41 protein-coding genes and 2 tRNA genes are annotated in these 43,085 nt (G+C 43.3%); 15 read left to right on the top strand and 28 right to left on the bottom strand.

Annotation, left to right across the window (positions count from 1 at the left end; all coding sequences use genetic code 11):
• Window positions 1-139 precede the first annotated feature (139 nt).
• The 3 genes from AB7E53_RS04640 to AB7E53_RS04630 are packed head-to-tail and all read left to right on the top strand — an operon-like array spanning window position 140 to window position 1,971.
• Complete coding sequence (locus AB7E53_RS04640) at window positions 140-562, top strand: VOC family protein (RefSeq protein ID WP_068180083.1); 423 nt, start codon at window positions 140-142, stop codon at window positions 560-562.
• Between the two features lie 9 nt (window positions 563-571).
• Window positions 572-1,501, top strand: a complete 930-nt coding sequence (locus tag AB7E53_RS04635) for a helix-turn-helix transcriptional regulator (protein ID WP_446774440.1) — start codon at window positions 572-574, stop codon at window positions 1,499-1,501.
• A complete protein-coding gene (locus AB7E53_RS04630) occupies window positions 1,498-1,971 on the top strand; it encodes an AraC family transcriptional regulator (protein WP_446774438.1) in 474 nt (157 codons plus the stop codon). The genes AB7E53_RS04635 and AB7E53_RS04630 overlap by 4 nt, the downstream gene beginning before the upstream one ends.
• Before the next feature lie 429 nt (window positions 1,972-2,400).
• Here AB7E53_RS04630 and AB7E53_RS04625 read toward each other — a convergent pair.
• Window positions 2,401-2,474, bottom strand: a tRNA-Asp gene (locus AB7E53_RS04625).
• Between the two features lie 142 nt (window positions 2,475-2,616).
• Here AB7E53_RS04625 and AB7E53_RS04620 point away from each other — a divergent pair.
• Entirely contained in the window at window positions 2,617-3,933 is a 1,317-nt protein-coding gene (locus AB7E53_RS04620; protein WP_179400523.1) for an aminotransferase class I/II-fold pyridoxal phosphate-dependent enzyme, read from the top strand.
• 117 nt (window positions 3,934-4,050) lie between these two features.
• Window positions 4,051-4,647, top strand: a complete 597-nt coding sequence (locus AB7E53_RS04615) for a YqgE/AlgH family protein (RefSeq protein ID WP_446774436.1) — start codon at window positions 4,051-4,053, stop codon at window positions 4,645-4,647.
• Between the two features lie 30 nt (window positions 4,648-4,677).
• Here the strand turns inward: AB7E53_RS04615 and AB7E53_RS04610 are convergent, their stop codons facing one another.
• Genes AB7E53_RS04610 through recR form a run of 3 tightly spaced genes read right to left on the bottom strand, consistent with a single transcriptional unit; the run spans window position 4,678 to window position 7,040 of the window.
• Window positions 4,678-5,211: a GNAT family N-acetyltransferase gene (locus AB7E53_RS04610; protein WP_446774434.1), complete on the bottom strand. Its 534-nt coding sequence runs from the start codon at window positions 5,209-5,211 to the stop codon at window positions 4,678-4,680.
• Window positions 5,212-5,231: 20 nt separating this feature from the next.
• On the bottom strand, window positions 5,232-6,407 hold the full coding sequence (locus tag AB7E53_RS04605) for a glycosyltransferase family 2 protein (RefSeq protein ID WP_079683060.1): 1,176 nt from the start codon (window positions 6,405-6,407) through the stop codon (window positions 5,232-5,234).
• Window positions 6,408-6,416: 9 nt separating this feature from the next.
• Window positions 6,417-7,040 carry a recombination mediator RecR gene (recR, locus tag AB7E53_RS04600; RefSeq protein ID WP_068180103.1) on the bottom strand — a complete coding sequence of 208 codons (624 nt, stop codon included), beginning with the start codon at window positions 7,038-7,040 and terminating at the stop codon, window positions 6,417-6,419.
• Window positions 7,041-7,197: 157 nt separating this feature from the next.
• Between recR and AB7E53_RS04595 the strand changes: the two genes are divergently transcribed.
• Together AB7E53_RS04595 and AB7E53_RS04590 are read left to right on the top strand one after the other, a co-directional pair.
• Window positions 7,198-9,195 (top strand): OPT family oligopeptide transporter, encoded by a 1,998-nt coding sequence (locus AB7E53_RS04595; protein ID WP_371690037.1) that lies wholly within the window; start codon window positions 7,198-7,200, stop codon window positions 9,193-9,195.
• Between the two features lie 12 nt (window positions 9,196-9,207).
• Window positions 9,208-10,521 (top strand): SpoIID/LytB domain-containing protein, encoded by a 1,314-nt coding sequence (locus AB7E53_RS04590; protein WP_350455935.1) that lies wholly within the window; start codon window positions 9,208-9,210, stop codon window positions 10,519-10,521.
• Between the two features lie 214 nt (window positions 10,522-10,735).
• Here the strand turns inward: AB7E53_RS04590 and AB7E53_RS04585 are convergent, their stop codons facing one another.
• Window positions 10,736-11,449: a LytR/AlgR family response regulator transcription factor gene (locus AB7E53_RS04585; RefSeq protein ID WP_446774432.1), complete on the bottom strand. Its 714-nt coding sequence runs from the start codon at window positions 11,447-11,449 to the stop codon at window positions 10,736-10,738.
• A 102-nt stretch (window positions 11,450-11,551) separates the two neighbouring features.
• Complete coding sequence (locus tag AB7E53_RS04580) at window positions 11,552-12,616, bottom strand: sensor histidine kinase (protein WP_446774430.1); 1,065 nt, start codon at window positions 12,614-12,616, stop codon at window positions 11,552-11,554.
• A gap of 74 nt (window positions 12,617-12,690) precedes the next feature.
• Between AB7E53_RS04580 and AB7E53_RS04575 the strand changes: the two genes are divergently transcribed.
• Complete coding sequence (locus AB7E53_RS04575) at window positions 12,691-14,163, top strand: sodium:solute symporter (RefSeq protein ID WP_446774428.1); 1,473 nt, start codon at window positions 12,691-12,693, stop codon at window positions 14,161-14,163.
• Window positions 14,153-14,749, top strand: coding sequence for a ribosome biogenesis GTP-binding protein YihA/YsxC (gene yihA / locus AB7E53_RS04570; RefSeq protein WP_371689217.1), 597 nt, complete (start codon window positions 14,153-14,155; stop codon window positions 14,747-14,749). Before AB7E53_RS04575 ends, yihA begins: the two co-directional genes overlap by 11 nt.
• 163 nt (window positions 14,750-14,912) lie before the next feature.
• Here the strand turns inward: yihA and AB7E53_RS04565 are convergent, their stop codons facing one another.
• From AB7E53_RS04565 to tamL, 3 genes are all read right to left on the bottom strand, one after another.
• Window positions 14,913-15,512 carry a hypothetical protein gene (locus tag AB7E53_RS04565; protein WP_139376592.1) on the bottom strand — a complete coding sequence of 200 codons (600 nt, stop codon included), beginning with the start codon at window positions 15,510-15,512 and terminating at the stop codon, window positions 14,913-14,915.
• 321 nt (window positions 15,513-15,833) lie between these two features.
• Window positions 15,834-15,907 (bottom strand) — tRNA-Arg (locus AB7E53_RS04560).
• 74 nt (window positions 15,908-15,981) lie between these two features.
• On the bottom strand, window positions 15,982-18,324 hold the full coding sequence (gene tamL, locus AB7E53_RS04555; RefSeq protein ID WP_446774426.1) for a translocation and assembly module lipoprotein TamL: 2,343 nt from the start codon (window positions 18,322-18,324) through the stop codon (window positions 15,982-15,984).
• A gap of 75 nt (window positions 18,325-18,399) precedes the next feature.
• Here tamL and AB7E53_RS04550 point away from each other — a divergent pair, with 75 nt between their 5' ends.
• Window positions 18,400-19,170 carry an RNA methyltransferase gene (locus tag AB7E53_RS04550; protein WP_371689941.1) on the top strand — a complete coding sequence of 257 codons (771 nt, stop codon included), beginning with the start codon at window positions 18,400-18,402 and terminating at the stop codon, window positions 19,168-19,170.
• Here the strand turns inward: AB7E53_RS04550 and AB7E53_RS04545 are convergent.
• The 16 genes from AB7E53_RS04545 to AB7E53_RS04470 form a co-directional block, all read right to left on the bottom strand.
• On the bottom strand, window positions 19,084-19,554 hold the full coding sequence (locus tag AB7E53_RS04545; RefSeq protein ID WP_446774424.1) for a hypothetical protein: 471 nt from the start codon (window positions 19,552-19,554) through the stop codon (window positions 19,084-19,086). The two genes, AB7E53_RS04550 and AB7E53_RS04545, sit on opposite strands and share 87 nt — an antisense overlap.
• A 5-nt stretch (window positions 19,555-19,559) precedes the next feature.
• Window positions 19,560-20,462, bottom strand: a complete 903-nt coding sequence (locus tag AB7E53_RS04540; protein WP_446774422.1) for a DUF4296 domain-containing protein — start codon at window positions 20,460-20,462, stop codon at window positions 19,560-19,562.
• Complete coding sequence (locus AB7E53_RS04535; RefSeq protein WP_068180130.1) at window positions 20,455-21,090, bottom strand: lipoprotein signal peptidase; 636 nt, start codon at window positions 21,088-21,090, stop codon at window positions 20,455-20,457. Before AB7E53_RS04535 ends, AB7E53_RS04540 begins: the two co-directional genes overlap by 8 nt.
• Window positions 21,091-21,192: 102 nt before the next feature.
• On the bottom strand, window positions 21,193-21,573 hold the full coding sequence (locus AB7E53_RS04530; RefSeq protein WP_068180132.1) for a TraR/DksA family transcriptional regulator: 381 nt from the start codon (window positions 21,571-21,573) through the stop codon (window positions 21,193-21,195).
• A 116-nt stretch (window positions 21,574-21,689) separates the two neighbouring features.
• Window positions 21,690-25,112, bottom strand: coding sequence for an isoleucine--tRNA ligase (gene ileS / locus AB7E53_RS04525; RefSeq protein WP_446774421.1), 3,423 nt, complete (start codon window positions 25,110-25,112; stop codon window positions 21,690-21,692).
• 199 nt (window positions 25,113-25,311) lie between these two features.
• On the bottom strand, window positions 25,312-25,665 hold the full coding sequence (locus AB7E53_RS04520; RefSeq protein WP_068180137.1) for a thioredoxin domain-containing protein: 354 nt from the start codon (window positions 25,663-25,665) through the stop codon (window positions 25,312-25,314).
• Between the two features lie 135 nt (window positions 25,666-25,800).
• A complete protein-coding gene (locus AB7E53_RS04515) occupies window positions 25,801-26,940 on the bottom strand; it encodes a cystathionine gamma-synthase (protein ID WP_446774419.1) in 1,140 nt (379 codons plus the stop codon).
• Window positions 26,941-27,217: 277 nt separating this feature from the next.
• Window positions 27,218-28,210: a type II toxin-antitoxin system antitoxin SocA domain-containing protein gene (locus tag AB7E53_RS04510; RefSeq protein ID WP_446774417.1), complete on the bottom strand. Its 993-nt coding sequence runs from the start codon at window positions 28,208-28,210 to the stop codon at window positions 27,218-27,220.
• A gap of 373 nt (window positions 28,211-28,583) precedes the next feature.
• Window positions 28,584-29,663: a putative phage abortive infection protein gene (locus tag AB7E53_RS04505; protein WP_446774415.1), complete on the bottom strand. Its 1,080-nt coding sequence runs from the start codon at window positions 29,661-29,663 to the stop codon at window positions 28,584-28,586.
• 280 nt (window positions 29,664-29,943) lie between these two features.
• Window positions 29,944-30,729 carry a toll/interleukin-1 receptor domain-containing protein gene (locus AB7E53_RS04500; RefSeq protein ID WP_446774413.1) on the bottom strand — a complete coding sequence of 262 codons (786 nt, stop codon included), beginning with the start codon at window positions 30,727-30,729 and terminating at the stop codon, window positions 29,944-29,946.
• An 82-nt stretch (window positions 30,730-30,811) separates the two neighbouring features.
• Window positions 30,812-31,570, bottom strand: coding sequence for a hypothetical protein (locus tag AB7E53_RS04495; protein WP_446774411.1), 759 nt, complete (start codon window positions 31,568-31,570; stop codon window positions 30,812-30,814).
• Between the two features lie 16 nt (window positions 31,571-31,586).
• Window positions 31,587-32,252: a DUF6904 family protein gene (locus AB7E53_RS04490; RefSeq protein WP_446774409.1), complete on the bottom strand. Its 666-nt coding sequence runs from the start codon at window positions 32,250-32,252 to the stop codon at window positions 31,587-31,589.
• Window positions 32,253-32,269: 17 nt separating this feature from the next.
• A complete protein-coding gene (locus AB7E53_RS04485; RefSeq protein WP_446774407.1) occupies window positions 32,270-32,920 on the bottom strand; it encodes a hypothetical protein in 651 nt (216 codons plus the stop codon).
• A 488-nt stretch (window positions 32,921-33,408) separates the two neighbouring features.
• Window positions 33,409-33,702: a hypothetical protein gene (locus tag AB7E53_RS04480; RefSeq protein WP_446774406.1), complete on the bottom strand. Its 294-nt coding sequence runs from the start codon at window positions 33,700-33,702 to the stop codon at window positions 33,409-33,411.
• Between the two features lie 190 nt (window positions 33,703-33,892).
• A complete protein-coding gene (locus tag AB7E53_RS04475; protein WP_446774404.1) occupies window positions 33,893-34,354 on the bottom strand; it encodes a glucosaminidase domain-containing protein in 462 nt (153 codons plus the stop codon).
• Window positions 34,355-34,439: 85 nt separating this feature from the next.
• On the bottom strand, window positions 34,440-34,877 hold the full coding sequence (locus AB7E53_RS04470; protein WP_068178817.1) for an HU family DNA-binding protein: 438 nt from the start codon (window positions 34,875-34,877) through the stop codon (window positions 34,440-34,442).
• Between the two features lie 271 nt (window positions 34,878-35,148).
• On the opposite strand from AB7E53_RS04470, the gene AB7E53_RS04465 reads away from it, so the two are divergent.
• The 5 genes from AB7E53_RS04465 to AB7E53_RS04445 all read left to right on the top strand — a co-directional run bounded on the left by AB7E53_RS04465 (window position 35,149) and on the right by AB7E53_RS04445 (window position 39,918).
• Complete coding sequence (locus AB7E53_RS04465; RefSeq protein WP_068178820.1) at window positions 35,149-35,367, top strand: DUF4248 domain-containing protein; 219 nt, start codon at window positions 35,149-35,151, stop codon at window positions 35,365-35,367.
• Window positions 35,368-35,553: 186 nt separating this feature from the next.
• Entirely contained in the window at window positions 35,554-36,102 is a 549-nt protein-coding gene (locus AB7E53_RS04460) for a hypothetical protein (RefSeq protein WP_446774403.1), read from the top strand.
• A gap of 243 nt (window positions 36,103-36,345) precedes the next feature.
• Window positions 36,346-36,960, top strand: coding sequence for a hypothetical protein (locus AB7E53_RS04455; RefSeq protein ID WP_446774401.1), 615 nt, complete (start codon window positions 36,346-36,348; stop codon window positions 36,958-36,960).
• 57 nt (window positions 36,961-37,017) lie between these two features.
• Window positions 37,018-38,352 carry a replicative DNA helicase gene (locus AB7E53_RS04450; protein WP_446774399.1) on the top strand — a complete coding sequence of 445 codons (1,335 nt, stop codon included), beginning with the start codon at window positions 37,018-37,020 and terminating at the stop codon, window positions 38,350-38,352.
• A 60-nt stretch (window positions 38,353-38,412) separates the two neighbouring features.
• Entirely contained in the window at window positions 38,413-39,918 is a 1,506-nt protein-coding gene (locus tag AB7E53_RS04445; RefSeq protein ID WP_446774398.1) for a CHC2 zinc finger domain-containing protein, read from the top strand.
• Window positions 39,919-40,143: 225 nt separating this feature from the next.
• Here the strand turns inward: AB7E53_RS04445 and AB7E53_RS04440 are convergent, their stop codons facing one another.
• From AB7E53_RS04440 to AB7E53_RS04430, 3 genes are all read right to left on the bottom strand, one after another.
• The gene (locus AB7E53_RS04440; protein ID WP_446774396.1) at window positions 40,144-40,587 is read right to left on the bottom strand and encodes a hypothetical protein; all 444 of its coding nucleotides are present in this window, start codon (window positions 40,585-40,587) and stop codon (window positions 40,144-40,146) included.
• A 459-nt stretch (window positions 40,588-41,046) separates the two neighbouring features.
• Complete coding sequence (locus tag AB7E53_RS04435) at window positions 41,047-42,165, bottom strand: MBL fold metallo-hydrolase (protein ID WP_446774394.1); 1,119 nt, start codon at window positions 42,163-42,165, stop codon at window positions 41,047-41,049.
• A 303-nt stretch (window positions 42,166-42,468) separates the two neighbouring features.
• Complete coding sequence (locus AB7E53_RS04430; RefSeq protein WP_446774392.1) at window positions 42,469-42,936, bottom strand: hypothetical protein; 468 nt, start codon at window positions 42,934-42,936, stop codon at window positions 42,469-42,471.
• Window positions 42,937-43,085 lie beyond the last annotated feature (149 nt).

Below are 43,085 nucleotides of genomic sequence, written 5' to 3'. Positions count from 1 at the left end.
ATTGCATATAAGTTGTGCATAATTGAGCTGTATATTAATAGTTTGATCACCATTAAAATACTAATAATCAATGATATGCACAACTTATTTCCTGACATTTTTTAGTGAATTAATTCCGCCAACGGGTATATCAAACATTATGAAACTAACATCTTACCTCGTTTTCAATGGTCAGGCCGAAGAGGCTGCTAACTTCTATGCCGATGTGCTGGGAGGAAAAATCGATAACCTTTACCGCTACGAGTCTATGCCTCCCACACCTGAAATGCCGGTGCCAGAAGAGTGCAAACAAATGATTCTGCATTGTTGCATCGCTTTCCCCGGAGGGTCTATGGCCATGGCCGACTCGTTGCCGCACGATAAGCGCAACTTCGGTAACCGGGGACATATGCTTACGCTGGCATGCGACTCCACCGCCCAGACCGAAGAGGTGTATGCCAAACTCACACAGGGTGCACAGAAGATAGAATGTCCTCTTACAGAAACCTTTTTTGCCAAACAATATGCCGAGGTAATCGATCGTTACGGCGTGCTTTGGGCAATAATGTATTCCGAAGAATAATTCGCAGCCATGAACCGACTCGACCGCATATCGGCATTACTCGTACAGTTACAGTCGCGCCCCGTTGTAAGGGCGTCCGAAATGGCCCAACGTTTCGGGGTAAGCTTACGCACCATTTACCGTGATATGCATACCCTCACGGAAGCTGGAGTGCCAATATGCGGCGATTCGGGGATCGGTTACTCTTTGGTTGATGGCTATAAATTGCCCTCGCTTATGTTCACGAAGGAAGAGGCGATGGCTTTTCTAACTGCCGAAAAAATTATTGAGCAAATCACCGATACCCAGAACAGCATATATTTCCGTCAGGGAATGGATAAGATCAGAGCGGCATTGAGGACAGTCGACAAAAATTATATTCACGAAATGGGTGATGCCATCACAGTATATAAAAGCCGCAATGCACGGGAAAGTTTACCCAATCTCTTGCAGATAATTTTGAGCAGCATTAACGATAAACTGATCATTGAGATTGATTACACCAATGCCGACGAGAATAAGAGCAGGAGATTGCTGGAAGCGGTTGGCGTTACGTATTCCTATCCCAACTGGTATCTATCAGCCTGGTGCCATTTAAGAGAAGAATACCGGATGTTCAGGATCGACCGCATAGAAAATATCGAGACGAAAACGGATAAGCATACCAAGATTCATCCGCCATTGGAGTCGCTGCTTGGGGCAGATGATGCCCAGTGCCTTACAGAGGTTGTATTGCATACAAGCAAAGAGGTATCCAGATATAATGCCGACAGATGTTATTTTATGGGGCTGACCGGCGAGAAAGAGCTTGCCGACGGACAAATAGAGCAAACCTATATGGCGTATTCGCTCGAACCTCTGGCAAGATGGGTATTGGCTAATACGGATACAACAACCGTGATCAGTCCGATTGAAGTAAAAAATATTATCAGACAAATCATTAAAAAATTAGACTTATGAAGATAAATAGTTCAGAGATTAAAAATCTAAATCCCATCAACACCATAGCAATTTCACACATCGGAGCTTATGCTGGTATTGCAGGCGCATTTGAGAAACTTGCCGCATGGGCGGGTGCAAACAACCTTTGGGCTGCCTCCCCCAGAATGGCAGGCGTATATCATGACGATCCGATGAAAACTCCGGCTGAAAAACTACGCTCGGATGCATGTCTGGAAGATATCTCCGGAATTGAACCTGGCGAAGGAATGAAGCACTATACGATAAGCGGAGGCAAGTATTTTGTGATGCAGGTGGAAGTAACCATGTCCGAATACGGAGAAGCGTGGAAAAAAGCAGATGAGGCTTTTCTTGAAAAGGGATATGAAAATGACATGCGTGATCATTATGAACTATACCTGGGCTGTGCAGGAGATACTCAGGATGCCGATGCTCCCTGGATAGTAGAGATATGCATCCCGGTGAAATAATCGGCGAAATACAATTAACTGAAGTAAATAGAATGAGTATATTTACTTCAGTTATTGAGTAAATTATAGTATATATCTGAAAGACCCTATTTTAAGAAAGTTGCAAGTAGATTTAAAGAAACCGAAAGTTTATTTCGAGCCTTGTTTAGGTATATACGGCAGTTTGAGCCGGCAACTATTCATTTTCTTGTATTTTAACCTCAGAATGTTTTATTGATCCATGATGGCTCAAAAACTAACTACGCAAAACACTGACAATCAGAGTAAAATAAGTCAATCTGTGTGAGCAAAAACAGCTTTCAAAAAGTCCCACGTATAAGCCACGTGAAGACTGTACTAAACTGCTATTGTTTGCCTAAGTGAGGAAAAAGAAAAAGCCCTGTAATCATTGAATTACAGAGCTTTACTTTATTTTGCTTCTTTCGAAAGCGGTCCGGACGGGACTCGAACCCGCGACCCCATGCGTGACAGGCATGTATTCTAACCAACTGAACTACCGAACCATTTTTTGTTTTTGTGTTGCACTTTCTCTCAAATGCGATGCAAAGATAGGGGCTTTTTTTGAATTCGCAATACTTTGAAAGACTTTTTTTAAATCTAACAATTATTTTTTTTACTTTTGCAGGAAACATTAAATGATTAAGCATGAAAAATACGCCTGTTGATTACCAAACCGCACGTAAAGTGATTGAAGGATACGGGTTGCCCGACTTTGGTAAAGCTACTATACGTGAGGTGGTTGCCATTTCCAATCAATTGGAACAACTTACTAAAACAGAATTTATTCATATGGAGATGGGGGTTCCGGGACTACCGGCCGCCAAAGTAGGTGTAGAAGCAGAAATTAAAGCGCTTCAGGCAGGTGCTGCCTCCATATACCCTAATATAAATGGTTTGCCCGAGCTTAAAGAGGAGGCTTCGCGATTTATTAAGGCTTTTATAAATATTGATGTGGCTGCCGAAGGGTGTGTGCCTGTTACCGGTTCCATGCAGGGTACATACGCCTCTTTCCTGGTAAGCGGACAATGCACACCGGGCAAGGATACCATCTTGTTTATTGATCCGGGATTTCCGGTGCAGAAGCAACAGATTGCGGTGATGGGCTATAAGTATGAATCGTTCGACGTGTACGAATGCCGCGGCAAGAAGTTACGCGAGGTGCTGGAGTCGTACCTGAGTAAAGGGAACATTGCTTCGATGATCTATTCGAATCCAAACAATCCGGCCTGGTTCTGTCTTACAGAGGAAGAGCTGCAGATCATTGGCGAAATGGCCAATAAGTATGATGTGATCGTGATTGAAGATCTGGCCTACTTTGCCATGGATTTCCGCAAACCCCTCGGGGTGCCTTTCGAGGCTCCTTATCAGGCTACGGTAGCACGCTATACGGATAATTATGTTTTACAGATCTCTGGGTCCAAAGCATTCAGCTATGCAGGTCAGCGTATCGGTGTAACCGCTATATCCAATAAATTATATCATCGCTCCTACCCCGGACTTACCCAGCGTTACGGAGGTGGTACCTTTGGTACGGTATACATACACAGGGTGCTTTATGCGCTGTCGTCCGGTACAAGTCACTCGGCTCAGTATGCGTTGGCGGCTATGTTTAAAGCAGCATCCGACGGCTCCTTCGATTTTGTGTCCGACGTGAAAGAGTATGGCAGAAGGGCGGCCAAGCTTAAAAAGATCTTTACCGATTATGGTTTTACCATTGTATATGATCAGGATTTGTCCGAACCGATTGCCGATGGTTTCTATTTTACAATCGGGTATCCGGGTATGACCGGCTCCGAATTGATGGAAGAACTTATGTATTACGGAATCAGTGCAATTTCGTTAAGTACAACGGGCAGTAATCAGCAGGGATTGAGGGCTTGCACTTCGTTCATCAAGGATCATCAATATGCTCTGCTTGAAGAGCGTTTGAAAATATTCAAAGCCAATCGTGCTCATAATTAACTATTTACCGGCATACCTTAACACTTCTTTAACAGGTATGCCGGTGTAATATATTTGTTTCGTCCAACTTTTTGTTTTATATTGTCGCTGTTTTTCTAACCAAACGACTTCACAGGTATGGCACAATATAACAACATATTCAAGATTACTCACAACAACGTACTTCCTGAAAAGGGGCATATACTGATCTCGGAACCTTTCCTGCAGGATGCTTACTTTCAGCGTTCGGTTGTTTTATTGGTGGAGCACGATAAAAAGGGCTCCATGGGCTTCGTGCTGAATAAAAAGCTGGAAATGAAGCTGAACAGGGTGATTCCTGAGTTTGAGAACCTGCCGGATATCCCGGTTTATTTAGGGGGACCGGTGGCTTCGGACCGTTTATTCTTTATCCATTCTTTAGGTGATGCGCTTATTCCCGAAGCAGTGGAATTCAGTAAAGGGCTTTATATGGGTGGCGACTTTGATGCGTTGAAGCGTTACATTCTGGCTGGTCACAAGCTGGAGGGCAAGATAAAGTTCTTTTTAGGGTACTCGGGGTGGACAGAGAATCAGCTGAGTGCCGAGATTAGCCAGGATTCATGGGTGGTTGGCGAATCGTCCTGCAACAAGGTAATGCTTGCGGAGGACGAGTCTTTCTGGAAAACTTCATTATCCGGACTGGGTGGGCGCTACAAAACTTGGACCAATTTCCCCAAGGATCCTTTTCTTAATTAGTCACCTCACCGGCGGATAAGTTATCCGCCGTTAATTCGTTTCCGCAAACACGTATTGCATCAGGTATACATCGGCAAATCCGTCCGGTGTACTGATCCATTGCACCAATCGTCCGGCTATCTTAAAGCCGGCAAGAGTGAACAGCTTAACGCTGGGTTCATTGTTTACGGGCACATGGGCATACACCTGTTTGAGTTTAAGAAAGGAGAAGGCGTAGGATAGCACAAGCGACAAGGCCTCGCCGGCATATCCCTTACGACGGTAGGCCGGGTCTACCAACACCCCTATTCCGCAACGGCGGTGATGCGGATCTACGTCGAACAGATCGATGGTACCCACAGCCTGGCCGGTCTGCCGCGGTTGAATCATGAGGCGAAGCTGGCCGGTGGTATAAATATCCTGGTGCGCACTGGCTATGTACTCCTTCAGCACATAACGTGAAAAGGGTGTCAGGGTGTTGCCGTGTTGCCACAATGAGGCATCATTCTCCCAACGATAGAGCACGTCAAGGTCTTCGGGCTCGAGGGCCCTCAGGATGATTCGTTCGTTTTCCAATAGCTTCATATCCAACCTGTTTTTATCTGTTATTTTTTACCGGGCGAGACCAGCACGCCGCTCTTTTTGTTGTAGATATGATAGGTAATATGCTTGTCGGGCATCTTATCCATCAACAGCAGGAGTTGTTCAAATCGTACATCATTGTAACAGAAGGCGATGTCTGTAAATCCCTTCATCCGGTTACTTCGGTTGATACAGTCCATCACCCGGTGCTCGTCGAGGTTCCAGTGATTTACGAATTCGAGGTTCGGTATCTGTTTCAAACAGGCGGTCCGCACAGTTTCGAGCGACATTTCACTGCTCAGAATAAGCAGACGCCTGCGGGATGACTTTGTTTTCTTGTTGGCCGACGTATGAAACACCAGGTCCAGCAGCGCCCGGAACCACACGGCCAGGCGAATCAGAAGGGAGAACAGCTTTCCAGCTCCGGAATAATGCTTCCGGTAAAAGATGAGCATGGCTCCGTAGAATATCTTTACATATTTAATGTTGCCCTTGCTGGTACTTTCGCCTTTGTAATGCAGGATTCGTTCGGGCATGTAATAATTCTTGTATCCGGCCAATTTAAGACGGTACGAAAGATCGATATCCTCGCCGTACATAAAGAAATCTTCGTCCAGCAGTCCGGCTTTATCCAACGCCTCCTTCCGGATCAGCATAAAAGCACCGGCCAGCACATCTACCTTGTGGCGGGCATCGGGATTGAGATACGGCAGACTGTACTTGGCAAAGCGTGGATTTTTGGGAAACAATTTAGAAAGACCGAACATTTTGCAGAACGATACCCAGGGTGTGGGAAAGCTGCGCTTGGATTCAGGCAGAAAAACACCGTTTCCATCTATCATTTTAACGCCCAGAGCACCGGCCTTGGGTTTCTCTTCTAGGAAATAACACAAAGAACGTATACTGTCTTCACCAATAACGGTATCGGGGTTAAGTAGCAGGATATATTTTCCCTTAGCCAGGCGGATGGCCTGGTTGTTGGCTTTGGCAAAGCCGGGGTTGTCGCTGTTTTCGATAAAGGTAACCTCGGGGAAATTGGGTTTGAGGTAGGCCACCGATCCGTCGGTGGAGTTATTGTCTACCACAAAGACTTCGGCTTCCATGCCCTGCAGGGCGGCACGAAGGGAATAGAGGCATTGTTCCAAAAAATATTTTACATTGTAATTTACTATTACAACCGATAGTGTTATCTCTTCCATGTTTTGTTTTTAGATTTTGATAGAATCGTTAAAGCTTGTACGGTTAACGATAGACCGTCCCAGCGTGATCTCGTCGGCATACTCGATCTCGTCGCCGATGGAAACTCCCCGGGCTATCACAGATACGTTGATCTGGTAGGGCGACAATTTGCGGTAGATAAAGAAGTTGGTGGTATCGCCTTCCATGGTGGTACTCAGCGCCATGACCACCTCCTTTACATCACCGGCTGCCACACGGTCTACCAGACTGGCTATCTGCAGATCGCCGGGACCAATTCCTTCGATGGGCGAAATAATGCCGCCCAACACATGGTACACACCGCGAAACTGACCGGTGTTTTCGATAGCCATCACCTCTTTGATGTTCTCCACCACGCAGACCAGGGAATGATCCCGTTGCGGATCGGCACAGATACCGCACATCTCGTCGTCACAGATATTATGGCATACCTTGCAATACTTCACCTCTTTACGCAGGCTCAACAGAGCCGAAGCGAATCCTTCGGCATAGGCTACATCGCGCCGTAAGATATAGAGAGCCAGACGCAAAGCGGTCTTCCGCCCCACTCCCGGCAAACTTGACAATTCATTTACTGCATTTTCGAGTAACGCAGATGGATATTTCTGATTCATTTATTTCTGGTTGTACGCTACAAATATACGCGAAATATAAACGGAATACAAAAGGTAGGTGGCTGAACTGTTGTCTCATTAGAAATAAAAACTTAGCTTTGTGTCCGGCTTTCGGATGTATCCGCCGGCTAATGTTAATCGACTAAAATAAGATACCGTGAGTAAAGTAGATGAAGAAAAAGTAAGCGGATTACCAGAGAACGCTTACCGTGAATTAAAAGAGGGGGAAACTTACACTCCCCTTATGTCGCCAACTAAATCGTACAGGGAAGTTACCCCGTGGTCTGTGCTTTGGGGTGTGCTGATGGCTGTACTGTTCAGTGCTGCCGCCGCTTACCTGGGACTAAAGGTGGGCCAGGTGTTTGAAGCCGCCATTCCCATTGCCATTATCGCCGTGGGATTGTCCGGAGCCTTCAAACGCAAAAACGCACTGGGCGAAAACGTGATTATCCAGTCAATCGGAGCCAGCAGCGGCGTGGTGGTGGCAGGTGCCATCTTTACCTTACCGGCTTTGTATATCCTGCAGGACAAATATCCCGAAATAAGCGTAAACTTCTTCGAAGTGTTTATGAGCTCGTTGTTGGGAGGTGTGTTGGGTATCCTGCTGCTCATTCCGTTCCGTAAATATTTTGTATCAGAAATGCATGGTAAATATCCCTTTCCAGAAGCTACGGCAACAACCCAGGTGCTCGTATCGGGCGAAAAGGGGGGCAACCAGGCCAAACCGCTTATCTTTGCGGGTATTATCGGTGGGGTGTACGACTTCATTGTAGCCACCTTTGGTTGGTGGAGCGAATCCATCAGCACCCGCATTGTAGGTATCGGCGAAATGGTGGCCGATAAATTCAAGGTGGTGATGAAGGTTAACACCGGAGCTGCCGTACTGGGACTTGGATACATTATCGGTTTAAAATATTCGATGATTATCTGTGCCGGATCATTTCTGGTGTGGCTAGTGATTATCCCGTTGCTGTCGGCCCTGTTCGGTTCGGAGGTTCTTACCTTTGGCAACGCAGCCATCACTGCCACAGTAGGCAGTATGAGTGCCGAACAGATTTTCACTACCTATGCGCGCCATATCGGTATCGGGGGTATTGCCACCGCCGGGGTTATCGGTATCATCAAATCGTGGTCCATCATTAAGAGTGCTGTAGGCCTTGCCGGCAAAGAGCTGAAGGGTAAAAATACGCAGACTGCCGATACGATTCGTACCCAGCGCGACCTGCCCATGAAGATTATTGCCATCGGCACCATCCTTACGCTGATTGTAACCTTTATATTTTTCTATTTCGGAGTAGTGGGCAACCTGTTCCATGCGCTGATCGGACTTCTTGTAGTGGGTATTATCGCATTCCTGTTTACCACCGTGGCAGCCAATGCCATTGCCATTGTGGGTACCAATCCGGTATCGGGTATGACGCTGATGACGCTTATTCTGGCTTCCATCGTTATGGTGGCGGTTGGACTGAAAGGGGCTGCCGGAATGGTTTCCGCACTTATCATCGGAGGTGTGGTTTGTACAGCGCTTTCCATGGCTGGAGGTTTTATTACCGACCTTAAAATAGGTTACTGGCTGGGTACTACCCCTGCCAAACAACAGGGTTGGAAGTTTTTAGGCACTTTGGTATCGGCTGCCACCGTGGGTGGTGTTATACTTATCCTGAACCAGACTTACGGCTTTACAAGCGGTCAGCTTGCCGCTCCGCAGGCCAACGCCATGGCTGCGGTTATCGAACCGCTGATGTCCGGCGCGGGTGCTCCGTGGGTATTGTATGCCATCGGTGCTGTGCTGGCTATCGTGCTTAATTTCTGCAAGATTCCTGCGCTGGCTTTTGCTCTGGGTATGTTTATCCCTCTAGACCTCAATACACCGCTGCTGATTGGTGGTGCCATAAACTGGTACGTAGGAAGCCGGTCGAAAGACAAAGAACTTAACGCAGCTCGTCTGGAAAAAGGAACGTTGCTTGCTTCCGGATTCATCGCCGGAGGTGCTTTAATGGGTGTGATAAGTGCCGCATTGCGTTTTACGGGTGTAAACCTGGTAAACGAAACCTGGCTTGAGGGTAACCTGGCCGAGGTATTGGCTGTTGTAATGTATATTTTATTAATCGCCTATCTTGCCGTAAGTTCGCTGCGTGCCAGAAAAGAGGCCTAATATCCGATAGATATGGAAGCTCCATCAGTAAGGGTCGGGATTCTGACCGAAAAAGCTGTCAGTTTTGTATTCAACGCCGAGTACGTAAATGCCGAAACCGGGGCATTGGTAAGCGGCGAACAACGTGCCTTGCTAATAGACAATCACATTGTTTATAACGGCAAATTATACAAGGAATTGTTTTTTGATTCGGTAGACCCCAATGCTTCGTTCGACATCAAGGCGGTTACCATCGGTGTTAATTTCCATTGGGAACGTAAGGAGGACCAGCGTTTCCGCGGGGCATTACTTCTGCTGGCCAGCAAAGAGGGAATCATAACCATCAATCAGGTGGATGTGGAAGAGTACCTTACCAGTGTGATCTCGTCCGAGATGAGTGCCACGGCTTCCAAGGAGCTTCTGAAGGCGCATGCTGTTATCTCGCGCAGCTGGCTGCTTGCCCAGATCGAAAAGAATACCCTGATAAAGGGTTCTGATAAGAAATACCAGACCTGTTACCGCGACGAGAACGAACTGGTGCGTTGGTACGACCGCGAAGATCACGACCTGTTCGATGTCTGTGCAGACGACCACTGTCAGCGGTACCAGGGAATCACCCGTGCTTCTACACCCATCGTTGAAGAGGTGATTAAAGAGACACGCGGGGAGATTCTATCCAACGGCGACCGGATTTGCGATGCGCGCTTCTCCAAATGTTGCGGGGGCGTTACCGAAACATTCGAACATTGCTGGGAACCCGAGCCTCACCCCTACCTTGCCGTATTGCGTGACAGCACGGAAACGGAGTATCCGGATCTGAGCATCGAGGAAGAGGCCGAAAAGTGGATACGTACTTCGCCGGAGGCTTTTTGCAATACAACGGACAAAGAGATTCTGAGTCAGGTGCTGAACAACTACGACCAGGAAACGGCCGACTTCTACCGCTGGAAGGTAACCTATACACAATCTTATCTTTCGGATCTGATACACAGAAGAAGCGGCATGGACTTCGGACAAATACTGGATATGATACCCGTATCGCGTGGCACATCCGGACGTATAGAGAAACTGAAGATTGTGGGAACACGTAAAACATTTACCATCGGTAAGGAGTTGGAAATTCGTCGCACACTATCGGAATCACACCTGTACAGCTCTGCTTTTGTGGTGGACAAAGAGGAGGTGAAACTGGATGTACCGCAACGGTTTGTACTTACAGGAGCCGGCTGGGGACACGGAGTGGGTCTTTGCCAGATCGGTGCTGCAGTTATGGGGGCGAAAGGATACGACTACCGGGAGATTCTTACACACTATTTTCCCGGAGCCAACCTCAATAAGAGATATTGATTCAATAAAAAGATTGATATAACGTACCTACACAAAAGAGGGCATCCCGAAGGGTGCCCTCTTTTTTAATGTTTACCTATTTTTCTGGTTTGATGAACAAACCAGTTTGCCTGGACTCTCGCGAGCTAAATGCGATACAAAGTAACCACATTCCGTTCAATGAGAAAAGTTAAAATAGATAAAAGACAATAAAGTATGGATAAAGAGGCAGATTCTATCGGTAAAGACGTTTTGTAACTTCATTTAGATAGGAAGATCCGATAGGTAATGACTCTTTTCCAATCGTAATCCGTTCGTTGCTTTTACTTTCTATCTTATCCATGGCAACGATAAAAGAACGATGGATACGTATAAATTGCTGCTCGGGAAGCTTCTCCATCACATTCTTCATGCTCAGGAGAGTCATCACCTTCTTCGTAGTGGTATGAATCCGGATATAGTCTTCGCAACCTTCTATATAGAGTATATCGCTAAAGTTGATTTTCACATCCTTGTAGTTGGACTTTACGAACATATAGTCGGGCACTTTCTTCTCTTCCGTCTGAATCCCTTCCTGGGCTGCCTGGGAGAGTTCCAGGTAATCCCTCACCCTGTTTACGGCAGTAAGGAAGCGGTCGAACGAGATCGGCTTAAGCAGGTAATCCATGGCGTTCAGATTGAACCCTTCCACAGCATACGAGCTGTAAGCCGTAGTAAAAACAACCTTCGGAGGGTTGGTAAGGGTACGCACCAGCTCAATTCCCGTAATATCGGGCATCTGGATATCCACAAACAACAAATCCACCGGATGCTTTCGCAGATGCTCCATGGCAAGAAACGGGTCGGTATACTGCCCCTCAAGAACAAGATAAGGAACCCGGGCAATCAAAGACGATAGTACGTCCAGCGCCAGAGGCTCGTCATCAACAATAATGCATGCTATCTTCATAGAATCCATATTTAGTAATTACAACTATCTATACCCTCAAGTTCAGCTCCGGATCCGTTTACCGGGATTCTGACGCTTGGGTGTGAAGCATCTTAATCCCTGCTATTCAGGTCCTAGTGTGGGCTCCAAAGGGTACTGTTCTCCCTTCAGTTTAATCTCGAGGTGTACGTTATAGCTGTTGTCTTTTTCCTCTATTTTCAATTTATGCCGTTTAGGGTAAAGTAATTGCAACCGCCGTGTGGTATTGGCAATACCGATACCTTCGCCGGAAACCCCTACCGGTTCCGATTTAAACTTCTTGTTGTGCATCTCGAACAAAAGCCGGTCTTCTTCCACAAACAAATACAACGATATGGGAGACGTTTCATGACTGCTTACCCCATACTTAAAGGCATTCTCTATAAACGGAATGAGGAGAAGGGGGGCGATCTGTGCCGATGTACAATCGCCTTTGATGCAAACATCCAGCTCCAGCTTGTCGGTAGACCGTAACTTCTGTAGTTCAATATACTGTTCGATGTATTCAATCTCTTTTTCGAGGGGTACAAAATCGCTTTTCGCATCACTCAGCACGTAGCGCATCATGGTGGACAGGCGGAGAATGGCGGTGGAAGTATTTTCCGAGTTCTTCAGTGAAAGAGCGTAGATGGTGTTGAGTGTATTGAACAGAAAATGCGGATTGATCTGCGTCTTCAACGACCTGAGCTCCGTAAGCGTACGCCGGTATTCCATCTCCCTGTTACGTTGCTCGGCTCTGAGCCACTCCTGCACACTGCGCATGCCCAGACTGATTCCAAGGATTATAATACCCACAAAGCCCAACCAGTGATTTATGATTTTAGGATTGCCGAATCGTCCGTGATATTTGATACCAAAGAAGAAGTCGAGTACAACCGGAAAGAAAAGGAACAAGCAGAATATAAGTACCGAAGAAATAATATACAACCCCTTACGCTGCTTACCTAACAGATTGGGAACCAGCACCAGATAGTTGAGATAAAAGATACAAAAAATCAGAATATCTTCGGGAATGATGGTTCTGTAAAAGCTGATATCATCGAAAATGGTGGGGAATTTACCCCAGCTGGGAAGCAAAATAATCTGCAGAATAAACAAGGCCAGCCAAATCATAAGCTGTATGACTACGTTGAGGTGTTGTTTCTTCATAACCGGTGTGATTGATTTCCTCAAAGATAGTAAAAGTATTTTATTACCTTTGCATCCATTCAAAAAATACCGTAATGAACAGTTACATTATTTTACTTATCATTGCCGCCTATTTCGGCCTGCTGCTGCTGATCGCCTCCATTACGGGGAAAAAGGGATCGGGCAACGAGGCCTTTTTCCTGGGCAACCGCAAATCTCCCTGGTACATCGTTGCCCTGGGTATGATAGGTACTTCTATATCCGGCGTTACCTTCGTATCGGTTCCGGGGATGGTAAGGGGAATGGATATGACCTACATGCAGATGGTTTTCGGGTTTTTCTTTGGTTATATCATCGTAGCCAAAGTACTGCTCCCGCTTTACTACCGACTGAATCTTACCTCCATATACACCTATCTAGAGAGCCGGATGGGCAACAGAGCTTACAAAACCGGCGCCTCTTTCTTTTTGCTTTCTAAAACAATAGGGGCCGCCGCCCGATTGTATCTGGTGGTGCTTATCTTACAGACCTACGTGTTTGCCGCCTGGAACATCCCCTTTGGGGTTACCGTGGCCGGCAGCATCCTGCTGATATGGCTCTATACCTACAGAGGTGGGGTGAAGACAATCATCTGGACCGATACCCTGCAGACCATCTGCTTTATCGCCATGCTGATCGTCATTATCTGGCAGGTGAAGGATGTGATGCATACAGACAGTCGTGGCCTGATACAGACGCTGATTGACAGTCCGCATTTCCGTATCTTCGAATTCTCCGACTGGCACAGCACCCAGCACTTTGTAAAGCAGTTTCTGAGCGGCATATTCATTGTGATAGTTATGACGGGCTTGGACCAGGACATGATGCAGAAAAATCTGTCTTGCAAAACCCTGAAAGAATCGCAGAAAAACATGTACTGGTACGGCTTTGCCTTTACGCCTGTAAACTTTCTGTTCCTCTCGCTGGGCGTGTTGCTGCTCACTCTGGCCGGCAGGCTTAACATAGCTCTGCCAGCTCTTAACGACGACATACTGCCCATGTACTGCACATCGGGTATATTGGGTGAAAGTATTCTTATCTTCTTCACCATAGGGATCATTGCAGCGGCCTTTTCCAGTGCGGATTCGGCCCTAACAGCCCTCACCACCACCTTCTGTGTGGATATTCTGGGCATTCATAAGGAGGAGGCTCAAAAGGCAAAAAAGACACGATTGAAAGTTCATTTACTTATTTCTGTGTTATTTGCCCTGATTATTATTATCTTTAAGGCCATAAACAACCGAAGCGTGATTGATGCCATCTACGTGATTGCATCGTATACCTACGGCCCCCTGCTGGGATTGTTTTCGTTCGGGCTGTTTACCAGGATGGTTCCCCGCGACAAGCTGGTTCCCTATATATGTATCGCTTCGCCGGTTATTTGTTATGTGGCGGACAAGCTTGTATTCGCCTATACCGGATACCGGTTCGGATACGAGATTTTAATGATAAACGGGCTGCTTACCTTTATGGGATTATGGCTCACAACAAGTAAAACAAAAAATAACATACACGATAATGGAAATTAAAAGTGCTGAATTTGTAGTAAGTAATACCGATGTAAGGAAATGTCCGGAAAGCAAAATGCCCGAATATGCCTTTATCGGGCGGTCTAATGTAGGCAAATCGTCTCTCATCAACATGATAACAGGGAAGAAAGGGCTGGCTATGACCTCCTCCAAACCGGGTAAGACTCAGCTTATCAACCACTTCATCATCAACGATTCGTGGTATCTGGTGGACCTTCCGGGCTATGGTTATGCCCAACGGGGTAAAGAGGGACGCGAGAACATCCGCAGAATCATCGAAGACTATATCCTGGAGCGCGAACAGCTCACTAACCTGTTTGTTTTACTGGACTGCCGACTCGAAGCACAGAAAATCGACCTCGAGTTTATGGAGTGGTTGGGTGAGAATGGAATTCCTTTTTCCATTGTTTTCACCAAAATAGACAAGCTGGGCGGAGGCAAGCTGCGTGAAAACCTGAATGCCTACACCAAGAAGCTGCTCGAAAGCTGGGAAGAGCTCCCTCCTATCCTGCTTACCTCGTCAGAAAAGAAAGAGGGTAAAGAGGAATTGCTCAACTACATCGACGAGATTACAAAGAGTCTCTGATATTGGAGACGCTGATTAGAACAAATCTATTCAATAAGTCTCTGATATTGCATAATACCAAATATAAAAGTCCCGGCAGGAATCCGAATTCCTACCGGGACTTTCTATTTATTCATCCACACGTTTCAGGGTGTATTTTTTAGACTACCGTCTTTGCGATAAATCAGAATACTTCAAAGTCGATTGTGTAATTTACGCCGGGATTTGTTTTAGACGGAATGCCTTCGTAATAGATAAACGCACTTTCAAACTCACCTGTTCCGGTGTAGTTGATCTTTAATCTCGAAGGAGTCATCTCCGTATCGATGTTGGCATCCTTAAACATTGCGTCTGTTTCCTGGGGGCAGGTACCTTTACGCAAATACACCAGAGTAAGCAGCTTAAGATCCTCCAAAGGAATACCTTTACCAACTTCGGGCTTGAATTTACCGAGACCATCTATCGTAAACTCTTTTCCCGTAAAACTAAAACGCAACTTCACGTCGTCGTAACCTCCAACAGGCTGAACTCCGGCTTCATTACGTATAATTCCGGTTGTAACAACCGAAGTACAGTGATTGTACTTAATAAAATAGTCCCATATCTTTTGCTCTTCACCCGACAAGGTTGAATACACAGCTACCGAACTATCATCATCCGAAACAACATCTTCCGATGTACACGAAAGGGTAAGAAAGGGGACAAGTAGAATGAGTGACTTTGCATTGCGTGAAACACGATGCAACATCTCCCCCCCGAAAAAACTCAGGATCTTTTCAAACATAAGCAGAACGTTAAAAATAATTAATGAAATTCTAAACCACGTGCAAAACTAAACTAAATATTTTAATACAAAAATAAATGGCTGCAAAAACTAATAACGTGAGATCATTATTATTCAAATTAATATTACAAGCTCTTATAGTTGCCATTTTAGTGTAAGTTATTTGTAAGTTATAGTGAGCTATTTGTGAGCAGAAGTGCAAATAGTCGTATAATTCGAGTGTATTTAAGTGCGTTTAAATTATCCAGTTTTGCGTATAAACAAAGAGAACCGATAATTTAACTGCTTAATTTACAGTTTATTATCAGTTCTCTATTTCAGTGATCAGGATGGGATTCGAACCCATGACCCACAGCTTAGAAGGCTGTTGCTCTATCCAGCTGAGCTACCCGACCATCCTTGTTTGCTGTATTGCGGTGCAAAGGTAACGCTTTTATTGGAATAACCAAATGGATTAGGCACTTTTTTATCAGAAAGGATACCCTACAGCAAAGTGCCAGGCAAAGTTATTGGTAAAATTGGGTTTCAATATGGCCCATCGCTCCTTACCTGTCTCCTGCGGATTGTATGCCTTAAATCCTGTATCAAAACGGATTAGGAAGAAATCGAAATCCACACGCAATCCCAAACCATAAGAAAGTGCAATCTCTTTATAAAATCTGGAAAAATCGAAATTTCCTTTGTCCTGGAACGAATACGGACGGATTGTCCAGATATTTCCAGCATCTACAAAGGCTGCCATCTCAAATTTCCAGAAGAGTTTACTTCGATACTCCACACTCAAATCCAACCGCACGTCGCCAGACTGGTTGAAGAAGGAGGTAGAATCGGTTACAGCCATGCTACCCGGACCTAACCGGCGCACCGACCATCCGCGAACACTGTTGGCACCTCCGGAGAAGTAGCGACGCTCGAAAGGAAGCATCTCCGCATTGCCGTAGGGAAACCCTACCCCCGCACCGATACGGTAAGCGATGGAGTTACGCTCGTCCAGCACGATGCTCTTACTGAAATCGAAGTCGGCCTTCACAAACTGGGCATAATTAATGCCAAACAGATTATAGATGCCATTCTCGTCCTTGCTGGCCTTGGTAAGCTTGGACAATCCGTAAAGCATGTTACCGGCCAACTCCACCGAAGCCCGCAGCGAATGGGTGTTGCGTTGTTTAAACAACGGGTTGTAATTGGTAAACGAATAGGTGTACCCCGATCCCATTATAAACTGGTCGGAATAATTGTATAGTCGGGTCGACTCGGGAAGCGAGTCTTTAAAGGCCTGGTTGATGCGTGGCAGATACATATAATCCACATCCAGCAGTTTGAATACGTGACGTCCCTGACTATTGGCCCGCTCCTGCCATATATAGCTCCACCCTCCGGATAAAAGGGTACGGCTGTATTCCGGACGGGTCTGATAGTTGTAACTCACCTTCAGCTCCGAGCTGGCACGTAGTTTACGTCGCATATCGTAACCTACAAAAGGAAACAGGAATTCGGGGAAGGTGATGGAGGCCTCTCCACCATATTCGAAATAATCCTGGGCAAAGCCACCGGAAAGAGACTCGTAGGCACCGCGCACCTTGGCAGAGAACACCTCTGCCCCTTTAAACAAGTTCCGGTGCTGGTAATTCAAGCTGGTGGCAAACCCAAAGTCGCCCGCCGAGTTGGTACCCTCCAGGTCCACCCCTACTGATTGCGGTTTGGCCGGTGTGGTAAGAATGGTACAATTGAGCTTCATCGTATCGTTTTCCAGAAACTCCGAAAAGCGGATATTTACATTCTTAAGCGCCCGCAAGGCAGAGAACGATGCATACGTCTGCTCCACCGTACGTTCGTTATACAACATTCCGGGTGTGATGTAAACATTTTTACGCAACACGGAGGGACGGATCACACGCCCGTCTGTTCCGTACAGGACAGCCATATTACCTATCTTCACCGTATCCTTGGGTCCGGAGGTAACTGAGGCATCCTGGTTGATAGGATCGTAATCGGTCTCCACGAAGACATCATTTATGTAATACCGGCTGTGAGGCATCGAAATAACCTCTCCCGAAGCCGTTTTCTGAAGAATCGGATTTACCTGCAGACTCAGATCTACCACCTGCTTATTGAAGGCACTGTCGGCTTTATACGAAATATAATCGCGGTTGAAGGCAAAATACCCCCTTCGGCGCAGCAGCGACGTAAGGCGCTGACGCTCGGCATCCAGTACATCGCGGTCAAACAGACTCCCCTCCTTCACCAACGGAGTAAAATCTTCGGGAACGGCACGGAACGGAGAGGCAAACCGCGGACGGCGGGGCTGTTGCATATGGGCAATACGGTTAATGGTCGTATCGCTTATATCCATGCTATAGTTACGGATACGGTACGGCTCGTGGGTGATAACCTCGTACTTCACCACAGCTTTCTTGCTTTTACTGGTATCAATCGAGGCATCCACCCGGGCATGCACATATCCTTTGTTCACAAAATAACGTCTGAGCTCCTCTTCCGACTGATCCACCAGCACGGTATCCAGCAACACTGGTGCCTCGCCGAAGCGACGTAATAATTTATTTACCCATTTATCGTCTTTTCCGGCCCAGTTATATACGTGCAGAGGCCATTTAAGCAGACCAAACACCTTGAAATTTGGCTGCTGTGCAAGGTACGAACTAAGGTTCGCACTTTTAAAATCTTCATTATCTGATACAATCTCCACTTTATCGAGCAGGTAATCACCCTCCTTAACATGCCTTGTAGTACTACAACCTGTAAGATAGAGGCAAAAACCCATCGCAAAGAGGACACGAAACAATCCCTTCATTCTGCTACCTTTTAAGCTACAAATGTACTTGATTTAAATTATTTCCTGTACATTTGTTTTGTAAAAAGAAAAAAGATGCTGAGTAAGTCGAAAGTCAAGTATATCCGCTCCCTCGAGATGAAGAAATACCGCAACGAGTACCAAACGTTTGTGGCAGAAGGAAACAAAATGGTGTCCGACATGATGGGTGCATTCCCGTGCGAACTGATTATCGCCAAACCCTCGTGGATGGCCACTCAGGGAAACATCCCCGCAAAGGAATTGCTGGAGGCCGACGATGACGACCTGCGTAAAGCCAGTTTCCTTAAAACGCCCCAGGATGTACTGGCCGTATTCAAACAACCGGAATACAGACTGGAAGATGTTTGTCCGTCGCAATCCCTCGTACTCGCCCTCGACGGCGTACAAGACCCGGGCAACCTGGGTACCATCATACGGATGGCCGACTGGTTCGGGATAGAGCACATTGTCTGCAGTATGGATACGGTAGACGTATACAGTCCCAAGGTAGTACAAGCCACCATGGGCGCCCTGTGCCATGTACAGGTACATTATACCGACTTGGAAGCCTATCTTAAACAGCAGACAGCACCGCTTTACGGCACCTTTCTGGATGGAGAAAACATGTATACGAAGCAGTTTGGAGGCAGCAACGGCATCCTGGTGATGGGAAACGAAGGCAAGGGAATCCGTCCGGGTATCGAGGCTCTAATCAACGAAAAGCTCTACATCCCCAACTTCCCCGAAGGAAGAGAAACCTCAGAGTCGCTCAACGTAGCGATTGCCACCGCTGTTGTTTGCGCCGAATTCCGCCGCAGACAGACGTATGCCCCTGATCAGAAATAAAGAAACGGGCTTACCTTGTACAGGTAGATAAGTAGCTGGCTGCTCGTTATTGATCCCATCCTGATCCAATATAGAACTTTCAAGGAAAGCTGGCAGCTCACCCACTGTGGGTACAGCCAAAGTGTCGATAAGGACTTTCAGCATCTCCGGCACGCTGGCATCGGGCATCTGTTGGTGGATGGCAGTCAGCCTGCTCCACACATCCGCTACCTCCCAACCCAAGGCAGCAGGTACCACCCAGATAACACCGTTAAGGAAAGAGGTGCCGGCCAGCTCCTTTTCCAAAGGGAATACCCCATTCAGAACGGACCCGCACGTCACCTCCACATAATGCAGTCTGTCTACAGACCGGCAAGCAATATAATTTGCAGCAAATCTTTTCACGGAAATCAATTAACCGGACTCTTGGCAAGCTTGGGGCTCACACGCAAGGGTCTCTTTTTAAGCATCGAATCAGAATGCATGGAATCGGTATGTACGGAATCGGCCTGCGTGCTTTTTACAACTACAGTATCCGCAGGAAGCTCCTGTGGAGTTATCACCTCCGTACCGTAATTGTACTTCATCAGAGTCAGACTGTCAACATACACCTTATGCACACGGGTATCGGGAGTAAGCATCCGGATGTAGCCGTACACCTGCTGCACCTGTCGGGCCGGCAGCGACCGAAGCACCACCTGATGGTATCCGTCGCGGGTAATCGTCCTGACTACATTCACCGTAGTATCCAGCTGCACCACACTCAGTCTTATTTCGGGATAATGCTTCATCCCGTTATGAATTCCCCACACATTGAGGCCCAGCACAAATGTACTGCCCGATCCGTAGGGAACCTCGGGCTTTATCTGGTACGACACAAGCCCACCCTGTACACCTTCGAAGGTGATAAACGGACGGCGTGGCCATATATTCAACGAATCACGTTCGGTAGCAGGACCGGCATTGGCCTGAACATCGCCCAATGCTTTGGTGCGGCTGTCTATTTCGGCCAGCACACCGTCGTACACCTCCATGTAGATTTTCAGATTCTTTCCATACCATACGATGGAACTGTCGTATACAGCCTGGGTGGTATTATGTTTACGGAAAACCGACTCGTAAAGCGCCTGCTTGGAAGCATCCTCTTTATATTTCAGGTAATCCGTACCAATCATGGCCTCGGCAAGGTATACGTCCACCATAACCGCCTGCATCTCCTTCTCTTTCAGAATGCCCTCGGGCACTTTGCTGCAAGCAATTAAAGCCAACGATGTAAGAAAAGCAAAACTATATCTTGAAAGTTTACTACGCATGCGTTTCTGTAGCTTTTGTTTCTTTTGCAAGACTTTCGGACAAGGTATGACGATAAAATATCAGCAACACAAATACACCTACACAAATCGCCGAATCAGCCAGGTTGAAGATAGGACGGAAAAACACAAACTCCTCTCCACCCCATACAGGCACCCATTCGGGCATTACGGTCTGCACAATAGGGAAATAAAACATATCCACAACCTTTCCGTGCAGCCAGGTCTCGTAACCTCCTCCGGCGGGCATAAAGGTGGCAACCTGACCATAACTATGGTCGAACACCACTCCGTAAAAGATTGAATCGATAATATTCCCCATGGCTCCGGCCCAGATCAGCGCGATACAGGCAATAAAACGGAAGCTATAGTTTTTCTTTACCAATCCATACAGATAATAGCCAATAAAACCAACAGCAATGATCCGGAATACGGAAAGGAAAAGTTTACCAATCACCTCGATGCCGAAAGCCATACCCGGATTTTCGGTGAAGTAAAGATAAAACCACTTTGTAATTTCAATACTTTCATGCAATTGCATGTGCGTTTTAATCCAGATCTTAAGCGCCTGATCGGCAGTTAGCAGAATCAAAATAATCAGCACTGCGCCCCACCCTTTGGAATACTTCATTGTTTGTTTATAATTACCTGTTTCGCAAAAAACAATTCGACAAACTTGCAAAACAATCTGTCTGCCTGCTTGCCGAATTGTGAATTATCTCTTAAAATTCAATCACCGTACGCCGCCCTGTTTTGCTTCGATGCTTAATGTAGCATGCGGTACAGCACGTAATCTCTCTTTAGGAATCAATTTACCGGTTTCGCGGCAAATACCATACGTTTTGTTTTCGATACGGATCAGGGCAGCCTGCAGACTTTGAATAAACTTCATCTGACGTTGTGCCAATCTGCCGGCCTCTTCTTTTGAAAGCGTAGCAGCCCCCTCTTCCAACACTTTAAATGTAGGAGAAGTATCGGCAACATCGTTACCGTCCGAGTTTGTAACCCCCGAGCGTAACAACTCATAATCTTTCTTCGCGATGTCTAACTTATCGAGTATAATTGCTTTGAACTCCTCAAGTTCTGCATCCGAATATCTAGTCTTTTCTGCCATGGTTCATTAATTTATGGTTCAACAATACTATTATTTTCTTTCACCCTGTAACAGCTCAAATATACGTAAAATATTATTTGCTGCAACAAAAGTGATATGCTAATTTACTTATTATTTCAAGCCCTCTCAACTTTTACAGTTAATTTGAATTCTTCGAAATCAAGTTCGGTTCCATCGCTCACCACATCTGCAATCTCAATAGATTCGGCAAGTACCTGACCGGCAATGTATGAGCTGTAGGCGCGGATGGCCGGATCCATGTCTTCGGACGATAAAACGGCGATCGTGATCTTGTCTGTTATATCGAAACCGCTTGACTTACGGATGTTCTGAATCCGGTTTACCAGCTCGCGGGCCAAACCTTCCAGACGAAGTTCTTCGGTAACGGTAATGTCCAGGGCAACCGTCAGACGACCCTCGTTGGCCACCAGCCAGCCCGGAATATCTTCCGAAATCACCTCTACGTCGGCCAACTCCACAACGGCCTGCTGACCATCGATATCGAAGGCAAAACTTCCCGTAGCTTCAAACTGCTGGATGTTTTCCTGCGTCATACCCTGGATTGCTGCAGCCAGCTGCTTCATCACCTTTCCGTAACGCGGACCTAACTTCTTGAAATCAGGTTTGATACGTTTCACCAGAATACCGGCGGCATTATCCACAAAGGTAAGCTCCTTCACATTCACCTCGTTCAGAATCAGGTTCTTCACCAATTCGATTGCCGCCTGCTGATGGGCATCGGCCACCGGAACCATGATAGCCTGCAGCGGCTGACGAACCTTGATGTTCACCTTTCTGCGCAAAGCCAATACCATAGACGAGATAGACTGTGCCAGCTGCATACGCTCTTCCAGGTCTTTGTCTACCCACGCCTCGTTGCAAACAGGGAAGTCGGCCAGGTGAACAGACTCGGATTTATCGCGGCCCGTTACGGCAATCAAGTCTGTAAACAGCTGATCCGCATAGAACGGAGCGATAGGCGCCATCAACTTGGCAACCGTTTCCAGACAGATATACAACGTCTGGTATGCCGAAAGCTTATCGGTAGTCATTCCCCCACCCCAGAAACGGCGGCGGTTCAAACGTACGTACCAGTTGCTCAGGTTGTCGTTTACAAAATCGGATATGGCGCGACCGGCACGTGTAGGCTCGTATGTATCATAGAAACCATCCACATCCTTTACCAGCGAATTGAGCAGCGACAAAATCCAGCGGTCAATTTCCGGACGTTCCTCCATGGGTACGTCGGCATCCTTGTAATCGAACCCGTCCACGTTGGCATACAGCACAAAGAACGAGTACGTATTATACAATGTACCGAAGAATTTGCGGCGCACCTCTTCGATGCCCTCCACATCAAACTTAATATTATCCCACGGCGAGGCGTTGGTAATCATATACCAGCGAAGCGGGTCCGAACCGTACTGTTCGATAGTTTCGAACGGATCCACCGCATTGCCAAGCCGCTTAGACATCTTGTTACCATTCTTATCCAACACCAGACCGTTAGACACTACAGCCTTGTAAGCCACACTGTCGAACACCATGGTCGCAATCGCATGCAAGGTAAAGAACCAACCACGGGTCTGGTCCACACCCTCTGCGATAAAGTCGGCCGGATACACAAAACCCTTATCCAGCGCATCCTTGTTCTCGAACGGATAATGAATCTGCGCATAAGGCATCGCACCCGAGTCGAACCAAACATCAATCAGGTCCGTTTCACGTTTCATAGGCTTACCCTCGCAATTGCTTACCAGGATAATATCATCTACATACGGACGGTGCAAATCTATCTTATCGTAATTCTCCTTATCGTATTGACCCGGAACGAAACCCTTATACGGGTTGCTTTCCATGAAGCCCGCCTTCACAGACTTCTCTATCTCATTGTAAAGCTCTTCCACCGAACCGATGCACTTCTCTTCCGTGCCATCCTCTGTACGCCAGATAGGCAGCGGAGTACCCCAGTAGCGGCTTCTGCTTAAGTTCCAGTCCTGCAGATTTTCCAGCCACTTGCCAAAACGGCCCGTACCGGTGCTCTGCGGTTTCCAGTTAATTGTATTATTCAGTTCGATCATCCGTTCGCGGCAAGCGGTAGTCTTGATAAACCAGCTATCCAGCGGATAATACAAAACAGGCTTATCTGTACGCCAGCAATGCGGATAATTGTGAATATGTTTTTCGATACGGAACACACGGTTCTGCTGTTTCAGCATCACACTGAGGTCGATATCCAGGGTAGCATCCGCATCCGTAAGCTCCGGATCGTAGGCATTCTTAACGAAACGACCGGCATAGATAGCATACAGCTCCTTGTCCATCTGGCCATCGATAAAGTCCAGATCCAGCTCTTCAAGCAGATAGAATTTACCCGTCAGATCCACCATCGGACGCTGGTTACCCTCTTTGTCCACCATCATCAACGGAGGCACCCCGTTGGCCTTAGCCACACGATCGTCGTCCGCACCAAAGGTAGGCGCGATATGAACGATACCCGTACCATCCTCAGTAGTAACAAAATCGCCTGTAATCACACGGAAAGCACCTTCACCCGGATTCACCCAGGGAACAAGCTGCTCGTATTTCATACCAGCCAGTTCGGTACCCTTCCACTCACCCACAATCTGGTAAGGAATCAGCTTATCGCCCACCTTGTAATCGGCCAGGGCAATTCCCTCTGCCTTCACATTAAAGTAAGCAGCCACCAGATCCTTAGCCAAAACAGCCGTCATCGGCATACCCGTATACGGATTGTAAGACTGAACAGCCACGTAGGTTACGTTCGGTCCCACACACAAAGCCGTATTGGATGGCAAGGTCCACGGAGTGGTTGTCCACGCCAGGAAGAAAGCCTCGCCAAAGGCCGCCATCTCCGGTTTCGGATCAATTATCTTAAACTGAGCCGTACAGGTTGTATCCTTTACATCCTTGTAGCAGCCCGGCTGATTCAGCTCGTGGGTACTCAAGCCCGTACCGGCAGCCGGCGAATAAGGCTGAATGGTATACCCCTTGTAAAGCATCTCCTGTTTGTAGAGCTCCTTCAGCAGATACCATAAAGTCTCGATATAGCGGTTATCGTAGGTGATATACGGATCATCCATATCCACCCAGTAACCCATCTTGTTGGTAAGATCTTCCCACTCTTTGGTAAACTTCATCACATCCTTGCGGCATGCGGCGTTGTACTCGGCTACAGTAATCTTCTTTCCAATATCTTCCTTGGTGATACCCAAAGCCTTTTCCACACCCAGTTCTACGGGCAGACCATGTGTATCCCAACCTGCCTTACGTTTCACCTGAAAACCCTTCATGGTTTTGTAACGGCAGAAAATATCTTTTATAGAACGAGCAATAACGTGGTGAATACCCGGCATTCCGTTTGCAGAGGGCGGACCTTCATAAAATACAAATGAAGGGGCACCTTCCCGGATTTCAAGACTCTTGTGAAAGATATCGCCTTCGGCCCATCTTTTCAACACCTCTTTGTTCACACCCGACAAGTCAAACTTTGAATATTCAGCAAATTTTTTACTCATATCTATTTATTTATTCTTGCAATTCTAAAATTGCCGCAAAGGTAATTTTTTTATTTAAAGTTTGCAATAAAAAAACAACCCCGTTTGCACCCGATATTCACCATTTTAGATAATAATATTAAAAAAAGGAGCTTACCGTATTACAGTGTAATAGGGTAAGCCATGTTCTTTAAACGATCCGGCGCATCCGGATAAACCATTAAAGCAACTCTTTTTCTATAATATTTTTAAGTTCCAGTTTTGAAACCGTTCCCAGCATCTGTTTGTAAGAACCATCGGCGCGGCACAACAGCAAAGTAGGCACCGTACGGATGTTGTAAGCCTCTTCCAGCTTGGGCTCCTTATCAAGGTCCACCTTGTAAAAATCCACCTTTCCGGCAAATTCCTTTTTCAGGTCGTCCAGAATCGGGTTCAGGTTTTTGCAATAGACACACCAGGTAGTATAAAAATCCACCAGACAAGGCCTTTCACCCTTGAAACTCCATTTATCAACGTTCTTATAATCGCCCACCTTCTGTACATAGTCGGCAGTAGTTAAATGCGGTACACTCATATCGTTTCCAATTAGTTTGAAATAATACTATAACTATTCAAGCACCCGATTGGTTCAACGGCTCCTCAAACTTCTTACACAAGCCATCCTGAAACCAGCAATGCAGCAGCTTCGCGGTCCGTTTCCTTGCGTAAATCAGGCCAAAGCCTGTTTCAGGTCGGCCAACAGATCATCTATCCCCTCAATACCGATGGAAAGACGCAGCAAGTCGCCGGTTATACCCAACTCCAGCCGCTGTTTTTCGGGCACCGCATCGTGCGTCATCACCATGGGGAAGCACACCAGCGACTCCACCCCGCCCAGACTGTCGGCCAGGGAAAATACCTTTAACTTCTTAACAAAAGCATTGACCGACTCGCGGTTACCCTCCTTCAGGCGGAACGACACCATTCCCCCGAATCCACTCATCTGCCTGCGTGCCACCTCGTGATTGGGATGTTCGGGCAACCCCGGGAAATAGACCTGACTCACCCTGGGATGATCCTGCAGAAAACGGGCAACAGCAAAGGCATTCGCTTCGTGCTGACGCATACGCACCGCCAGAGTCTTTACACCCCGCAAGGTAAGCCATACATCCTGCGGACCGGGAATGGCACCAATCGTATTCTGGAAAAACCGAAGCTCCTCATAAATAGACGCATCATTCAGCAACACCGCCCCGCCTATCACATCCGAGTGCCCCGCAATATACTTGGTAGTACTCTGCACCACAATATCCGCCCCCAGCTCCAGCGGACGCTGAAAATAGGGCGAAGCAAATGTATTATCCACCGCCAGCAACACACCGCGCGCCCTGGCAATGGCAGCCACCGCCCCGATATCCACAATTGTAAGCAACGGATTGGTAGGCGTTTCCAACCAGATCAGCTTCGTGTTGCTGCCAATGGCCCCTTCAAACTCCTGGGCATCACTCCCCTCCACATACGAAAAGGTAATACCGTAACGCGAAAACAACCTTTCAAACAAACGCACCGTCCCACCGTACACATTGGCAACGGTAACGATATGGTCGCCGGGGTTGAGCAATGAAAAAACAGCATGCTCGGCCGCCATACCCGAGGCGAAGGCAAGGCCATAGCGTGCATGCTCCAAAGCCGCGAGCGACACCTCAAGCGCTGTACGCGTGGGGTTGCTCAGCCGGCTGTATTCAAAACCCTTGTGTTCGCCAATCCCCTGTTGGGTAAATGTGGAAGTCTGATAAACAGGCACTACAGTAGCACCTGTAGCCGCATCCGGAGCCTGCCCCTCGTGTATAGCCATTGTTGAAAAATCCATAGCACATCAATTAAATTCGTAAACAAAACCTAAAACAATCCTTTGCCCTGAAGACAAAACCTAAACAATCTAAAAGCCCTAAAGCAACAACCTTGTAATGATTGCAAAGGTAACCCCCACCCCATTCTCCCCCAATACCATGTTTAAGGTATATTTACTTGCAGAATAGAAGGTAATATGACAGGATTCTCAGGATGCGGTTCAGAATACTCCTACCGGCATACTTTATGTGAACATTATAATGAATTTAATTACGCAGGTGATTGATATTAATAAATCAGTAGATATCAAATGCTTTCAATCCAAAAGCCTCGTTATAGCTAATCATTTGAGTAGTATTGCAATATTTAGTCCACGCCTCTTCAGAGTGGCTTAGCTCAGAAATCTGCGACGCAGAAGTACTCTTAAATATATCCAGCACCTTTTCCAATATAGACAATTCTTCAGCAGTAAAGCTGCTGCAATCCGGAGACAAATCGGAACACAACTTAGTACCACATATACCCGACGAAAACTCTACCATCTCTGGATACACCCCATCTATCAAGCTATACACCCTATCCCATCGTACAGGAACAGGACCGAATTGAATCGCTTTGTAAGCTAAACCTGTCATACCGCGACCGTAGGTCTTATAAGACAGAAAATCGGCATAGAACAACTGCTTGTTCATTTTGGTATTAAACACATTGTCGCATTTCTCAATAAAATACAGAATTATATTTTTCAGCTTACTATACGATTGTGTTGCATATCCGTTGTAAATACTTCGGGAATATGAATCAAAGATAAGATCCTCCCGGGTGCTGGGTTGTTTGTATTCGAGCGCCTTTTTTAATTTATCGCAAATCTTCTCGTACTCTTTTACCTCGAATTGATTCTTTGCATTCTCTACAAACACTTTAAAAACAGCCGGTTCCTTTATAGATGACAGAATTTTGCCATTAGCTTCGCTGGGCATATCTCCGTTTTCATATAATCTGTATTGATTATCTCCAAAGCCCAGGATTTCAGACATTTTAGATGCCGAAAGTTCATAAGTCCGACGGATCCGTTTAATTTCATCGGGAAAAGGAATACCATACTTAATCCGATATTGGTTATAAACCTGCGACAGATTGATTTCATCAATTTCGGTTGTTGTAAATCGCTCTTTAGTATCTTCACACAGATAAAACAGAGATACATACTCAAACGTCTCTTTGCGAAATACCAATTCTGAATTTTCTTTTTGGAGGACAACCCTACCTCCGGTAAACGGACTTTTCATTGCTTTTCTCCTTTCAGGAACGCTTCTACATTTTCTTTCGTCTCTTTATATTTATTATTTTTACAAAGCTACGAATTAAATTGATTATATCACCATATATCAATATAATTTCAACTTTAAAGTTGAAATTATAAATTTAACTATAACTATCCAGCTTCACTCATTAAATCAACTATAGTAAAATCAGGAATAGATAATACTAATAAATTCAATAATCTGTACTAAATTCAATTTAATGATCCAAGTTGTCATTTACAAAATTTATTGGATAGTGTCCTTTATGACCTTTTGATGTTTTACTGGACACTGCCTTTTACTGATGAAAAGAATTCTTCACTAATCCGGTGGATTTTAATATCGTTGAAACTTAGAGTTATTTGATTAATTCTATTTCAAAGAATTTTTTACCTAATTTTTCCCACTCTTTTTTTTCTGACACAAATAGATTACCGGGGAGTATTCCAAAATACTCATAATAATATGGTATATTTTTAATAAGTCTAAAACGCGCAATTAGACACATTTTTTCAACATTACTTTCACCCAATGGGTTAATCCAGTTTTGCCCCATTATTGATAAAGAATTATAATACAATAAAGCTTGTTCAAAATCAGAAAGTTGAGCTCGCACCATTTTTGCATAGTTATATTTCTCATCTTCTTTTAAATCTTCATCTCTTGCGATAAATTGTATTGTCTGATATAAATGCCTAAAATAATGACCTAACAATGAGTTACGAGGAATAAATAAAGATTTCTGTGCTTTATCCCTAATAAGAATACAAGTTACATCTACATTTATTATAAACTGAACGTCTTTATCATCTTTTGTTACATAATAATTTTCAAAGCCATAAAAGAAATATCCATATGATAGATTATTAATAAATCTCAATTTATCATTTTGATTAGATAAAAATCCCTTCATTTTATCAAATCTGTTTACTTCTTCATCATCGGTTGATGGAGGGGTTGTATTTTCTATTTCATACACAGCCCTTTCCACAATTTCATAAATAGCTTTATAATCATAGAAAAGTTTTTCTATTGCTACCCGTCCCTTTAATTTATCAACTTGTATTTCATTAACATTTTGTTTATGTAGATGAAGCATTTCATAAAATTTAGTTTCAAAAGATTCTCTTTTATTTTGTTTAGCTTGCTCTTTAAAAGTTAATACCACTAAAAGAGTACCAGCTAACGCAAAAAAAGTACCAACAACTCCACCAAAAAAATCTCCAAATTGTCCTGTAATCTCATAATCTGAATCATTCCCCCAAATCCAATAGCCATCTAAATATGTACTAATAATGAAATATATGGAAATAATGCCACCTAAAATAAGCATTCCCATAGCTATAAAAAGAATTGATTTTTTCATATTAACATTTGTTTCTAAAAATTTCAAGAAGCTGCGTTTCTTTATCTTTCCACAAACTTCAATTATTTTCATCTTAAATCTATATACTTTATATTAGAAAATGTATAAAATAATATCCTTTTGCTGATTATTTTCCATGTGGGTAAACTCACCTAAAAGGCGACCTCTATACCTTCTGGCAGAAATCATTATACTGTAATGTGATATTAATGATTTTGCCGAAAAGTAATCTACACAGGGTGAACTTTTTCCCGACTACTTTCTTTCTCGTGAGTCTATACGGGGAAGAAAGTAGCAAAGAAACCTGCAAAATCATCTTATCTTAAATTGTTGTCTTTACAGTCCATTATTATTACATTTTCTTACCGTTTATTATTGGAATTGGATGAAATTCACCATGAGATTTTTCATGCATAACGATTTCAATATCAAAAGGGGTATTTTTTTTAGAATTAAACTCCATAGTGAAAGGAAATCCTGGAGCTGTTCCTTTTGAAATACTTCTTACAATCGCATTAGTTTTATAGCCATTCTCTAATTGAATGTCATTTATACTATTACCCATGTACATCGATTCATTTCGGATACTAGCGGAAATAGAATTTACATCTTGTTGAGTACAGAACAAAAACGAAGAAATAGGTTCTAAAAAATGTTCGGCATGGCATTCTACTATTAATTTATCACCCTCTTTATATTTGTAGGCTACCATATTTGAGAACATTTTAATTGGTTCCCGATAAGTGTTATAGCCATTAATAACATCTACAATTTGTCTTACTGCAACATCTAGGCCTTGAGAGTATAAATCAATATACAGTGATTGAGTTAATAATGTTGGCATAATAGAGTTGTCCATTCTAATAGGAATAAATTGGATTCGATTTTGTGCGGCTTTAAATAATGCATTTTGCCACTCCAATTTAACCATATTACTTTTTAAACTATTGTTGGAAACAAAAAAGAAGAAGTATTTACAATTAGACAAGCCTTCATTCATTTTATCAACTATTCCATCACCAGGCTGAATTGACCAAGAGTCATAGAAAACTTTGTCTTGTCCGTAAATGCTTTTTAGTCTTAACGCAACCTGCTCTACTACAGGTTTATCGTTTGAGTTATGAGATAAAAAAATCATATTTACTAAATTTGTAGTTTATTAAAATTATGCCATTTAACCAACATTTCTTCTGTGGTTATTGGTCAATACTAATCATTTGCTATTTATTAGCCTTCCATCTTTTATAATAACTTTGTAAGTTAGTTTTCTCTCCTCCTTGAAAATACTTGCCGTTATTTAAAATTTCAATCAATTTGCCAATATCCTTCGCATATTGCGTATCCCAGTTTAATTCTCGAATCAGATACGAAGTGACAATGTCTGTATTTAATTCAGGTTCATACTTGTGTAAAGTTCTAATATAAGTTTTAGCCCTATCATTGTCCATCGGGTGGGATATTCCAGTAGACATATTAATCGTATCTGTTAGCTCTTGCATTGCAATTTTAACGATTTCACTTGGTTCTGATAATTTTTCATCTTCACCATGTTCTTTTCCTGAAATTTCAATAGCATTCCAGGTTTTTATCCACTTTTCGGTTAATCTTCTCAACCATGGTATAGCTATAATATACTTCACAGAATGATAGCCGTCTATTTTTAATATGTCGTCCGCATCCATTCCACAACATATAACTATATCCGAAGCATTACCATACATTGCACTTTTGTATGTTAATTTAGTTTCAAGCTTAAAAGGGACAGGGCAATCAGTAAATTTAAGACCATTAAATAATCTCTTTACATCTTCATGACCGAATAATCTATCAAACCAACCTGTATTTTGCTTTGTATGAATATACAACACTATTTTTTTCATGTTAGCATCTTTTTTCGCGAGTTCACAAGCAAATTGCATTGCTAAGCGATAAGCATTGTCATCATTAGCTTCTGTATCAATGTAAAATTTTGTATTCATGCTTTTGTTTTTATATCTACCATTTGATTTCAGGGAAATCTTTAAATTCCAAATCCGTTATTTCACAATTATGTTTTTTTGCCGAGATTTCAAGAGAAAAAACTAGTGCTTTATATTCTGGTAACCATTCAGAAAAGTGAGTGATTAACAAATTGGGAATGTTCCTAAAACGTTTTTTTCCAACAGGAGATGTTACATACTTTATTTGTAAAGCTTGATAGATAACGAAAGAAAGCGGGTTTGTTATATCAATTCTTTGTCCAATGAAATTCCGAATAATATTAGCACCTTCCGCATCATAAGCAAATAATGCTTTTTCTGTTACATATTCAAGCATATAGATATTAGATTGGTCAAGCTTGTTTGTTTTCAGGTAACCAGCATTATGACGTAAGGTTGATATAAAAATCAAAATATCAGTCCAAACAAGTTGAAAACCATAAAAACGAATCTTTGTTTCATCTTCAGCCGGTTCATCATTAACCAAACGGCTACCTTCATATCCCTTCCTTATTTCATAAGCAAAGTTCATTAATAGCTGGAATTGAGCTTTTTGAAATTTATTATATTCATCAAGCGTATTTGCTATTTTATGGACTGTTTCATAAAGAATCTCTAAATCATCACGAGTGCCATATATCTCTACTCCAGTTCCTTTTTTGGTCGGATATGCTTGCAACATAATTTATCTATTTAAGGTTACATAAAACATCTCATAAAAAGAGTTGTCAGGTGAATTACAAAATCTATCTCTGAATGCTTAACAGCGTCATTATGTTTAACGTAGTTGTTTTGATATTTAGAATAGTAATCTAAAAGTCTATTAAACATATTGATAAATTCTGGAGATAGTCCCTTGTCTTTTTGATATTTTCCAATTTCGGCTAACTGATTTTCTAGTGATTTTTGATTACCAAGAATTTCCCTTAAAAAAGTTTCTAATGACAATCTCATATCATCTAATACATTTCGTTGATAAATCTTTTGCTTGTATTTTTCGATAGCTTCATTAAATATTTTCTGCGCAGCAGGATAGTTTGCCAACCATTCTTGTGTTTCTATTATTGCTGGTTTTTGTGTCAATTGAGGTGTTCCATTGAAATAACTTTCAAGAAATTCCACTACCTCTTTTTGCATTTCTTCTATGCCATATACTCGGTTAGGATATACTGTCAAAGTTAAGGGTGGATTGTTTTTACTTTGGCTTTCCGTTATGTTCGCATTTTTCACGGAATCCAATTCAGACAACAGTTCTTGAACTTCTTCTATAATAGAAGTATTCTTTAAAAATACTTTTAAATATTTTTTGTCGGGAGTTTCTCTAACTTCAATATCAAAATTTTTAGACATACTTAAACAATTGTAACATTTCAACAAAAGTACTCATAAAAAACACCTAACGAAATAGTTTGTTATATGTTTTTCAACAAGTTGTCTAAAGTTTTTATTCATTGTCTATCACTCCAATCTCATTGTTAAAAATGAACGTAAGCTGTTTCACTTGCCCGAAGTTATCTTTGATATAGAAATCAATTTGGTATATGCGGTAGTATATAGTACAACCGGATCGTTTCACCCGGAAGTGGGTATAAATTGTTTGGAAGAAAAACCGTTCCTTCTTCCATCATTCAATACCCCTTTGTCATCAGGTTGAAAAAAACAGATTGAGGGGTAATCCGAGAATTTCGATCGTTCCGTTTTAACTGCAATATGATTTAATTTTTTCATTCATTTGTAGTTTTTTGAACGCTGGTAATGTCTCCTGAGGATATCTATCATTTATTCAACCTAAAAAATCTCCTAACCCCTATCCAGAATAAGGATTAGGAGATTCTGCCTTATAACAGCAACTTATACAGATAACTGGTTCCGGCTACCGCTATCAGACACCAGCCAAGCAGGTTGGAGGCTCCGTATTGCTCGGAGGCGTCGGGGTATCCGGTGGCGGGCGCTGACTGAGGGTCACAATTACACCCAGTGCAGCCAGGGCAATCTCCTTTTCTTCCATTACAAGTGCCAGGAGGATAAGGATCTTCAGGAACGTGAGGGTGGGCTTTTTGCTGTTTCCTTTTCCGAAAAAAGCAGCTTGCCACTACCAAAATAAATTCAATGATCTGTTTTACTTGTTTCATCTTTCTGTTTGTTTTAAGGAGTTTGTATTGAGAGTTGTTTGTTTAATACAATGGAATAAAGCTCGCACGTGAACAGTTATTCCCCAGGACAGAACCTCTATTTTTAGTATTATTTTGCCATAATAGCAGCGTATACCATCGGGCTATGTCCATAATATAGGATACAAATTATAAATAGAAACTTTTATGCTTATTCTGGAAACTGCAACGCTATCAGCCTTTCCATATCGGTGGAAATCCTTATTAGCATCCGTTTGTAATTTTGGCGGTTGTCGCCGTTTACCTCGCTGATGTAGCGGCTGTAGGCTATCTCCTGGGCATAGGCGGCAGGTACATTGCTTACGTTTGCGGCAACGGTATACGAGCTTCGTATGAGTCGGCAAAAATCGAAGAAGCTATCCCTTGCCGAAGCATAGCTGCGAAACAGCAATCCCGTTTCGTTGAGCCGTATTTTTTCGCCTGCCCAATAATCGGTTGGACCACCGTAGCCGGTTATTCCAAAAAAGGAATTATAATCTTTGGATAATCTGCTTTCTGCCCATCCGCTTTCGATGGCAGCCTGGGCAAGCACCACTACCGGATTGATATTAAATAGTTTCCCCGCCGCCTGGGCCAGGGGATAAAATTGCTGTACAAAAATCTCTTTTATCATGTGTTAGAATTGAAGGTTCGTATTGAGTTTTCAAGATAAAAAGCCACACCCCGGAGGAACTAAACCTCCGGGAGGGGCATTGGGGTTAATACACGTGCTCTTTATCGCACTTTTCTTCTACAGTTATCGTTTTAACCACCTGCTTTTCGAACTTTGCGTTATTGATGATATAACGCAACTTAGCACCGGGGCGGAAAACAATCTTCGGTCTCTTGAACATCACAGAGGAAAAATCCTCCTCCGTATCTGCTCCCCCGCTGCCGGCCAGCATCTGGAAATTCCCCAGATCCTGAAGTTGGACCACATAGCCTTCTGCCAGTCTGGAGGCCAGGGTATGGGTGGTGGCATCCAGCACCGCTTTTACATCCGCACTGGAGGCCGTACAGTAATCGCCCACTGCCTCGCAGAATTTATCGAAATCCATTTTCATACTCGCCTTGGTCTGACCGTAAAATAGTTTACTGTCTGCCGCTGCATTCTTTCTCATATCCTTCCGTCGTACAACGGTAAATTGTAAAGCCATCGTTTAATCGTTTTTAATTGTTTGTAAATAAATGCTTTGCTGATCAACAGTACAAATATACCACCCCCCGAAATCTCAAATCCACTTGTGTACACTTGTGTCCACCTGTGTCCACTTAAGTACAGATAAGTACAGATATGTCCATTTTGCATATGCTTTACAGCATACCTAATTATAGATATTTACGCTCCTAAAAGTTGCAAATACCAACTTATAAATGTATCTTTGATAATAGATATAAAATATTATTAATCTTATTTTTCAACCTTAAATGAAAGTGTTCACTATTAAAAGTTATGGTTTCGGGGAGTTATCTTCCCTGTTTTCGCCCGATATAAACATGGCCTCGGCCTCCAAACAACTTAAACGCTGGATTACCGGCAACCCCAAACTCCTCCACCTCCTCCAACAGGAAGGATGGGAAAAAGGGCACAAGCGGTTAACCCCCAAAATGGTGCAACACATCGTTTCCGTATTGGGAGAACCCTGAAATTACAGGGGTATTTCCTAATTCCAAATAAGCTTATTTGCACTTCAAGATAAGCTTATTTCAACACTCAAATAAACTTATCTGAGTCTTAAAATCAATTGATTTCAAGACAGGGAAACCTTGTGCTTTTTTTTGAAAATAAACTGATAAAATATGCTTTTACAAACGTATAACCAAATTGAAATTATGAACGAATTAAAGAAGAAAAGGTCTCGATTTAAAGAGTTAATCGAGATCTATTGCGAAGCCAACCCTTACAACTTCGACCTGTTTTTAGCCAATGTAAGGAAGGATGAATATGCGCTCCCTGTCATCCTCGAAATAATGGGGTACATAAACGATCCCGCCTATTTCAACAACAAGGAGCAGATGGTTTTTAAGAACAAATTCAAAAGCTATTTCCTCCCCAGGTTGCATACCATGCACAAGGAATGGGACAAGAATTACCATTATGAGAATTTCAGGCTTGAACTGAATGAACACTCCTGTGGTAAGAATATCTCGGTAAAAAATAAATTAATTACCAAAGAGTGTTTTTTAATTATTTACGGGCTTAGCATGGCAGGAATCATAAAATTTACCTCCAAAAGGCATATTCTGAAGTGCATCTGCAAGCTGCTAAATAAAAATTTTAATCTGCAAATTATACAAAATGAGTATAATTTCATTGACAAACTCTCCGTAATAAATGCGTATGAGTCTGTAATAAAGAAGATTAAGGAACACAGTCAATGATTGAAAGGTTAATAAAACCGTCAAAAAAGTATAACTTGTTCTTCCAAAAACATGTCGTATCATTGCAGCCGAAAGCAATTTCAAGAAATGAACGAAACAAATCTCCTCCGCTTGCGGAAGCGATTTAACCACAAGACCAAGACGGGAGGTCGCCACAAGTTCCCGTTTTTTTAAACTTTTTGTTCCGGCAAATCTGTAGATTAATATTAAATCAGGATTATTTTTAAAATTGTATTAAAGAACATGAATATTATATTAATAAAGGAGTTTACACCAGACATGACAACGACCTCATTAGAGGCCGCATCGATCCAAGGTTTAGGGGGTGCATTCAGTGGTGCAAAACAACCTTTCTACAGCAAAAACCGGAACTTTACCCAATTATCCAACATAATTATGGAAAAATCGTGTTCCATGCGCAAACTTATCAACGAAGGGTATTGTGCAATTCCCAGAACCGTGTTACACAACCTTACGAACCAGGACGATCTGGAGAGACTTGTTGCCAATCTCTTATTTAATTTTTTCATGGATGCCCGGTTCGTAGATGGCACCATGGCAATTAAAAATTCGGTATATCCCTGCCGACGCGGCCAGCTGATTATTCAGCAAAAGAAAATGGCGGCTCAGCTGAATGTAAATTACCGATTATTTAGACAGGCTATGGATTTTCTAAAAGGCGATGGCATTATCGAAGTGGAACGCCTGAAGGACGGCAGCCGAATCACCATCACAGCCTACGACCTGCTGGTTGGTGCCAAGCTGAAAGAGCATAAACCGGCCGAACCGAAGAAGTTGCCCTGCGATGTGTACGAGATCAACATGCGGGAGATGTTTCCGGATCAGAACAGCAATTAATCAAAACAAAACAAACACGGTGCAAATCAATCCGTTTGCACTATTAAATCAATCAGTATGAATAACATTTCATTGGAATTTAAAGAAGAGATTTCCTTACTTTGTGCCCTTATTACGGGTCAAACCTGCATGGGTGATATCTACCCCCGACTTAAACCGGAGCATTTCGACAGCAAGCCTTTCGGTTTTGTGTACGAGGCTTCTGTTAACCTGTACAACAACGGTATTCCCATGGACCTTACCTTGCTTGAGGAGGAGATGCGGCGCATGGATCCTGCCTATTACAACGAGATAAACGGGATCGATGCCGTAAAGGATTATTTCGGATTGGTGCTGGACGGATGTAACGTGCGGATGTATGCCGATCATATCATCGAAGGGTTTCAGCGGCGTAAGTTCTCCACACTTTCTACCGAGATGCGCGCCAAGGCGGTGCAGTACAACCTTTCCATGAAGCAGATTTTGGAAGATACGACACTTAAGATGCAGCAGATCAGCTGCGTGGGAGTCGATAATTCCACCATCCGCCAGGTGTCTCAGATTGGGGAAGAGGTGATTGCCAAACACGAACGGATGCAGCAGCAGGATGTGCATTCGGTGGGGTTGTCTACCGGTCTGAAAGGGTTGGATGAGATAATAGGCGGTCTGCTGCCCGGCGAGGTGCCCTGTATCGGCGCGCGACCGGGACAGGGGAAATCGGCTTTGGCACTCTTTATTGCCCTGCAGGTGGCGATGAGCGGACATCCGGTGTATTTTATCACCCTCGAAATGAGTCTGGAGCAGCTTTACGGTCGTATTCTGCTGTCGCTCTCCGAGGTATCGGCCGCCAATTTACGTCAGCATGGACTTACCGTTACCGAGATTGAGGCGGTTCGCAACCTCAATAAAACCAAGTTGGCCGAGCTGCCGCTGTATATCGACTACATTCCTTCGGCACGGGTGGAGGATATCCGGTCGAAGGTTAAGCTGGCGCGCAACCGCAACCAGTGCGATCTGGTGGTGCTGGACTACCTGCATCAGTTGGAGCTGGAGAGCGATGCCAATAACAACCACGCCACCACGTTGGGTTTTGCCATCAAGCGCATCAAGGATTTGGCCATCGAGGAGCACATTCCCATCCTGCTGCTTTCGCAGCTGAACCGCGACATCGAGAAACGTACCGATTCGAAGGATCCCCGTATGAGCGACCTGCGCGATTCCGGCGTACTGGAGCAGGCGGCGGATATCGTAATCTTTATAAACCGCCCCGAACAACAGGGTAAAACCAAGGATGTAAACGGTGAATCGCTGGCCGGTATAGGCTTCCTTAAAGTGGCGAAAAACCGAAACGGAAGCACGGGCATCACCCGTTTCCGTTACAATGAGAACATGACACGCCTGAGCGATTATTAATTCACAACCGGTCTGCCGCCATCGTAACCGGCGGCAGACCTCCCTTAAATCATCCATACCATGAGTATCGATTACGAACAACAGACCCGCGACCTGAAGGATTCGCTTTGCATTGAAAAGGTGATTGGCGCCTACGTGCACCTGCAACAAAAGTTCGGCGGCAAATACATCGGGCTTTGTCCCTTTCACGACGACAGCCATCCCTCTATGCATGTACACCAGGGGAAGCAGATCTTTAAATGCTTTGCCTGCGATGCCGGGGGCGATGTGTTTTCGTTCATTCAGCAATACGAACGTTGCAGCTTTGTGGATGCGGTAAAGCTACTGCGTGAAAGGTGGGGAAACGGCTCGGAACCGCTGGTGATGCACACACCACGCAAAGTGGAAAAGAAGCCCGTTGTGGAACTTCCCCCTGCCCAACAGGAGGCCATCGAAACTGCCAACATCCGCTTCCTGAAATCCCTCAGCGGATTCCACCCCGAAGTGGCCAGCCAGTACGATCCATACTTTTTCCCAGGGTTATCAACAGGTGTTGATAACTTCAATTTATCCTCTGAATCAGATACTTCGGGTACTATTTCCGGGGAGATGCCCCATCTAAAGGGAGCTGATGCAGGAACGGAGGGTGGAGGATTAGATAAGTCTATGGATTCCGGAATGAAGTTGAGCGGCGTGAAAGCCGTTGAGCCATCGGGGAAGTATCATCCCGATTGCCATGGCATCGCACAGACGTATATAGATTACGAAGTGGGTATGGCAGGAATGTCTGTGCTTCACGGATTTTCGGCATTGGCAGGACGTATTATCTTTCCCATCCGCGATGCCGGAGGCAGACTGGTAGGCTTTGCCGGACGAACCACTTTCAACCCCACACAGGAGGAGAAAAAGCACGTGCAAAAGTATCTGAACAGCAAATCGGACGGATTGTATAAAAAGAGCGAAACCCTGTATGGATTGTTTCAGGCAGGCAACGCCATCCGCAACGAAGGATTCTGTTTCCTGAACGAGGGCTACAAAGACGTGCTGTCCATGGTGGCGGCAGGCTATCCCAATTCGGTGGCACAGTGCGGCGCAGCCTTCACCAACGAACAGGCTTTGTTGCTGAAGCAATACACCAACCGCGTGGCCGTATTGATGGATGCCGACGAGCGAGGTCGCGAAATTGCCGCCAAAGCCATCCATGTACTGCAAAGCAACGGCCTCCAGACCTGCGACCTGGTACTCCCTCCGGGCGAAGACCCCGACTCCCTTTTCCGCCGACTGGGCCGCCAATCCTTCCGCGCCATCATCCGCGAATCCCAACTAACTGACCAAATCCAATCCACCACCCCCAAAAGCGAAGCGCCTTTGCAAGCCCCCGAAGAATTCGGTACGCTGATAAGCGACCGCCCCCGACTGGAAGCCCGCGAAGCCGAGTTACGCAAACAAATAGGAAAACTATACGACAAGCGATTCATAACCGGAGCCGGCCCCGACCGCATCCAACTCAACATCGACCTGATGCACCTGCACACCCAACTAAAACAAATAGGCAAACAACTAAACCGCCCCAAAGTCTGGCATTAAAACAAAAGGCACCGGTCGGGTAAAATCTAACAAAGTCAGAAATTACAACACCCCGACCGGTTGCCTTAAAATATTCTTTCATAATAATTAATTTATTTGTTTTTAGGTTATCTATTTCTTTTACCCCCGTCCACTTTTCGCAACGGACGGGGGTTATAAAGAACTCTCAACACCCCCACCGGTTGCCTTAAATTTTCCTGTAATTTATCTTAAACAGAACCTGCTTTATAATATGGAATCAATTCCATTTGCAACGCGATACTTTGCTTCGGTCACCTCCTTATTAGTCATACTTCTTGAAACTTCAATAAAAGCAACTGTAAACAAGTTATTCAACTTATCGAACGCGGCAGGTTTAAGCGTTACACCTTTATTCAACAAATCCATCCACAACATACTCTTGTTTATATAGGTAAGAGGATTCATATAAACAGACAAATCTTCCTGTTCGTTGTAGATCAAACCTTGATTCCTGGACTTTATCTTCATCGCCTCATTACATGCCCCTTTACAGCAATAATACGCTTTTTGGTAAAATTCTTTTAGGTTGTAAGATTTGTGTTTAGTAGTCCAGGTCACAAATATTCCGGATGCCGGATCGGTAAGCAAGTCTTTTCCACAGTGTTCGCATAATAATTCGGTTTTGGAAATAAATTCTTTCACTTTCATGTTGATAATTTATTTGTTAAACTACACAAAGATGGCCCAAATATTCCAATTCCGCAACTAATTACTTATCCATCCCCCAAAATCCTCTATAAATCATTAGTTTATTGATGTCCTCCAGCTCCGATTCTCAGCCATTGACAACTACAGGAGAAGATGGGTAATTGAGTGAAGAAGTTAAACGGATTCTTGGCACTGATTATAAACTAATAAGCAAAATATAAACGAAAGCAACCAGTCGGGCATAAATCAACAATTCTGAAATTGCGATATTTTGAACGTTTGTTTTTATAATAAAAAATATGCTCTGTATTAATAATGGTCATATTTAGAAGTAATAAATCAAATACACTATCTCAAATTCAAAATACATTTCCATTCCCATTCACTATTAATATTTAATTGACAGCTTTACTATAAACTATTAAAATAAGATTTAACAAAATTAATTGTTTGATATTTTTAATTTTCAAATAAACCTTGAAAATAGATTGATTCTCTTTTTTCTGTCACACAAACACATCTTAATCTATGCGATAATACTTGATTTAAAACTCTAAATGAAGGATGGCCAAATTGATTATTTAAACCATATGAAAATACTGCAATTCTCATATTTCTAACTAGAATATCTTCATTGAAGTTTTCAATAGAGCCATGATGTGGTATTTGTAAAGTTCCAATATGTGGCCAAAATAGACTGTAATCAGACTTCAATTCACTTATCAAATCCTTTTTATTAAGACTTATATCTCCTGTATACAAACAACCGCTTTGAATTTCTTTATTAGCTTGGAACATGGAAGAACAAGTAGTTGTGTCTAAAGAACTGTCATAATATGATAGATAATCATCAATCATTCTACCTGAAAATAACAACATTGAAGTATCATTAAGATCTCCACTTATAGCTTTGTATGCCTTAGTAATATTTTTTATATTTCTTATTATATCCTTTATTGAATTAATTGAAGAAACTTCAATTGATAGTTTGTTAAGATTTTGAATAAATCTATCTCTATTTACAGTTATTTTATAATTGTATGGAACAAAAAACCATTTTCTATTCTGCATATTTGAACTACTTTCATATGTAAAATTAGACCCACTTGGGTATGTACTTTGTAATTCATTATCATTATTATTAATCACAATTGGTTCATTATTATAAATACTTTTCATATTTCGTTCTTCAATAGTAATTACTCTGGTTCCTTCCCCAAAGAACAAAGTGGGATTATCAATTAATACAGTATTTTTGTATCCATTTATATAATTGCATATCTTAGCTATATTCTTAGATATATCATCGAAATAAGGGATTACTACTAATTTAATATTACAATGCTCTTTAAGATATTCAATACCACTAATATGATCTGCATGAAAGTGAGATATAAATAATATGTCTATTGCCTCATCTTTTTGAAAACAAGAAATAATAACATTTTTTAATTTTTCATTTTTGAGAGTGAGGGAACCACAATCATAAACAATAGTAAAATTTTCACCATTAAAATTATGCCGTTCTGTATAAAATGCACCTTGCCCAATCGGGTGAAATACTCTGGTTAAATTCATAATAAATATTTAATTTTATTATTAAAATACACATTTATCTTTTTTCTTTATCAAATAATTAAAAAGACAATCAAAACTCATTTAATACTTATTTGACTGACATTAATTAGCTATTCCGAGACATATCACCTATAAATACAGAAGTAAGTATAAAAAAATGTAATTATAGAAGCCTAATTTTATATATTCCGAAAAAAGGAAAACTAACAGTTTTCGGGAAATATAAAAATTCGTTCAACAATTCTTATTCAAGCAATAATAACTTCTCATATAAACTATAATTATTTATATGAGAAGGATATATCATTGACTAACTGGCATATCTACAAGACTATGTCTTTCTGTATAATCAATTAATATTTTAGTTTTTGATACCAATTTAATAGTTTGTTTATCTGATTTATCAAAACCTGATTGTTCAATAATATTAATACATTTCTCAAAAGCTCTCAGAGCACGAGATTCATTGTTTAAAATATTCAATAAGTGTTCACAGTATTTATCCATTTTTTTTGTACTATTTAGAGGTGGAAAAGGCATTTTGCCATTAGTAATCCTAAATAACAACATAATATGGAAGCGAACTTTTTTATACGAGCTATCAATATTCCCTCTTCTAAAAAAGGATTCTAATTTATAATATGTAAATGCACTTGTATAATATGGAGAGAAAGCATGATCATTATTAAAAATCTGCACCCGACCTTCATTTAATTTTTTAACAATAGTCCCATAAAAACTAGTTACATTATGGGGTTCATTTAGGAACATTGCTGCAAAAGATTTAATTTGATGATAATATCACTTCAAATGTGCCACCTATATCACTCACAAATGTGCCAGGTGTATCACTCTTAAATGTGCCACCCGTATCACTCACAAATGTGCCGGAAAAATAACCACACAGCGCTGTAATCATA

The organism is Macellibacteroides sp. (genome assembly GCF_050251695.1).
Taxonomy (GTDB): Bacteria; Bacteroidota; Bacteroidia; order Bacteroidales; family Tannerellaceae; genus Macellibacteroides; species Macellibacteroides fermentans.
Note: the sequence above shows the minus strand (reverse complement) of the source record. Positions and strands in the feature narration are given on the sequence as shown.

What these genes read in the sequence shown, in the direction of transcription:
- AB7E53_RS04640 (WP_068180083.1), top strand. Translation starts at nt 140, where the DNA reads ATGAAACTAACATCTTACCTCGTTTTCAATGGTCAGGCCGAAGAGGCT.
- AB7E53_RS04635 (WP_446774440.1), top strand. Translation starts at nt 572, where the DNA reads ATGAACCGACTCGACCGCATATCGGCATTACTCGTACAGTTACAGTCG.
- AB7E53_RS04630 (WP_446774438.1), top strand. Translation starts at nt 1,498, where the DNA reads ATGAAGATAAATAGTTCAGAGATTAAAAATCTAAATCCCATCAACACC.
- AB7E53_RS04620 (WP_179400523.1), top strand. Translation starts at nt 2,617, where the DNA reads ATGAAAAATACGCCTGTTGATTACCAAACCGCACGTAAAGTGATTGAA.
- AB7E53_RS04615 (WP_446774436.1), top strand. Translation starts at nt 4,051, where the DNA reads ATGGCACAATATAACAACATATTCAAGATTACTCACAACAACGTACTT.
- AB7E53_RS04610 (WP_446774434.1), bottom strand. Translation starts at nt 5,211, where the DNA reads ATGAAGCTATTGGAAAACGAACGAATCATCCTGAGGGCCCTCGAGCCC.
- AB7E53_RS04605 (WP_079683060.1), bottom strand. Translation starts at nt 6,407, where the DNA reads ATGGAAGAGATAACACTATCGGTTGTAATAGTAAATTACAATGTAAAA.
- recR (WP_068180103.1), bottom strand. Translation starts at nt 7,040, where the DNA reads ATGAATCAGAAATATCCATCTGCGTTACTCGAAAATGCAGTAAATGAA.
- AB7E53_RS04590 (WP_350455935.1), top strand. Translation starts at nt 9,208, where the DNA reads ATGGAAGCTCCATCAGTAAGGGTCGGGATTCTGACCGAAAAAGCTGTC.
- AB7E53_RS04585 (WP_446774432.1), bottom strand. Translation starts at nt 11,449, where the DNA reads ATGAAGATAGCATGCATTATTGTTGATGACGAGCCTCTGGCGCTGGAC.
- AB7E53_RS04580 (WP_446774430.1), bottom strand. Translation starts at nt 12,616, where the DNA reads ATGAAGAAACAACACCTCAACGTAGTCATACAGCTTATGATTTGGCTG.
- AB7E53_RS04575 (WP_446774428.1), top strand. Translation starts at nt 12,691, where the DNA reads ATGAACAGTTACATTATTTTACTTATCATTGCCGCCTATTTCGGCCTG.
- yihA (WP_371689217.1), top strand. Translation starts at nt 14,153, where the DNA reads ATGGAAATTAAAAGTGCTGAATTTGTAGTAAGTAATACCGATGTAAGG.
- AB7E53_RS04565 (WP_139376592.1), bottom strand. Translation starts at nt 15,512, where the DNA reads ATGTTTGAAAAGATCCTGAGTTTTTTCGGGGGGGAGATGTTGCATCGT.
- tamL (WP_446774426.1), bottom strand. Translation starts at nt 18,324, where the DNA reads ATGAAGGGATTGTTTCGTGTCCTCTTTGCGATGGGTTTTTGCCTCTAT.
- AB7E53_RS04550 (WP_371689941.1), top strand. Translation starts at nt 18,400, where the DNA reads ATGCTGAGTAAGTCGAAAGTCAAGTATATCCGCTCCCTCGAGATGAAG.
- AB7E53_RS04540 (WP_446774422.1), bottom strand. Translation starts at nt 20,462, where the DNA reads ATGCGTAGTAAACTTTCAAGATATAGTTTTGCTTTTCTTACATCGTTG.
- AB7E53_RS04535 (WP_068180130.1), bottom strand. Translation starts at nt 21,090, where the DNA reads ATGAAGTATTCCAAAGGGTGGGGCGCAGTGCTGATTATTTTGATTCTG.
- AB7E53_RS04530 (WP_068180132.1), bottom strand. Translation starts at nt 21,573, where the DNA reads ATGGCAGAAAAGACTAGATATTCGGATGCAGAACTTGAGGAGTTCAAA.
- ileS (WP_446774421.1), bottom strand. Translation starts at nt 25,112, where the DNA reads ATGAGTAAAAAATTTGCTGAATATTCAAAGTTTGACTTGTCGGGTGTG.
- AB7E53_RS04520 (WP_068180137.1), bottom strand. Translation starts at nt 25,665, where the DNA reads ATGAGTGTACCGCATTTAACTACTGCCGACTATGTACAGAAGGTGGGC.
- AB7E53_RS04515 (WP_446774419.1), bottom strand. Translation starts at nt 26,940, where the DNA reads ATGGATTTTTCAACAATGGCTATACACGAGGGGCAGGCTCCGGATGCG.
- AB7E53_RS04510 (WP_446774417.1), bottom strand. Translation starts at nt 28,210, where the DNA reads ATGAAAAGTCCGTTTACCGGAGGTAGGGTTGTCCTCCAAAAAGAAAAT.
- AB7E53_RS04505 (WP_446774415.1), bottom strand. Translation starts at nt 29,663, where the DNA reads ATGAAAATAATTGAAGTTTGTGGAAAGATAAAGAAACGCAGCTTCTTG.
- AB7E53_RS04500 (WP_446774413.1), bottom strand. Translation starts at nt 30,729, where the DNA reads ATGATTTTTTTATCTCATAACTCAAACGATAAACCTGTAGTAGAGCAG.
- AB7E53_RS04495 (WP_446774411.1), bottom strand. Translation starts at nt 31,570, where the DNA reads ATGAATACAAAATTTTACATTGATACAGAAGCTAATGATGACAATGCT.
- AB7E53_RS04490 (WP_446774409.1), bottom strand. Translation starts at nt 32,252, where the DNA reads ATGTTGCAAGCATATCCGACCAAAAAAGGAACTGGAGTAGAGATATAT.
- AB7E53_RS04485 (WP_446774407.1), bottom strand. Translation starts at nt 32,920, where the DNA reads ATGTCTAAAAATTTTGATATTGAAGTTAGAGAAACTCCCGACAAAAAA.
- AB7E53_RS04480 (WP_446774406.1), bottom strand. Translation starts at nt 33,702, where the DNA reads ATGAAACAAGTAAAACAGATCATTGAATTTATTTTGGTAGTGGCAAGC.
- AB7E53_RS04475 (WP_446774404.1), bottom strand. Translation starts at nt 34,354, where the DNA reads ATGATAAAAGAGATTTTTGTACAGCAATTTTATCCCCTGGCCCAGGCG.
- AB7E53_RS04470 (WP_068178817.1), bottom strand. Translation starts at nt 34,877, where the DNA reads ATGGCTTTACAATTTACCGTTGTACGACGGAAGGATATGAGAAAGAAT.
- AB7E53_RS04465 (WP_068178820.1), top strand. Translation starts at nt 35,149, where the DNA reads ATGAAAGTGTTCACTATTAAAAGTTATGGTTTCGGGGAGTTATCTTCC.
- AB7E53_RS04460 (WP_446774403.1), top strand. Translation starts at nt 35,554, where the DNA reads ATGAACGAATTAAAGAAGAAAAGGTCTCGATTTAAAGAGTTAATCGAG.
- AB7E53_RS04455 (WP_446774401.1), top strand. Translation starts at nt 36,346, where the DNA reads ATGAATATTATATTAATAAAGGAGTTTACACCAGACATGACAACGACC.
- AB7E53_RS04450 (WP_446774399.1), top strand. Translation starts at nt 37,018, where the DNA reads ATGAATAACATTTCATTGGAATTTAAAGAAGAGATTTCCTTACTTTGT.
- AB7E53_RS04445 (WP_446774398.1), top strand. Translation starts at nt 38,413, where the DNA reads ATGAGTATCGATTACGAACAACAGACCCGCGACCTGAAGGATTCGCTT.
- AB7E53_RS04440 (WP_446774396.1), bottom strand. Translation starts at nt 40,587, where the DNA reads ATGAAAGTGAAAGAATTTATTTCCAAAACCGAATTATTATGCGAACAC.
- AB7E53_RS04435 (WP_446774394.1), bottom strand. Translation starts at nt 42,165, where the DNA reads ATGAATTTAACCAGAGTATTTCACCCGATTGGGCAAGGTGCATTTTAT.
- AB7E53_RS04430 (WP_446774392.1), bottom strand. Translation starts at nt 42,936, where the DNA reads ATGTTCCTAAATGAACCCCATAATGTAACTAGTTTTTATGGGACTATT.